Raw genomic sequence first — 54,553 nt, 5'->3', positions numbered from 1 at the left:
TTCTTCGCGCCGCACAACGGCTACGCCGCCCACGGCACGCGCGGCCGGCAGGTCGCCGAGTTCAAGTCGATGGTCAGGGCCCTGCACGCGGCCGGGCTCGAAGTCATCCTCGACGTGGTCTACAACCACACCGCCGAGGGCAACGAGAAGGGTCCCACGCTTTCCTTCCGGGGCATCGACAACGCCTCGTACTACCGCCTGGTCGACGGCGACTGGGCGCACTACTACGACACCACCGGCACTGGCAACAGCCTGCTGATGCGCCATCCCCACGTGCTCCAGCTGATCATGGACTCACTCAGGTACTGGGTCACCGAGATGCACGTGGACGGCTTCCGCTTCGACCTGGCGGCCACGCTGGCCCGGCAGTTCCACGAGGTGGACCGGCTGTCGGCGTTCTTCGACCTCATCCAGCAGGACCCGGTCATCAGCCGCGTCAAGCTGATCGCCGAGCCCTGGGACGTCGGCGAGGGCGGCTACCAGGTGGGCAACTTCCCCCCGTTGTGGTCGGAGTGGAACGGCCTGTACCGGGACGCGGTACGGGACTTCTGGCGCGGTGAGGAGCACACGCTCGGCGAGTTCGCCTCCCGGCTGACCGGTTCCCCGGACCTGTACGCCCACAACCGCCGCCGGCCGCGCGCCAGCGTCAACTTCGTGACCGCGCACGACGGTTTCACGCTGCGCGACCTCGTGTCGTACAACGACAAGCACAACGAGGCCAACGGCGAGGACAACGGCGACGGCGAGAGCACCAACCGCTCCTGGAACTGCGGGGCGGAGGGCGACACCGACGACGAGTCCGTCCGCGCGCTGCGGGCCCGTCAGCAGCGCAACTTCCTGGCGACGCTGTTCCTGTCGCAGGGCATCCCGATGCTCTGCCACGGCGACGAGCTGGGCCGCACCCAGGGCGGCAACAACAACGCCTATTGCCAGGACAACGAGGTCTCCTGGATCGACTGGCGGCTGACCGACGAGCAGCGGGAACTGACCGACTTCACGCGGTACGTCATCGGGCTGCGCACCGCCCACCCGGTGCTGCGCCGGCGCCGCTTCTTCCAGGGCGAGACGGCGACCCGGGACGACCAGCCGCTGCCCGAACTGGTGTGGCTGCTGCCGGACGGCCGTGAGATGGCCGAGGAGGACTGGCGGCGCTCCGACGCGCGCTCGGTCACGGTGTTCCTCAACGGCGACGCCATCGCCGAACCCGACGCGCAGGGCCGGCCCGTGGTGGACGACTCCTTCCTGCTGCTGCTCAACGGCTACTGGGAGCCGGTCGACTTCCGTCTGCCCGGACCGGCCTACGGCGACCGCTGGACGACCGTCATCGACACCGCCGAACCCCAGGGCCCTCCCTACGAGGCGGAACACAAGCCGTCCGGCGACCTGCGCGTCGAACCCCGCAGCCTGGTCCTGCTGACCCGGCCCCCACGAACGGCCCGCTGACCCGGCCCCCACGAACGGCCCGCTGACCCGGCCCCCACGAGGGGCGCGTGGCGGCCGTCCGGTGGCCGACAGCCGGCCGGCCCACCGGCCCGGGATCGCCGGGTACGGCCAGACCGGAGCGTGCGCAAGGGTGTGGTGAGCGGGTGGCGCCGGGCCGCACGGCCGCTTCAGCTCTCGCGGCGGGACGTCACCGTGAACTGGGCGCCGTCGGGATCGCGGAGGACGGCCTCGTCGGTGTCCTCGCGCAGGACGCTGCCGCCGTGGCTCTCCGAGGCGCGGGCGCAGGTGGCCACGTCGGCCACCCGGAAGTGGACCTGCCAGTGCGGCCGGATCGTGGGGTCGGGCGCCGCCTCCAGGGCGCCGGACTCGATGCGGGCCACGACCTCTCCGTGGCTGCGCAGGACGACCTCGTTGGCCTCGTAGCGGACCTCGCAGCAGCCGGGCAGCTCCGAGGCCCATTCCAGGACCTCGCCGTAGAAGATCGCGGCGTCGAAGGCGTCGCGCGTGTGGAGCCGGATGAAGGCCGGCGCGGCCTTGCGCCAGGTCTCCCAGTCGGTGAAGAGGTCGCCCTCCCAGATCCCGAAGCTCGCGCCGTCCCGGTCGGCCAGCAGCGCGGCCCGCCCGGGCGGGAAGGAGATCGGCCCGACCGCCGCCGTACCGCCGCGCTCCTGCACCCGCGAGACGGCCTCGTCGGCGCTGGGCACGGCGAAGTACGGCGTCCAGGCGACCGCCATCTGCCACATGGAGGCCACCGCGGCGATCCCCGCGACCGGCGCACCGTCCGCCAGCGCGATGCGGAAGCGGTCGCCCAGCTTGGCCGAGCGCCACTCCCAGCCCAGCACGGCCTGGTAGAAGTCCTCCGTGGTCTGCAGATCGCGGCTGGTCAGGCTCACCCAGCAGGGCGCCCCGCACACCGAGTGGGTGGAGACGACCTCGGTCGCGGGGCCGGAGGATTTCGGGTGGTCGCTCATGGCACGTCCTGATCTCGTCGACCGGCGGCGCCGGTCTCACACCAGTGTCCAACCAGAACCGCCGAGGGCGCCTGCCGAGTACCCTGCGGTCGCCGCCGAAACGGTACCGCGGCCACCCCCGGAGCCGGTCACCGCGGCCGGGCCGGGCCGCCGCCCGCCGCCGTCGCCGCCGGGGTGCACACTGGCGCCCGGCCGCCCGGGTGACGACGATGGACCCCGTGGAACGCACACCGCACGACCCAGGCGATGCGACGGACCGGCTGAGCGAGCTCCAGGAGGAGGTCGAGCAGCTGAGGGAGGCCGTGACCTCCCACGCAGTGGTGGACCAGGCGATCGGCATGGTGGTCGCGCTCGGCCGGGTCACTCCGGACCAGGGGTGGACGGTGCTGAAGGAGGTCTCGCAGCACACCAACATCAAGCTCCGCAGGGTTGCCGAACTGGTCCTGATCTGGGGCCGTACCGGAGACATGCCCGCGGAGATAGGTGCGGAGCTCGAAGACGCGCTCGACCGTTACGGGCCCACCCAGATTCCGGGGGCGCCGCCGGAGTGAGCCCGCTCCGGCGGCGCCGGCGCCCGCCCGAGGGGTCGGCCGGACAGGCGCCGCTGCAGGGCTCAGCCGGTCTCGGCGAGCAGCTCCTCGCGCAACTGGGCGAAGCAGCCGCTGAGCAGGCGTGAGACGTGCATCTGCGAGATGCCGAGCTGCTGGGCGATGCGGCTTTGCGTCATACCCCGGAAGAACCTGAGGTAGAGGATGGTGCGCTCACGCTCGGGCAGCGCCTCCAGACAGGGTTTGACCGCCACCCGGTCCACGACGAGGTCGTAGCGCGGATCCGCCTCGCCCAGCCCGTCGCCGAGCGCGTAGCCGTCCGTTCCCGGCACCTCCGCCTCCAGCGACAGCGCGGCGAAGCAGTCCAGGGCCTCCATCCCGGTGCGTACGTCGCTCACGCTGAGGTCGGCGTACTCGGCGATCTCGGCCACGGTCGGCGCCCGGCCCGGCGTCGTCTGCGCCAGTTCCTTCGCTGCGCGCCGTACGCGGTTGCGCAGATCCTGGACCCGGCGCGGTACGTGCAGGGTCCACATGTGGTCGCGGAAGTGCCGCTTGATCTCACCGGTGACGGTGGGCACGGCGTACGCCTCGAACGCGTAACCGCGCGCCGGATCGTAGTGGTCGACGGCCTTGACCAGGCCGAGCGCGGCCACCTGGTACAGATCCTCCAGGGCCTCGCCGCGTCCGCGGAACCGGACGGCGATCCGCTCGGCCATGGGCAGCCAGACCTGGACCAGCTCGTCCCGCAGCGCCTTGCGCTCCGGGCCGTCCGGGAGGTGGGCGAGCCGTTCGAACGCCTCCGCGGTGTCGGGAGCGTCGTCGTGCGGATGAGGTTTCATGCTGCCGGTGGTACGCATGCGATGCGCCTCCCTCAGCACGTGCTGGATGGACGGACACCGCGGGAGGCGCGGGCTCGGAGCGTACGGAGATACGTCGGGGCCCGGCGCGGGCTCCCGCGGACGTGCCTCCTCTCCGAAGCACTGCAAAGCGGATTCCCGAAGTCGGCGATTTTGAAACAATTGCCATAATGCGGTGACGGTGCGCGACCGCTTGAATCTCAATTGTCGACCGGGAGTCGAAGAATTGCCACCGCGGTAAATGCTGCGTATTTCGATGACCCGCCGAATGCCGTTGTTTCGCGGGCGCCTGGCCTGGCCCGCCCGCTGGGCACGGGCTGTTGCGGGCCGGCGCGGCCGCCCTGCTCGTCCACGCCTTCGGCGGGACGAAGCCCGTCGAAGGCGTGGACTCGCACGATCGGCACGGCGAGGTGTTCGGCCGCTCGCACCGGACGGTGCCGGGAGGACGCCGGAGGACGTTCGCGGCAGCGTGATCGGCGGCGACCTCGACTCCATGGCGGCCGCCGCACTCGGCAGCACCGCGACCCCCGGCTGCTCGGCGCCCGGGCCGCCGGCGAAACCGGTCGAGCGGCCCGCCGGGGTGCCCGCCGGACGTGATGTGCGGCACGCCCGCCACGGCCGGCGCGGCGGCCCGGGCCGGGATTCTTCCTGCGCACGGCTTGATCACCGATCAAAGCGGGTGAATTCCCTGGCCACAGCGCATTCTGCTCATTTGACAGTGCGCTGAGCCCACAGATAGGAAGCAGCTCTTGGAAGTCGAGAGGTGCACTGTGTACGAGCCGAACGTGGTCGGGGACTGGCATGAGTACGACGAGCACGCCGGTCTGCGCGTCCGCGTCCACCGCCTGGAGCCGGCCGAGCCGCCGCGCGGACGCGACGACGCCGCCGAGGGCCTGACCTACTTCCGCCTCCGCGTCACCGTCGAGAACCGCGGTGCGTGCAGTTTCGGCATCCACCTCGAGGACGGCCAGATCGACGTGCGGATCGGCCCCGACGGGGAGGGCGGGTTCGTCGACTGGCGCAACTCGCAGTTCATCGAGGGCTTCGACGTCTACCCGCTGCGCCGGGCCACCGCGGTGCTGTACGTGGCCGGCCCGGAGACGTCCCTGTCCCAGATCGACGTCCAGGTCCAGCTGCGGGTCGACGAGGAGTGGACCGACCGCCGGCTGTGGACCGGCGGCATCGGTGTGCACGAGGAGTCCGTCGGGGCGGGCACGCACCCGGCCGGGGGGCCGGGCGGGCTGGCGCACCAGATCAGCAACTTCCTGCGCGACCAGGCGGAGCCGGGCGCGGCGGGCTGAGGCCGAGACGGGCTGAGGCCGAGGCGGGCGCGGCGGGCTGAGGCCTCCCGCCTCCGGTACGCCGTCCGGCCTCCCGACGTCCGCGCCGCCCCGTCAGTGCGGAATGCCGTCGATGATCTCGCGGGCGCCCTGCCGCAGCAGGGCCACGGCGACCGACGTGCCGAGCGTGGCCGCGTCCAGCCGGCCCGCCCACTCGTGGGCGTTCAGCCGCGTCTTGCCGTCGGGGGTGAACACACATGCCCGCAGGGAGAGCTCACCGCTGCGGTCGACCCGAGCGTACCCGGCGATCGGGCTGTTGCAGTGCCCCTGCAGCACGTGCAGGAACATCCGCTCCGCGGTGGCCTCGCGGTAGGTGTCCCGGTCGCCGAGTGCGCCGACGGCCTCGATCAGCTCCGCGTCCCCCTCACGGCACTGCAGGGCGAGGATGCCCGCGCCGATCGGCGGCATCATCATCTCCGCGGACAGCACCTCGCTGATCACGTCCTGCCGCCCGATCCGCTCCAGACCGGACACGGCGAGCAGCAGCGCGTCCGCCTCGCCGGCCGCCAGCTTCTCCAGCCGGCGGTTGGCGTTGCCGCGGAACGGCACGCACTGCAGCTGCGGGTGGGTGGCGGCCAACTGGGCGATCCGGCGCACCGCGGAGGTGCCGATCCTGGTGCCGGCCGGAAGCTCGTCGAGGGCGAGCCCGCCGGGGTGGACGAGGGCGTCGCGGATGTCGTCCCGCTTCAGGAACGCGGCGAACGTCGTCCCCGCCGGCAGCGGCCGGTCGGCGGGCACGTCCTTCAGGCAGTGCACCGCGAGGTCCGCCTCCCCGGCCAGCAACGCGGCGTCGACCTCCTTGGTGAACGCTCCCTTGCCCTCCACCTTCGACAGGTCGCCGAGCCACTTGTCGCCGGTGGTCTTCACGGGCACCACCTCGGTACGCACACCGGGGTGCAGGGCGGCCAACTCGGCTCGGACACGTTCCACTTGGGCAAGTGCCATGGGGGAGTCGCGGGAGACGACGCGGATCAGTGCGGGAACGGACATGCGGGACACCATAGACCTTCGGCGGACCCTCTCGGCGCCGTATCCCGGCACACGCCCCGGACCGACCTCCCGGATCAGCCGCCCGTCCCGAAGTCGAGTGGATCGTCCGGCAGATCCGCGGCGGCCTCCTCGGGGGCGAGGTCCGGGCGCAGACGCAGCCAGGACGGCTGGCGCAGCATTCCGGCACGCGTGCGGACGCTGTAGCGGACCTCTCCGACCAGACGGGGCAGCACCCAGTGCGCCCCACGCGCCGCCGGTACGGGGTCGAAGGGGCACACGTCGGTCGCCAGGGCCGCGAGCAGCGCGGCGAGTTCGGACCGTTCGGTCTCGCTCCAGCCGGTGCCCACGCTGCCGACGCAGCGCAGTCTCCCGCCGGCGCGCTGGCCCACCAGGACGGCGCCCGGCAGGCCCGTCAGCCTGCCCCTGCCCGGCAGCCAGCCGCCCACGAGGACGTCCTCGCTGCGCATGTTGCGGATCTTGATCCAGGCCCGGGAGCGCACTCCGGGCTCGTAGACGGAGTCCAGCCGTTTGCAGACCAGACCCTCCAGGCCGTGCTCGCGGGTGGCGGCCAGGGCCTGGGCGCCGTGGCCGACGATCGCCGCGGGCGTCGACCAGTGCGGCCCTGTCAGCCCGAGCCCTTCGAGCCGCTCGCGGCGCCGGACGTAGGGCAGGGTGAGCAGCGAGTGTGTGCCGAGGTGCATCACGTCGAACAGCACGAGGTGGACGGGGACCTGCGCCGCCCGCCGTGCAGCGCGGCCGGGCGCGTGGGCCAGACCCATGCGGCCCTGCAGCAGCTGGAAGTTCGCGCGGCCCTCCTCGTCCAGCGCCAGCACCTCGCCGTCCAGAACCGCGGGGGTGCTGCCGAGGGCGGTGCCCAGGGGCCGCAGCTCGGGATAGGCACCGGTGATGTCCTCGCCGGAGCGGGCCCGCAGCAGCACACCGCCGTCGCCGGCCAGATAGGCCACCACGCGCTGGCCGTCCTGCTTCGTCTCGTACGCCCACCGCGCGTCCTGCGCGGGGGAGGGCAGCGGGCCGGGCGTGGCGAGCATGGGCGGGATCAGCGGCAGGGTCACGGCTGAGATGTCGACGAACCGATCTGTCGTCAAGCCCGCCTCCGCCCACTTTCCCCTGAACGGGCCCCCGGGCGCGCCGCCCGCCAGGACCGGTGGCCCCTCGTCAGGACCGGTGGCCCCCCGCCAGGACCGGTGGCCCCCGTCAGGGCCGGTGGCCACCTGTCAGGGCCGGTGGCCGCCTGTCAGGGCCGGTGACGGGGCGTCAGGTCCGGTGACAGGGTGACAGGGTGACAGGTCCGGTGGCGGGGCCTCGCCCCGTCCTCGTGCGCCCGCGGGCCCTCGCGTGCACGGAGGACGCGGTCCGCGGAACGCGGTGTGCGGCACTGCGCCGCACGTGCCGCCCCGCACATACCTACCGTCCAGTATGATCGCGTCGCAGATCATCGGAGGAGGAACCGTGCCCCGGTCCGAACGCTCACCCCTGCTGCTCGCCGGCCTGCTGGCCACCGCGGGCGCCGCCCACTTCGCCTCCCCCCGGCAGTTCGACGCGCTCGTCCCGCGCGCCCTGCCCGGCGGCCCCCGCGCCTGGACCTATGCCAGCGGTGCCGCCGAACTCGCGCTGGCCGCGGGTGTGGCACTGCCCAAGACCCGCAAGGCGGCCGCGCTCGCGGCGGCCGCCTTCTTCGTCGGCGTCTTCCCGGCCAATGTGAAGATGGCCGTGGACTGGCGGCACCGGCCCACCCCGCAGCGGGCGACGGCCTTCGGGCGCCTGCCCCTGCAGGTGCCACTCGTGCTGTGGGCCCGCGGCGTCGCCAAGAGTGTGGAGAGCCGGTCATGACCGCGGCCGTGAAGGCCGGCGACAAGGTGGAGGACTTCACGCTGCCCGACGAGACCGGCACCGACCGGACCCTGTCCGGGCTGCTCGCCGACGGGCCGGTGGTGCTGTTCTTCTACCCCGCCGCGCTCACCCCCGGCTGCACCGCCGAGGCCTGCCACTTCCGGGACCTCGCCGCCGAGTTCGCCGCCGTCGGCGCGCGGCCCGTCGGGATCAGCGGCGACACCGTGGACCGCCAGCAGGAGTTCGCCGGCCGGCACGGACTGGGCATGCCGCTGCTGTCCGACCCCGACGGAGCCGTCCGCGAGCGGTTCGGCGTGCAGCGCGGCTTCTCGCTCGCCCCCACCAAGCGGGTGACCTTCGTCATCGCCCAGGACCGCACGGTGCTGGAGGTCGTCCGCAGCGAACTGCGCATGAACACCCACGCCGACCGCGCACTCGCCGCCCTGCGCGCACACCGGGCCTGACCAGCCCGTCGGCCCCGTCGCCGCGGTCCTCCGTGACCCTCACGCCGTACCACGCCGTACCGGGCGCACGTGATCCGGCACGAACCGCCGCCGGGTGATCACTGCAGAGGGTGCCCTGCTCGACGACGCCGTACAGCGGGCCGCCGTGGTGGTGCCGGCTGCTTCCCGTCACTCCTCACCGCCCTCCGCGGCGACCTGGGCGAGGGTGCGGTGGGTGCGGACCGAACGGGCCCGGCGCGGGTCCGGGGTGCCGTGCCCGCCCGTCCGGCCCGCGCCCTTCTTCACCAGGAGCCAGGCCTCCTCCTCGCCGTCGCCCCGGCCGCCGCGGAGGCGCGTGAGGGCGTACTCGCCGTGCAGCTTCGCACCGTGCAGCCGGAAGGTGGCGTGCCCGCGCTCCAGGGCCTGGGCGAAGTCGACGGGCCGCCCTCCGCGGTCGTGACTCAGCGGTTCGTACGTACCCCGGTCCCAGACGATCACCGTGCCGCCGCCGTACTCGCCCTTGGGGATCACGCCCTCGAAGTCCTCGTACTCCAGCGGATGGTCCTCCGTGGGAACGGCGAGCCGCTTGTCGTGCGGGTCGTCCGAGGGGCCCTTGGGACGAACGCTGTCACGATCTTCCTGGAACCAACCGGCCAGGGACGGGCAGGGAGCGGGCGCATGACGACGGACACGGAAGCAGAGGGTGCCGAGCGGACCGGCGGAATCGAGGTCAAGCCGGTCGCCGGGCACATCGGGGCCGAGATCACCGGGGTCGACCTGGCCGAGGATCTCGACGCGGCCGTGGCCGCGCGGATCCGTGCGGCGGTGCTGCGCTGGAAGGTGGTGTTCTTCCGCGGGCAGCGGCTGGACCACGCGCGGCACGTGGCGTTCGCCCGCCGCTTCGGTGAGCCGGTGGTGCTGCGGCGGCGGGGGAGCGCCTCGCCGCCGGACGTCCCCGAGATCGAGACGACCGCGGACCGGCTGGAGCTGGGCGGGCGGTTCGGGATGGACCACGAGGAATGGCTCCAGCGCCGCCGGCACACGCTGCTGCGCGGCTGGCACTGCGACCACGGCGCCCGCGTCGACCCGCCGGCCGCCACGATCCTGCGCGCCGAGACCGTCCCGCCGTACGGCGGCGACACCACCTGGTCCAACCTGGCCGCCGCCTACGCCGGACTGTCCGCCCCGGTACGCGCCTTCGTCGACGGGCTGCGCGCCGAGCACCGGCTCGGAGTCGGCTACCGGATGCGGCCCGGTGAGGACGCGTACGTCCGGCATCTGATGGAGCACCAGATCGCCAGCGTGCACCCGCTGGTGCGGGTGCACCCCGAGACGGGGGAGCGGGTGCTGTTCGTCAACGGCTACTACGTCGAGCAGCTCGAGGGCGTCTCCCGCGCGGAGAGCGCGGCGATCCTGCAGATGCTCCTCGACCAGGCGGTCCGGCCGGAGTACACGGTCCGGTTCCGCTGGGAGCCGGGCAGTGTGGCCTTCTGGGACAACCGGGCCACCATCCATCTGGCGCCCGGCGACAACGCCCACCTCGGCCACCCGCGGATCATGCACCGGGTGATGCTGTGCGGTGACGTGCCGGTCGGGGTGGACGGCAAGCCGTCCGAGCCCGTCACAGGCAGCGAGCCCGGCCGCTGGTGACGCGTGGCGCGTCCCGGGCCGGCGCCGGCCCGGCCACGACGAATCCCGGGCCGGCGCCGGGCCCGGTTTCGTCGCCGCGTGGGTGAGGATCTGTCCGGGTCCGGCGCGAACAGCAGGTGTGATCAGGCCAACGGGATGGTCACCTCGTCCTCGACGGGCGGGTCGATCTCCTGGGCGAGGTTTCCGGTCGCCGCGAAGCAGCGCAGCCGGATCGCCTCCGCGGAGACGTCCAGACGCAGGAACGACTTGAAGAACGGCGGGCTGTACGTGGCCGAGCCCGGGGAGAAGAGCCGGGTGTAGATCTTGCGCACAGGCAGACGGAACCGGGTCCGGCGCTCCGGGCGGCGGCCGGCCCCGAGCAGGCTCGCGACCAGACGGACCCGCCGGGTGACCCGCACGGGCGCGCCCTGGCTCCGGACGGGCGGGATCCCGAGCCGCTCGGCGACGACGGCCATCGCCTCGGCCTCGGTGAGGGTGAAGAAGCGGCGCAGCCGCAGCCGGCGGCCGTAGAGCCTGCTGTAGAAGGCGAGCGAGTCGCCGCGCAGCGGGTAGCAGCGGAAGTCCGCCTCCGCGACGTTCGCGACGGACACGCGCGGGATGGTGTGGGTGGCGTGCATGAACGCGCCGCCGCCACCGGAGACGACGTACTGGAGCGTGCGGCCGCCGACGTCCACCGGGTAGCGCTGGTAGTTGTGGATGTCGCCGCCTATCGCCGCCACGTAGTGGTGGGCCGGGTCGCGGACGATGGCGTCGACGGTGCCGCCGCCCTCGATGGCGCAGGGGTGGTGCTCGCCGTCGACGTACAGCGGCGAACCGGTGACGAGGATCTTCGGGCGGGGCCCTTGGGACACCTCCCGCAGCCAGGCGCCCTGTTCGGCGTCGATCGTGCCGAGCAGACCGGTGTCGATGCCGACGATCCGCACCGGCCCGGCGTCGATGGCCCAGTACGGTCCCGGCTGGACGGCCTGCTGCCCCGGCGCCGACCGCAACCTCCGTGCCTCGGCGAGGCGTTGCTCGTCGGCCGGGCGCGGGCGGTGCCACAGCAGCGCACGCCACCAGGCACGGCCGAGCAGGCGCGGCTTGGGCCCGGGCGCGAGCGGTGGGGCGTCGCCGCAGAAGACGCGCATGAAACCGCCGAGGTCCTCGTACCAGTCGTGGTTCCCCGGTATCGCGTACATGGGTGCCGGATAGTCCTGGTAAGGGCGGAAGAACTTGGTGCCGTAGTCGTCCGTGCTGCCGACCGGGTAGATCACGTCGCTGGCGATCACGGTGAACGCGGTGCCCTGACCGACTTTCAGGAAGCCGGGCACGACGGCGTACTGGGACGCGTCGCCCTCGCCGGTGTCGCCGATCACCATGAAGGAGAAGCGGTCCGGGTCCGCGCGCCGGATCACCTTGTCCGCCGGGGCGCCGGCGGCCGCCCGCTGTGCCACCCAGCGGCAGCGGGTGCGGCCCGTGGGATCCCCGAACCAGGACGCGGCCACGCCGTTGCGTGCGGCCCACAGGGTTCTGGGATCGAGCCAGGAGAGCTTCTGGACCCTGCCGGGCATCAACTGCCGGTAAGTGCCGGGTTCGCCGGCCGTCCAGCCGGCACCTTCGACGGTATCGCGTGAGGAGTCAGACACGCGGTGCACCGTAACAACGATCTCCTCGGGCGCACGAGCGGGGTCCGGCGACGTTCGCGCCGGACCCCGTCGCGGCCAACTCCGCCCTCAGGAAAGGGGATCGAGGGTGAGGTACGCCTGCTGCGGGTTGCCGTCGTGGACCAGGGACTCCTGGTTGCCCACGTCGTCGAACGCGAACGCGTACGCCTTTCCGTCGGCCATCTCGGCGTGGATGACACGGGCGTAGTGGTTGGTCACCGCTTCCCTGTAGAAGTCCGCCGTCGAGGTGTCCGGCTGGTTGGGGTCGACCAGGAGGGTGGAGCGGTTGAAGCCGGCGCACAGGGTGCGCGAGATGGGGCCGCGCACCGTGTCGTTGGGGGCGTCCAGGAGTTTGTGGCAGCCGAAGACGCTGTCGGCGTCCGGCTTCTGGAAGCTGGTGACGACGGTGCCGGAGCCGTTGGTGAAGTTCATGACGTTGCCCGAGACCCGGCCGTAGTACCTGGTGCCCGGCTGGTCCCCGAAGGGGGTGACGGTGAGGGTCGTGGTGGCGTACTTCTGCCAGACCCGGTTGATGTAGTCGTCCATCACACCGCTCGGCAGGGCGCCGGTCTCCAGGCCGTGCCCGGGTGAGAGCGCTCGCAGCGCGGTGCCGTCGGACCGCGTCTGGATCAGGCCGCCCCAGCCTCCGGGCTGGGCGCGCAGGGCGTTGAACACGGCGGTGTAGCCACCCGGCTTGAGGTGGCCGGTGCCGACGGTGCTTTGGTCGGCTCGCTGCACGCCCACCGCGTACGGCGCGGAGAACATGTCCACCTGGGTGCTGTTGAGCCACAGTCCGGCGTCGTTCAGCGTGTACTCGGACCAGTTGAAGAGGATGTCACGGTTGGGGTCGCTCGGATTCTGCACGGCGGGCTGGACCAGCCCGCCCGTGGTCAGCTTGAAGACGAGCTTGCGCCCGTACGAGAAGTAGACCCGGCCGGAGAACCTGGGGAGCCGGATGGTCGTCGACTGCCCGGCGGCCGGTCCAGGGATCGAGGCGTCGGGTGCGGGTGCCGGTGGGTTCCCGCCGGCCGGCCAGGGGTGGAAGGCGCCGCCCGCGTCCGCCCAGCCCTGCTGACCGGTCGTCAGGGACGTCCCGAGGTCGTAGATGTACAGCGGCTCGCCGCGGCCGGAGTTGTTGGTGATCTTCAGCGGGATGGTGGCGGGCACCGCCGCGCCGGCCGGGGCCGGCGCGGCGAGTCCGAGCAGCGCGCCGGCGAGGGCCGTGGCCCCCGTCGCCGCCAGGAACCTGAGTCTGCGCAACACGCTCCACCTCCGTGGGGGTTGGGGCACGGAGTTGGTCCGTACCTGAAGTGAGAGCGCTCTCAGAGTCACGCTGGGGCGCGTGCATGTCAATGAGAACGGCCGATGTACGGCGCGGGGAGGCAGAGGCACCGGTCTGCGGGGGACTGGCCTGTGGGCAGCCGGCGTTCGGGGTGCGGGTGTTCGGGTGCGGGTGCGGGTGCGGCCCCCAGGGCGCGGGCGCCTGGGCGGCGGTCTGCCCGGTCCGCCGCCTCGGACCTCGGTCTCAGAAGGTGCGCCGCAGCAGATCGAGCAGGGCCGCCCAGTGCCGCTCGTCGGCCTCGCGGTCGTAGGCGTCGGTGTCGGCCTGCGTGAAGCCGTGCCGCGCGCCCGCGTAGACCTCGCAGCGATGGCGGACACCCGCCGCGGTGAGTGTGTCCTCCAGCCGCTTGATCTGCTCCGGCGGCAAGGAGGGATCGTCGTCCGCGTGCCCGAAGTACAGCTCGGCGCTGATGTGTTCGGCGACCAGGTGGGGGCTGTCCGGGGCGTCTGTGGCCAGCCGGCCACCGTGGAACCCGGCAGCCGCCGCGACCCGGTCGGGGTAGGCGCCCGCGGTCAGCAGGGACAGGCGCGCGCCCATGCAGTAGCCGGTCACGGCGACCGGACCGGCGGCGACCAGGGGATGGCCGGCGAGCCGGCGCAGGTACGCGCCCGCGTCACGCCTGGCCACTTCGGGCGTCAGCGAGTGGATGAGCGGGCCGACCCGGTCGAAGATCTCCGGTCGCGCGGACAGGTCGATGAACTCCGGCAGCTCCACGACGGGCGCGCGCCCGTGCCGGTAGAAGACGTTCGGCACCAGTACCGTGTGACCGGCCGCGGCGATCCGGTCGGCCATCGCCCTCAGGTGGGGCCGCAGTCCTAAGGCGTCCTGGTAGAGCAGTACGGCCGGACGGGGACGCCCGTCGCCGGGGTGGGCCAGATAGGCGTCGGCGGTGCCGTCCTCGGTCGGGATGTCAACGGCCTGTCCCTGTACGGCGGTCATGGCGGGTCGGCTGCCTCTCTGCTCGGTCGCCGGCGAGGGCCTCACCGGCCGTGAGGGTTTACCCCCGCCTTCGAACGGAGTCTGGAATCCGGGGGAGGGCGGATCATGGTCATGGTCGCACGCACGGCCCGTGAACCACAGCAGCCGCCGCCCGTCCCCGGCCTCTCACTCGAACCGCGAGGTGTCGCCCGCCCCACGGCGCACGATCTCGGCCTCCCCGCCGGAGAAGTCGATGACCGTGGTCGGCTCGGTGCCGCAGTCGCCCGAGTCGACCACCGCGTCCACCACATGGTCGAGCCGGTCCTTGATCTCCCAGCCCTGCGTCAGGGGCTCCTCCTCGTCCGGCAGCAGCAGCGTGCTGGACAGCAGCGGCTCACCGAGCTCCGCGAGCAGGGCCTGGGTGACCACGTGGTCGGGGATGCGTACCCCCACGGTCTTCTTCTTCGGGTGCTGCAGCATGCGCGGCACCTCCCTCGTGGCCGGCAGGATGAAGGTGTAACTGCCGGGCGTGGACGCCTTGATGGCGCGGAACACGTCGTTGTCGATCCGCACGAACTGGCCGAGCTGCGCGAAGTCCTGGCACACCAGGGTGAAGTGGTGCCGGTCGTCCAGGTGGCGGATCGCCCGGATCCGCTCCACGCCGTCCCGGCTGCCGAGCTTGCAGCCGAGGGCGTAGCAGGAGTCGGTCGGATACGCGATCAGCGCCCCCTCGCGCACGCTGTCGGCGACCTGACGGATGGCGCGCGGCTGGGGGTTGTCGGGGTGCACGTCGAAGTACTTCGCCATTCACCGAGCTTATGCCGTACGGCACCGGTCGCCGCGCAGGCGGGTCCCGGGCGGCTCGCAGGGCCGTGCCCCGAGCCGCTCGCCGGGCCGCCCGGCGTCCCGATCCACGCCCACCGGCCTCCTGGTCCACGCCCACCCGGGCGATACGGATTTCAACATGACGGGCGTATTCGGCGCATCCGGGGGAACCAGAGCTGCGTACCGCTCCGGGACTGTCCCCCCGGTCCCGGGCGCTCGGCTTCGCCGGCTGCTCACCATCCCCCCCCGTGAGACGCCGGCGAAGCCACCTCTCTGCCCGCTCACGGTGCCGTGACACCCCCTGGTAACGTCCCCGACCGGAAAACGCCGAGGTCAGTGCGAGGGACGAGAAAGAGGGCCGACATGGCCGGCCGAGAGGACGGGGCAACCGGGGCGCGGGGCCGTGAGGGCTGGGAGAGCCATCGGGCGACATGGGCGGAGGAGCTCCTCGACCAGCTGCGGCCGGCCGGGCGTGACGTACGCAAGGTCGTGGACTGGCTCGCCGAGGCCGTGCACGGGACGGCCTGTCTCCTGGACGGCGCCGGCACCCTCCTCGCCGGGCGGCCGGTGTTGCTGGACGACGACCTGGTGGCGGACGTCCTCGCCGGCCGGTTCGCCTCCGCGGCGCTCCAGGACCGGGGGCGTCATCTGCGACTGGTGCGGGTGGGCGGTCCGCACCCGCCCGCGGCCGGTGTGCTGGCCGTCTCCCGCGCCACCCCCTTTGGCCGGCAGACCTCCGGCATGGTCGCCCGCACCGCCGCGGTGGTGGAACTGCTGCTGCGGGCACACGAGACGGCCGCTGCAGGACACCGGCTCGAACAGGCGACGTCCGCCCTGCGGCTGGCCATCCTGCAACTGCTCATGGTGGAGGACATCGTCGCGGCCCGCCGGGTGGCCGCGGGCCTGTGGCCCGGCCTGCTCGACACGGACACCGCCTGCGTCTACGTCATGGAGGTCCACCGCGACGAACGCGACCGGCTGGCCGCCGACTGTCTGGAGGCCACCGCCGGGCAGGCCCTCGTCGTCCGGTGCCCGGCCATCGACGAGCACGTGATCGTGGTCGCCCCCGTCGACACGATCGGTGAGAAGCTGCGCTCCCTGGCCGACGCGGGCCCGCGCACCTTCCTCGGCGGCAGCACCCGGCACAGCCTGGCCGGTACGGCCGCGGCGTACGGCCAGGCCGTCAGCGCCCTCGCGGTCGCCCGGTTCCGCCCGGGCGGAACCGCCGTGTACGCCGAGCGCACCCGTCCCGAGCGCCTGATGCAGCCCGAGGCGCTGGACGCCTGGTCGGCCCGGCTGCTGCGGCCGCTGGACGTCCTGCCCCACCACACCCGCGCCGAACTGCTCGCCACCACCCGGCTGGGCCTGGAGTGCACCGCCGTGAGCGCGGCGAAGGTGCTCGGTGTGAGCCGCAACACGGTACGCGCCCGAATGGAGCGGGTGGAGGGGCTGCTCGGTGCGGACTTCTCCCGCCTCACGGTCCGGGCCGCCGTCCATCTCGCCCTGAACTCCGAGGCGGCCCTCGGGCACGACCCGGGCGCCGACCCGGCACCGCGCACCGGCACCGTACGCTTCGCCGACCTGCTGACCGGACCGGCGCTGCGCACGTGGGCACATGAGCTCCTCGGGCGGCTGACGGCGGACGCGCGCGACCTGCGCGGCACCCTGCGCACCTGGATCGCCGCCGGGGGCAACGCCGAACGCGCCGCACTCCTGCTCGGCGTCCACGCGCAGACCGTCCGGGAGCACGTCCGCGGCGCGGAGCCCGTCCTGGAGCGCCAGCTCCTCGCCGCCGGCAGCGACCTGTGCGAGGTCGTCCTGGCGCACCTGGTGGTGGGTGACCTCGTGCCACCCGCCCTCGGCAGGTGAATCCCTGCGGGGGTGCATTCCGGCAGGAGCGAATTCAGTCGGGGGCGAATTCAGTCGGGAGTGAATCTCGCCGGGGATGAATGGGGGCGTTCCGGACTCACTTGTGCACGGGTGAGCCATCCGGCCGACCGAAAGGGCAGCGCCGCGGTACCCAACGGCTCCGGGTGCCACGTAGGTTCGATCCGCCGCGGGGGCGGTTCGCGTCCCGCGCGCGGGGAGGCGGGACCGGAACGGGGGACCGGTCCGGCCTCCGCCCGGCGCGGCCGTGCGCGCACCGCCGGAGGTGTCTGCCAGGTCTGTCCGGGTCGTACCATTCCTGCCGCACCATTCCTGGCGCAGCACTCCTGTCCGGCGGGCACGCGTCGCAGTGGTCCCGGAACCTCCGGCCCCGGCCGGCCGGTGGCGTGGCGCGCTCCGGGGCGTGGCGCCCGGCGCGGTGATCCGGGGGACGGTGGGCGGCGGCGACCCGCAGGGCACCTGCACCGGCGCCCGCACCAGGCGCCTCACACGCCCAGCCTTACCGGCACCTCCTGCCAGCCGAAGGCGATGAAGGAGGGGACCTGGCGCAGTTCGCCCGGGTCGACCGCCAGGCGCAGGTCCGGGAAACGGCCGAAGAGGGCGGGCAGTGCGGTCAGGGCCTCCAGGCGGGCGAGGGGCGCGCCGATGCACCGGTGCACACCGATGCCGAAGGCGAGGTGGTCGTCGGCCCCGCGCGTGGCGTCGAAGACGTCGGCGTCGTCGCCGTAGTGCGCCGGGTCCAGCCCCGCGGCTGCGTACGTCGTGACGATTGCGTCCCCGGCCGGGATGGTGACCCCGCCGACGGTCAGCTCCTCCACCGCGAACCGCAGCGGCAGCGAGGCGATGGACGGATGCACGCGGAGCGTCTCGTCCACGACACCGCCCCAGCCGGTCGTTCCGCTCTCGCCGCCGCCCCTGCCCGCTCCGCTCGTTCCGCCACACACCGCCGCCTGCCGCCCCGGGTGCGTCAGCAGGGCGACGACCGCGTTCCCTATGAGATTGACGGTGGTCTCGAAGCCGGCGCCGATCACCAGCAGCAGCGTGTGGAGCAGCTCTTCGTCGCCGAGCCGGTCGCCGTCCTCGTCCCGTACCCGGATCAGCTCCGTGGTCATGTCGTCGCCGGGCCGGTCCCGCTTGTGGGCGACCAGCGAGCCGAGCACGGTGGCGATCTGCCGCTGCACGAACTCCGCGTGCTCAGGGCCCGGGTCGGAGGTGTCCATGATGGCCGCGATCAGGTGCGCGGTGTCCTCACGCAGTTCCCGCGGCACACCGAACAGTTCGCAGATCATGCGCATCGGCAGCGGATACGCGAACTCCTGCCGCACGTCCACCACCTGCCCGCCGGCCCCCGCGGCCGCCAGCGCGTCCAGCAGCTCCGCGGTGATGGCCTCCACGCGCGGCCGCATCGCCTCGGTGCGCCGGCTCGTGAAACTGGGCGCGACGAGCTTGCGCAGCCGCGCGTGGTCGGGGCCGTAGGTGGAAAGCATGTTCACGACGCCCACCCAGCCGAGGATCCAGCCCCACGAGGGGTGCTCGCCGACCTCGGACCACAGCCGCCAGTGCGTGCGCGCGTCCTTGCTGACCCGCGGGTTCAGGATCAGTTCCCTGAGAGTGTCGTAGCCGGTGGGCGCCCAGGCGGGGATACCGCCGGGCAGCTCCACGGGCACGACCGGTCCGAGGGCGCGCAGCCGGGCGCGCTCGGCGCGGATGTCGGCGCCGAACGGGTCGAGGGCGATACGGCCGGACACAGTCACGAGCACAGTAGACACCGTCATCGACCGCTCTCGCTCGGCGGAAGTGAACTTCCCCGCGAAACTGGCCGGTTACCGTTCCTCTCCGCCCCGGGTGCCCGAAATGCCTTGACCCTAAGCTGAGTTGGGCCGAGAAGGTCACTCTCCGCCCGGACGTGCCAGTACGGCGAGCGCGCCGTTGGCCTGACGCAGTGCCTGTTCCAGCGTGGCGGGGCGGTGCAGCGAGCCGGACCCGTCCGGCGGGACCAGCCACTCCATGAAGGGGGCGGGCCGGTACGGCGGCGGCACCGCGACCCACGACCCCTTGCCGGCATGGCGCACCCCCGCGCCGATCCACCGCTCCTCCGGATCCGGTGGCAGGAAGAAGCCGACCCGGCCGGCTGCCGTGTCGACCAGCGTCGGCCCGGGGACGGGCAGAGTGGGCTGCCACAGCATGTCCAGGGTCAGCAGGCCCAGTCGGTCGGGGACGCTGAGCATGTTCCAGAAGCGGCCGGCCTCCAGCAGTGCGATGCCGCTGCCCTGGTCCCACGCCCGCTTGCACGCTCGCGGGTCCGGCGCGGCGGCGGCCAGCCACTCCACGCCGTGCGCCCACATCGCACTGGTCATGTTCCGCTCCCAAGCTCGTCCGTCGGCCCGTCGGCCCGTCGGCCCGTCGGCCCGTCGGCCCGTCGGCCCGTCGGCAGGGGGGAGGGGGAGGGGCAGCCGGGTGTGGACCGTCGGCTGCGCGCCGACCCGGCACACGCATGCTCGTAGATATTTCTATGCGGCGGAAGGGGTGGCGCGACCTGGCGATTCGGTCCCGGGTGTTCGGGCTCCGGTGCCCCGTTCGACAGCGCGCGGGCGGCTTGGCGGCGCCGGCATCCGTGACGGCGTCGGCGGGTGCGTCCTGGTCCCTGCTGTGACACTCGAATCAGTTGTTATGACACTCGAATCTGAAGCAGAATCTTGTCATAGTCGCGATTTCGCTCGTACGATCCAGGAATTCCTCCGACTCCGACCCACCGGGACACCCCATGGACCGCACTCGTCTGCACCACCTGCTCGCCCGTGAGAGCGCAGAGGCCGAGCGGCGCAACCCGCGTTCCAAGGCCGCCTACGACCGCGCCGAGCACCTCTTCGGACGGGTGCCGATGACCTGGATGAACAAGACCGCCGGCGCGTTCCCCCGCTATCTCGGCTCCGCCCGGGGCGCCCGGATCACCGACGTCGACGGACACGAGTACATCGACTTCTGCCTGGGGGACACGGGCGCCATGGCGGGCCACTCGCCGGCGGTGGTGGCCGAGGCGGTGCGACGCCGGTACACCGAGCTCGGGGGAGCGACGGCGATGCTGCCCACGGAGGACGCCGAGTGGGTCGGCGCGGAGCTCACCCGGCGCTTCGGGCTCGCTCGCTGGAGCTTCTCGCTCACCGCCACCGACGCCAACCGCTGGGCGATCCGGCTCGCCCGCGCGGTCACCGGCCGCCCCAAGATCCTGGTGAACAGCTACTGCTACCACGGCAGCGTCGACGAGTCGCTCATCGTCGTCGGCCCGGACGGCCGGGGCACCGCCCGCGAGGGCAACGTGGGAGCGCCCTGCGACGTCACCCTGACCAGCCGGGTCGCGGAGTTCAACGACCTGGCTCAACTGGAGCGCGAACTCGCCCACGGCGACGTCGCCGCCGTCCTGATGGAACCGGCGCTCACCAACATCGGCATCGTGCTGCCCGAGCCCGGCTACCTGGCCGGCGTACGTGACCTGACCCGGCGCCACGGCACGCTGCTCATCAACGACGAGACGCACACCTTCTCCGCCGGCCCCGGCGGCTGCACCGCGGCCTGGGACCTGGAGCCCGACCTGCTGACCATCGGCAAGGCGATCGGCGGCGGCATCCCGGCCGGCGCCTACGGACTGTCCGCAGGCCTCGCCGACCGGCTGCTCGGCCGCGCCGATCTCGACCTGGTGGACATGGGCGGCGTCGGCGGCACCCTCGCGGGCAACGCGCTCTCGGTCGCCGCGATGCGGGCGACGCTGGAGCACGTGCTCACCGACGGCGCCTTCGCCCGAATGGCGAAGCTGTCCGGGCGTTTCGAGGCCGGGGTGCGGGCGGCCATCGAGGCCCACACGCTGCCGTGGTCGGTCAGCCGCCTCGGCGCCCGCACCGAGTACCGCTTCGCCGACCCCGCGCCGCGCAACGGCACGGAGTCGGCGGCCGCCGCGGACGCCGTGCTGGAGGACTTCCTCCACCTCTACCTGGCCAACCGGGGCATCCTGCTCACCCCGTTCCACAACATGGCCCTGATGTGCCCCGACACGACCGAGTCCGACGTCGACACGCACACCGGGGTCTTCGCCGCCGCCCTGAGTGAACTGGCCGGCTGACCCTCACCACTACGCTGGGAAGATCCTGCCGGAGAGGAAGAGCGGAGCACGTGGACGAGATCGACCGGGCCATCCTGCGCGAGCTGCAGACCGACGGACGTATCGCGTACGCCGACCTCGGCCCCAAGGTCGGCCTGTCCGCCTCGGCGGCCCGCCAGCGGCTGCAACGCCTGCTGGACTCCAAGGCGGTCCAGGTGGTCGGCGTGACCGACCCGATGGCCATGGGCGGGCAGGCCATGGCGCTGCTCGGCATCGGCGTGGACGGCGACCCGCGGGCCGTCGCCGACGAACTGGCCGGGCGCGCCGAAGTGGTCTACTCGGTCCTGACCTCCGGTGGGTTCGACCTGTTCGCCGAGGTGGTCACCCCCGGGCCCAGGGACCTGCTGGACTTCGTCAACGACGTGGTCCGTCCGATCGAGGGCGTTCGGCAGGTCCAGTCGTTCCCGTACTTCGGCATCCACACCCACCGGTTCCTGTGGGACGTGGGCTGACGCCGGCCGGGCCCGGTCAGGGACCGTCCGGTGGGCAGGACGTGAGGACGAGCATCGTCACGTCGTCGCGGACGGTCCCGCAGTACGCCAGGAGATCGGCCAGGACATGGTCCGCCAGGACGGCCGGGTCCAGATCGGTGAGCCTGGGCAGCCGGTCGAGCAGGGGATAGAACGTGCCGTGGGCGTCACGCGCCTCGGTGACGCCGTCGGAGGCCAGGAACAGCACGTCCCCGGGCCGCAGCAGCACGGTGTGCCCGTCCGGCCGCGGGATGCCGTCGGAGAGGCCGAGGCCCAGGGGGGTCCAGGGCGCGACCTCGACCTCCGTGGCCTTGCCGTCCCGGAGCAGGACCGGGGGCGGATGGCCGCAGGCCACCACCCGCACCGACCGCCCGTCCCCGGAGAACTCCAGCACCGCCGCGGTGGCGAACAGCTCCGCGTGCCGCACCTCCTGCGCGTCCACCACCAGCCGGCGGTCCAGGGCGGCCGCGACCGAAGCGACGTCCGGGCGGTCGAGCACCGCCTCACGGAAGCTGCCCAGCAGCGAGGCGACGGTGGACACCGCCGCCAGGCCGTGGCCCTGTACGTCCCCCATGACCGCCCGTACGCCGTGGGGCCCCTGGCGCACGTCGAAGAAGTCGCCGCCGACCAGCGTCCCGCGCTGCGCGGCCCGGTACAGACCCGCGCAGCGCACCGGGCCGACCCGCTCGGGCAGCGGCGGGACGACGGCGCGCTGTGCGGCCTCGGCGACCGTGCGCTCCAGGTTCAGCTGCGCGTCACGGCGGCTGCGCACATAGGACAGGAAGACGCTCAGCACGGCGACGAAGCAGATGGTCCCCAGGTCGGTGTCGCCGGGGCGGTTGAGCTGGAAGACCGGCACGCTCAGCACGGTGACCACCACGACCCCGAGCAGGGCGGTCGCGATCGGCCCGTACGACAGCACTGCCAGCGGCGGGATGGCGCCCAGCAGGAAGCCGATGTCGAGCGGGTTCGGACTCAGCAGCGTGGCCACGCACACGGCGACGACCAGCGCGGGCGGCAGCACCCGCACCCAGCGGGGCGGTGGGGCGCCGCGCAGCCAGCCCCGCCGGTCCGGGTCCCGGCGCGGCACCGGGACAGGCAGCTTCACCACACCACCACGCTGCTACGCCGGACCCCGTCCCGCACGCCGAGGCCGCCGGCCGGACCCGTGGCTGGAACGGCGTGAGGGTCAGCCGGGTCCCTGATGGGTGGGTTTGGTGCCCGGGCGTGCGTATCGATCCGGTCCGAGGGCCACTTGAGCGCGGGAGCCTGGAGACGGCAGCTCCGAAGGCCGGACGTCACGTACCAGGTTTGCCGTCGTCCGTTGTGTGCATCCGATAAAGACACTTGCTTCCGATGCACTTGGAGGAGACGACGTGGGAATCATCGCCTGGATTCTGATCGGTCTGCTGGCCGGCGCCATCGCCAAACTGCTTCTTCCGGGCAAGGACCCGGGCGGCATCATCATCACCATGCTGATCGGCATCGCCGGTGGGCTTCTCGGCGGCTGGCTGGGGAAGGTCATCTTCGGGGTCGACTCGATCGACGGCTTCTTCGACCTGTCGACCTGGATCGCCGCGATCGTCGGCTCGCTGATCCTGCTGGTGCTGTACCGGGTCGTCACGGGCAACCGCCGTTCCCACCGGCACGCATAATGACATGGTCATGTCTGGCGTCCGTGTGCGACGCCGGGTGGCCGACCCCGAGTGGCCGGGCTGCGTCCCTCAGCCCGGCCATGCGCGTGCCGCTCAGCCGGCGTCGTGCGCCAGCAGGGTCTCGGCCGCCGCGAGTATCTCGGTGACCCGTAGGCCGAACGCGGCGTCGCACGGGTGCGGGCGCCCGGTGCGCGCGGCGGTGAGCAGCGCGTCCGCGGCACGGCGGAGGGCGGGGACCGCGCCCTCGGAACTCTCCGGAAGGAGGGTCACCCCGGACTCGCCCCGCAGTTCCACTGCGGCCCCCGCGGCGGCAGCCGGAGCGGTGAGGCTCAGGGTCAGGGTGCTGGATGCGCCGCCGACGTGGTCGAGGACCACATGGACGGTGTCCCCGGGGCCGTGGGCGGCGGCCGTCACGCGCCGCACGTCCCCCAGGACCGGCAGCAGCACCGACAGCGCGTGCGGACCGACGTCCCACAGCGCGCCCTTCTCCCGGCGCCACGGCGAGGCCGCGAACGGACTGTCTCCGGTGAACACCGCGCCGAGCCACTGCGCCCGAGCGGTGAACCAGTCCTCCCGGCCCGCCTGTTCGGCGATCCAGGCCTCCGGCCCGGGCTGGAAGCGGGTGGTGAAGAAGACCACCGAGGCGACACCGGCCTCCCGGACGGCCTCGGCCACGGCGCGGCCCTCGGCCACGGTGGTGGCGAGGGGCTTGTCGAGCAGCAGGTGACACCGGGCCCGCGCGGCGCGGACCGCCAGATCCGCCTGGACCTGCGGCGGGAGGGCGACGGCGACCGCATCCACGTCGGCCAGCAGGGTGTCGACGTCGTCGTGGGCGCGGACGCCGTGGCATTCGGCCAGTTCCTTGGCGGCGGCCGTACGGCGCCCCCACACGCCGGCGAAGTCCAGCTCGCCGTGCCCGCTCAGGGCGGGAGCGTGGACCATTCGAGCCCAGGGGCCGGTGCCGAGCAGTCCGATGCGCATACCGCTGCCTCTCCGCTGTGCCGATCAGGTCGAGGGCCGCGTCCCGCGGCCGATCGCGGCCGAGCGTGCCACAGAAACCGGGTGGGATGAGCGGCTTGCGGCGAAAACCGGGCAGGGTGGGCAGGTCCGCGGACGAAGGGCGTCGCCGGGGCCGGGCGACGCCGCACACCGCGCGTCGCGGGCGACGCGGGTCAGGCGGCCCGGCGCCGCTCCTGCGAGGAGCCTTCGACCGAGGAGCCTTCGACCTGGCCGGACTCGAACGGACCCGCATCGGCCCCGGCGTTCCGGCGGCTGCCCGGGATCAGCCGCAGATGCCTGCGGTGCCCGGCGTGCCGGCCCCGCACCCGAGCCGGATCGGACACACGGTCCTCCAGCCGGTCCATCACCAGCAGCAGGACGGACATGAGTGGCAGCAACAGAACAGCGACAAGGACCACCGGGCCTCCTCGGCCGACACGAGGTCCGAGTGCTCAGAACCGCGGGGTCGAAGAGTTCCCGTTAGTGAAGAAATCGTGACGATCGGGCAGGTCGGCGAGCCGGCCGGCCGCTGTCGTCCGTTTGTGGACCGGTTTGGGCAAACGCGGGCTCCGCAGGCTGTACTCTCAGTGAAACCGGCCCGGTTGGCGCGGTGGAGTCGGCGATTCTGGGGGAACGATGCCTGCGGAGAACCAGCTGTCCACGAAGATCGACGAGAACGTGCCGACCGCCGCGCGCATGTACGACCACTACCTGGGCGGCAAGGACAACTACGCGGCGGACCGCGCCGCGTGCGAGGAACTCGACAAGGTCGTCCCGAGCACCCGCCGGCTCGCCCTGAACAACCGGCGCTTCCTCCAGCGCGCCGTCCGGACGATCGCCGAGGACTACGGGATCCGGCAGTTCCTCGACCACGGCTCCGGCCTGCCCACCCAGGACAACGTCCACCAGGTCGCCCAGCGCATCGACCCCAAGACGCACGTGGTCTACGTGGACAACGACCCGATGGTCCTGGTCCACGGCCGGGCCCTGCTGCAGCAGGACGAGCGCACCGCCGTCATCCACGCCGACATGCGGCGGACCGACGAGATCTTCGCGCACCCGGAGACCCGGCGGCTGATCGACTTCTCGCAGCCGGTCGCCGTGCTGTTCAACTCGGTCTTCCACTGCATCCCGGACAGTGAAACGGACGGACCGCTCGCGGTGGCCAACCGCGTACGCGCCCGGCTCGCGCCCGGCAGCATCATGCTGATGTGCCAACTGGTCAGCGACGACCCGGGGATCCGCGCTTTCGTCACCAACTTCATGGACCAGGCCACGCAGGGTCACTGGGGCCGGGTGCGTGAGGAGAAGGACGTCGCCGAGTGGTTCGAGGGGCTGGAGATACTCGAACCCGGCCTGGTGGAGGTGTCCACCTGGCGACCGGACACCGAGGTGGCGCCCCGTCAGCTCACCCACGAGTGGGTCGAGTTCGGCGGCGTGGGCCTGGTCCGCTAGCGCGGCCGGAGGCGGATGATGCCCTTTTCGGAACCGCCGACGGTGGTTCCGGGGAAGGGGATCATCGACTCAGGGCGCCGAGTAGCGGGCTTCCATGGTCTTGCGCAGCAGCGCCAGGGACTCCTGCGGGGTCAGCGCCTCGTCGGCCAGTCGGTCCAGGGCGATCCGGTACTCCTCGGTCTCGTCGCGGTCCTCGAGGAAGTTGGCGCTCCTGATGTGCTCGAGGTAGACGACGTCGGGCAGATCGAGCCCACCGAAGCGGAGATACGTGATCGGGATGGCGGGCGCGGACGCGTTGGTCACGTCCAGCGGGATGATCTGCACGGTCACGTTGGGACGCTCGCTCATGTCGACGAGGTGGGCGAGCTGCTCCCGCATGACCTCGCGGCTGCCGAGCACCCGGAGCAGTACCGACTCGTCGATGACCGCCCACAGCTGCGGGGCGTCCTGGCGCAGCAGCAACTGGGCGCGTCGCATGCGCAGTTCCACGCGCCGCTGCACCTCGGTCGCGGAGGCGGTGGGCAGGCCGCGCTCCACCACGGCCCTGGTGTACGCCGCGGTCTGCAGAAGACCGGGGACGTACTGGATCTCGAAGGTGCGGATCGCGGCGGCCGCCTCCTGCAGCCCGACCAGGCGGTCGAACCACTCGGGCATCAACCGCTTGTCGTAGCGCTGCCACCAGCCGGGCTCGCCCGCGCGCCGCAGCAGCCTGAGCAGGACCGACGACTCGTACTCGTCCGTTCCGTACAGCCGCAGCAGGGCGAGGACGTCGCCCTCGGCCGGAGGGCGACGTCCCTTGCCCGACTCGATGCGCGAGAGCTTGGCGGCGCTGAACCCGAGTTCGCGTGCCGCCTGTTCCTGGGACATGCGGGCGTCCTCGCGGAAGCCCGTCAGCTGGACGCCGACCAGCAGCTTCAGCAGAGTCGGTGCCGGCTCCGGCCGGTCCAGGTAGGGTTCGAGGCGGGAGATGCGATGCGACTCGGCGGACATCCTGACTCCCAGTAGACCGGCAGACTTGAGGGTTACACTATCGCACCGCTCGGCTGCGGAGCGCATCCGCCCGGACAAGTGGGCAAGTTGGCTTCCGCTTCACAGCAGATGGTCGAACTCGCCGTCCTTGGCGCCCGCCAGGAACGCGGCGACCTCCGCCGGGGTGTAGACCAGGGCCGGGCCGTCGGGATCACGGGAGTTGCGCATCGCGATGACTCCGTCGACCAGGGCGGCGACCTCGACGCAGTTGCCCTCGGCGTTGCTGTGCCGGCTCTTGATCCAGCGGGCGCCCAACGAGCTCGCCCGCACTCCGTTCCGCACTTGTGGCACCGCAGTCTCCTTGCTGTTCACGTTCCGTCGTGCGCTGTGCGCGGCCTTCCGGGCCGGCCGACCGCGTCCCGTCGACTCTCCCACTTCCACGCACTTTCACGAGAAATTTCTCGTGCAATTGCACGCGGACGCTGTCAGCGTGGATACTAGCGGGGGCGTCAACCCTTCGGTGGGCGCTACTCGGTGACGTTGCATCAGGGAGATGCCGTGCCCCCACTTGCGAGCCCTGAGTTCGGATCGTCCAGCGCAGCCGCCACGGTGGCACCGTGGGTGGACGAGGCCGTCGTCGCCGACGGGTTGATGCCAGGAGCCCGGGCCGTCGGCGCCGCGTCCTTCCGGGAGCCGGACGTGGTCACCGGCGCACTCGCGGCCGCCGCGCTGCGAATCGACTGCGGCCGGGAGGGCTTCGCCCGGGCCAGGGAGTTCACGCGCCGGACACTGCGCGGCTGGTCGCTCGACCACTGCGGTGACGACGCCGCCCTCGTCGTCACCGAGCTCGCCGCCAACGCCGCGACGCACGCGGTGCCGTTCGCCCCGGTGGGCGACGCGGACGTATGGCTCGGGCTCGTCCTCGACACCACCCATCTGGTGCTCACCGTCTCCGATCCCTGTGACAGCCGGCCCGTTCCGGCGCCCGCCACCGGCCCCGGTCTGCCGGAACACGGCCGGGGCCTGTGCATCGTCGACGCCCTGGCGGAGCAGTGGGGCTGGGCCCCGAGACCTCCGGCCGGCAAGACGGTCTGGGCGAAGCTCCCGACCCGTCCGCCCCGCTGAACCGCACTCCCCCCATACGACCACCGCGGAAAGGCCCTATGCCATGCGCACCGCACCGACGGAGCAGCCGAGCACACAGCGCACCGACCGCGTGACTCCATCGACCGGCGTGGCCACGACCACGCCCCTGTCGGCACTGGGACAGGTGCCCTGGAGCGACATCAGGGACTCCACCGGCTCGGCCGCCGCGATTCCCCGGCTGCTCGGCAGGGTGGCCTCGGGTGACGCCGACACCGCCCGGACCGCGCTGGACGACCTGCGCCGGCGCATCTGCCAGTACGGCTTCGTCGTGGAGCAGGCGACCGCCGCCACGGTCCCGTTCCTGTGGGAACTCGTTCAGCTGCCGTACGTGACCTGCCGGCCGCAGATCATCCAGTTGCTCAAGAACATCGCCGACGCCCGGCAGTGGGAGAGCGTCGCCGCCGTCTACCCCAAGCTCCTCAACCACCGCGAGAACCCGGTGGTGTGGGAGCGGCGGGCGCGGCAGGCCGTCCGCGCCCGGCCGGGGGCGCTGCGGACGCTGCTGGCGGACCGGGACGGCGAGATCGCCCGGGCCACGACGGAGCTCGCCGACGCCCTCGGCGTGTGAACCCGCCGGGCCGACGGCCTCGGCCCGGGGTCCGTCCGGTCGGCTCGGTCTGCTCGGGTCCGTCTGCCCGGGTCTGTCCGCTCGGGTCCGCCCGCTCGTCGCGCCGCGGCGACCATCGCGCCCTCGTGGGCGCCTTCGGGTGCCGTCAGGCACATCGTGCCCGAACCCCGGCGCCGGCTTCATCCGTACCACCCCGGGCCGGCCGCCGCTCGACCGAGTCGGCATGCCCCCCCCGGGGACCGGAGGCAGTTGTGACGGGCCCGGTGCGGCCGTGCGCGGTGCGTCCGGATCCGGCCGTCCGGATCCGGCCGTCCGGATCCGCTCCGCCCACGGGAAGTTCGCCGCCGTACCGCCCCCGCGGCCGTAGGGTGTCCGCCCGCGGCTGCTCGGGGCGCTTCGTTCTCCTGTGCGCATCCTGCGTGCCGCTCACCCAATCTTGGCCGAAGAACCCCAAAGCACCTATATTGCGGGATACCTCTGCCGGGTCGTGCGGCGCCCTGTCGCCGCGGACGGGAGCTGCCCGGACATGCGGGCCGAGTTTTGCGGAGGACCCGGTGAGCGTTACCCAACGGAGCGAGTACGGCGGGTGGCTGGGCCGTACGGCGATCCACCAGCCCGCACCGGCCGGGACCCGGCCATGAACTGGCGTGAGCGCGGGGCATGCCGTTCCGAGGACCCGGAGCTGTTCTTCCCGCTCGGGGAGGGCGGCCTGTCGTTGCGGCAGATAGCACGGGCCCGCGCGGTGTGCCACCGGTGCCCCGTGCTGCGCGAGTGCCGGGCCTTCGCCCTGCGCAACAGCGAGTACGACGGTGTCTGGGGCGGTATGACCGCGGGGGAGCGCCGCGCCGCGGCGCGCAGGAGATCCGAGGACCGCGGTCGGTGAGAGCCGACGGGCCCCTGGTGCCGGTCAGTGGCTGATCGGACCGTAAATCGACTGAATTTCGTCAATCGTGTGCCGCGAGGCGCCCGGCATGCATGGCACGGCGTGCCTGGGGCATACGGAGCAAAAATCGAGAGAGGGGCGCTCCGTGCTGGTTCCGGACCCGAAGGTCGTCAGGACGTTGCTGACTCGGTACGCATCGCTGAAGATCGCTCAGGCGGAGAGGGAGAGGGCCGAGGCGGCTCGGGAACTGGAGGACGTCAGTTACACCTTGTGCGTCATGATGGGGACCACCAGCATCCACGACGCGATCGCCCGGGCGGACGCCCTGCTGCTCGCCCCCGGACGCACGGCGGACGTCGCGCCGGACACCGACGGGGACAACGGCCTGTCGCTGGCCGTCTGAATCCTCACGGCCGGGTGGGGAGCTTCCGTGGCACGGCGTGCCGAAGCGGCGGACCGCAATAGGTCACGATTCGGCCACGAGCTTCTCCGCCCGGCCTGGACATCAAGGAGTCATGGTGCGCCCGCCGTTGACGCCCTCCGCCGCCCGCGCAGCGGCGGGCCGGGCCAGCCACTCGGCGATGGTGCGGGCGATCGGCTGGCCGGTCTCGACCTCGATGAACCCGAACTGGCCCGACTGGTTGCACTCCAGGAACCACCAGGTCCCGTCCGCGTCCTCGGCGAAGTCGAAGGCCCCGTAGGCCAGTTCGGCCTCCCTCAGATAGGTGCGCACGGCCGTGGCGACGCGCGGCGGGACCTCGGCCGGCTGCCAGGGCGCGGCGGACGAGGCGAAACGGACGTCCACCTCGTCGGGATCGGCGTCCGCCTCGGTCGCCTTGCGGGCGGCCAGCAGCGTGTCACCGACGACTGTCAGCCGGACGTCGGCGCGCTTGGCGACGCGCCGTTGCAGCAGGGTGGGGCCGTAGGCGACCGCGGCGAAGTCCGTGTCCGGCGCGACGCGGCTGGTCGGCACGGTCCTCGGCGGTTCCTGCGGATGCGCTCCGGAGACCGGCTTGACCACCAGGTCGGGAAACCGCTCGGCGAACTCCCGGGCGGCCTGCGGAAAGGTCGTGATCAAGGTGGCGGGTACCGGGAGGCCGCTGCGCTGGGCGAGCCGCAGCTGCCAGGGCTTGTGCCGGGCGCGCTGCGCCGCGTCCGGATGGTTCATCCAGCGTGCCCCGGAACCCCGCAGCATGCCGTAGAGGGCCTGCGCGGCCTCCTCGGTCAGCCACGGCGAGGGCTGGGCCGCCCGGGCCGCCGGAACTCCGGGCCTGCGCACCCAGACCGAGCGCAGGCCGCTCACGCTCACCAGCCGTCCCCCGGAGGACAGATGGCCGCGGAAGGAGCCGTGCACGTACTCGCCCGAGAGCGCCACGCCCGCGGTCAGGTCGGCAGGGTCGAGCCGGACCACCGGCACCGAGGAGGCGTTCAGGTGCACCACCACCATGTCCGCCGTCACGTCCTCCTCGCCGGTGAGGATCAGTACGGTCATCGTCGCCGGCCGTGTTCAGTCGTCGAAGTGCGTCTTGGAGCCCGCGGTGGAGGTGGTGGTGCCCAGTTCCCGCAGCAGCGCCCGGTCGGACGCGGCGATCCGTCCGTCGTGGAGCACGTTCAACTGAAGTCCGGAGTCGTAGGCGTACGGAGATCCGGCCTGTCCTTCCACGGCCGGACGTGCGTAATTGAGCGCGAACGGTTGCATCGTCTCTCCCCATTCGGTGCAGCCGCGATCAAGCGGTGGTCATCCTTGCGGTGTCGCTTGGCCCGCTGACTTTTTTCGGGTTCCCGAGACTTATACGAATCGAACGGGTGATTGGTTTCCTTACGGAGCGTAGTCATTGACGTCCGAGTGGCCGAGATGCCTGGAACGTCCCAATCGGTGCACCGGCAGGGGCAGCCGGTCGCCGGCGGCAGTGTGCAGCGTGCGCAGCGCCAGAAGCAGGACGCCGATGTCGTCGAGGTACACCGGGTCGGGCAACAGGTCCACCGGCAGGACGAAGTAGAGGACGGCGCCCCAGAAGACCCAGCGCGGCCCCGTCGGAAGCCCGGCGCGGCGCAGGTCCCGCCGGGCCCGTACCAGCCGCACGAGCAGACCGGCGGCCACGGTCAGCACCACGGCCGCGGCGACCGCGGCGACGAGGAGCACCTTCGCGGTGGAGTCCACTGTTCGCGCCCTTCTCTTGCTGCTGCGCCACGGCGCCCGGCCCCTGTCGGATTCCCCGTCACCCCGCTGCCTCACCTGAGTGGCGAGGCGTTCGCGGGAACCTTAGTAATGGTCAGGGTAAAAGGCGTGTCGCGCTTCGGGGGCGCAGGAGCGGCCGCACCCCTGCCATGGAGCCCAGATGACCACCCGCTCTTCACCACCCCAGTCGAACCAGTCCGTGATCGCCTTCACCGAGGAGCTCCACTGGGCGGAGCCGCCCGGAGGGCTCGTGGGCGGGGGTGAGGCCGGGCGCCCGGACGGCGATCCGGTGAGCCGTCTGGTGCGGGCCGCCGTCGGCGACCGCCCCCTGGAGGAGGTGGTCCGCCTCGTCACCCTCCTGGAGGCCTCGCCCGAGTACCCGGGCGCCGCCGGCCACGTCCTGCGCGCGGTGGCGCTGGAGCGCCCCGTGGAGGACGTCGCCCGCCTGGTCGCCGAACTGACCAGGCCGCCGCGCGCGGCCGACAGCGCCGACGACGCGATCCGCGCCGCGGTCGCGGGCCGCTGCGTGGCGGACGTGACCCGGCTGGTGGAACTGCTGCACCGGGCGCCGCAACTGCCGCACTGCGGCCGGGAGGCCGTCAAGGCCGCCGCCACGGGACGGCCCGTCGAGGAACTCGTGGAGCTGATAGGGCGGCTGGCCCGGGAACGGGACGACGGACGGCACGTCGTCGAGGCCGACGGCAGGGCGCATGCCCCGGCGGCCCCGGAAACCCCGGAGGTTCCAGTGGCCGCGGCCCGGGACGTGGCGGCCGGCCGCTCCGGCCTCTGCCTCGAGGGCCACTTTGAGGGCCACTTCGATCCGGTCCCCGCCGCCCCGCGCCGCAAGCGGCTGCGGAGGCCGGTGTTCTGGCCCAGCTGGCTCGCCGCGGCGGCGCTGGTGGTGTGCGGCGCGGCCTATTTCCCGCTGCGGCGGGAGGGCGCCTCGATCCCCGTCTACGGGGTCACCCTCGCCGTGTCGGGGCTGTGCGGCGTACTGGCCCTCGCCCTGGTGCTGCGCGCCGGAGTGGCCCTACTGGTCGCGGGAGCGGTGGTGCCGGCCGTGCTGGCGGGCGTCGGCTACTTCGAAGGCCGGTTCGCCTCGGCGGAGTTGTCCCGGAACCTGGCGATCACGGTGGCCCCGCCCTGGAGCGCCGGGCTGACCGCGGTGTGCGCCTCCCTGGCATCGCTGGCCGCGCTTTCCCTGCTGCTGATGGTGCAGGTCGCCGAAAGACACCCGGCACCACGGCCCACGCCCACGGACTGAGCCCGGCCGTTCACGCCGGGCAAGCCGTCAGCCCGCCCACCCCGTCAGGATCTTGTCCGGTGTCAGCGGCAGTTCGCGCAAGCGGACCCCGGTGGCGTGGTGGACGGCGTTGCCGATGGCGGCCGCGATGCCGACGATGCCGATCTCGCCGATCCCCTTGCTCCCCATCGGGTTGAGACGGGTGTCGGACTCGTCGATCCAGTGCGCCTCGATCGCGGGCACGTCGGCGTGGGCCGGCACGTGGTACGACGCCAGGTCCGACTCCGTGAAGTCGCCGAACGCGGCGTCCATCGTGCTGTTCTCGGTCAGCGCCATACCCAGCCCCATCGTCATGCCGCCGACGAACTGGGAGCGGGCGGTACGGGCGTTGAGGATCCGGCCCGCGGCGTAGACACCGAGCAGCCGGCGCACCCGGACCTCGCCACTGACCGTGTCGACGGCGACCTCCGCGAAGTGCGCCCCGAAGGCGTGGCGTGCGTAGGAACTCTCCGCGTCGGCCTGACCCGCGGTGTCCGCGCGGGCGCTGAGCCCCTTACCGGGCGGTGGCCCGGCGTGGTCGGCGAGCCGCGCCGCCAGCCGGGCGCACGCCTCGTGCACGGACCACCCCCAGGAGCCGGTCCCGGACGACCCGCCGGCCAGCGGAGCCGCCGGCAGATCGCTGCAGCCCACCTCGGTCCGGACCCGGTCGAGCGGCACGCCGAGGGCGTCCGCCGCCACCTGGGCGAGCACGGTACGGGCCCCGGTGCCGATGTCGGTGGCGTTGACGCGCACCACGAACGTGCCGTCGGGCAGTGCCTGTGCCTCGGCGGTGGACGGCCACAGCAACACCGGGTAGGTGGCCGCGGCCACGCCGGTGCCCACCAGCAGGGGGCCCTCCGCCCGGGACCTGGGCCGAAGGTCGCGCCGCGACCAGTCGAACCGGGCCGCGCCCTCCCGCAGGCACTCGATGAGGTGCCGGCTGCTGAACGGCTTGCCGCTGTCGGGTTCGGTCTCCGGCTCGTTGACGACACGCAGCTCCACGGGGTCCATGCCGAGCTCGGTGGCGAGTTCGTCCATGGCGGACTCCAGCGCGTACATGCCGGGCGCCTCACCGGGTGCGCGCATCCAGGAGGGAGTGGGCACGTCGAGCCGCACCACACGGTGGGAGGTACGGCTGTGCGGCGCGGCGTACATGACGCGCGCGGGAACCGCGGCCTGCTCCACGAACTCCTTGACGCGCGAGGTGTGCGTGGTGACCTCGTGGGTGAGGGAGGTCAGGCGGCCGTCGGCCCCGGCGCCCAGCCGGATCCGGTGCAGGGTGGGGGCGCGGTGGCCCACGACGGCGGGCAGGAAGCGGCGGGGCAGGGCCACGGTCACCGGTCGGCCGGTCTGCCGTGCCGCCATCACGGCGAGCACCACGTCGGGGCGCGGTGTGCCCTTGGAGCCGAAGCCCCCGCCGACGTGGTCGGCCACGACGGTGATCCGGTCCGCGGGCAGTTCGAACAGCGCGGCGAGAGTGTCGCGCACGGCGGTACTGCCCTGGCTGGAGCTGTACACGGTCAGGCGGCCGCCGTCCCAGTGTGCCGTACTGGTGTGCGGTTCCATGGGGTGGTTGTGCAGCGGCGGCACCTGGTAGGCGACGTCGACACGGACGGCGGCGGAACCGAAGGCGCTCTCGGGGTGGCCGTGTTCGCGCAGGGCCGGGTAGCCGCCGTTGGCGCTTTCGGGCCGGTACGCCCCGGGGTGATCCGTCGTGAGGGTGACGTCGTGTTCCCGCGTCGCGTACTCCACGCGGACCGCCGCGGCTCCGGCGCGGGCCGCCTCCGGGGACTCGGCCACGACCAGGGCGACGAACCAGCCGCGGTGCGGAACTGCGGGGCCCTGCAGGACGGCCAGGGTGGGGTCCTCCGGCTCGGCGAGCCGGGGAGCGTTCTCATGGGTGAGCACGGCCAGGACGCCGGGAAGGTCCGACGCGGCCGCCGCGTCGATCGCGGTCACCCGGCCCCGGGCGACGGTGGCGGGCACGGGCCAGGCGTGGGCGCGGCCCGGCAGCGGGTGCTCGGCGGCGTAGCGGGCAGCGCCGGTGACCTTCTGGCGCCCCTCGCGGCGCGCGGCGGGGGCGCCCAGCGCGGTACCGGTGCGGGCCATGAGGATCTCCTCCTGTGACATACCGGTCGGGTCCTGGCGGGTCCTGGCGGGTCCTGGCGGGTCCTGGCGGGTCCTGGCGGGTCCTGGCGGGTTCAGGCCGGTTCGGGCGGGTTCAGGCCGCGGCGGCCCGCGCGAGCCGGGCCAGGACGTCCACGGCGAGGTTGCGGGCGAGCGGCACCTTGTACCCGTTGTCCCGCAGGGGCCGGGCCGCGGCGAGCTCCGCGTCGAGGGCGTGCCCGTACGCGGCCACGGTGGCGGGCCCGCCCAGCAGTTCCTGCTCGGCCCGCACCGCCCGCCAGGGCCGGTGGGCCAGAGCCCCGAAGGCGATCCCCGCCTGTGCGACGGTGCCGTCCGCGACCTTCAGCACCACCGCAACGGACGCGAGGGCGAATGTGTACGAGGCCCGGTCGCGGGCCTTGCGGTACGCCGAGGGCAGTCCCGCCGTGGCGGCCGGCAGCACCACGCCGGTGATCAGCTCGCCGGGACGGATCTCGGTGTCGCGCTCCGGGCGGTCCCCGGGCAGGCGGTGGAACTCGGTGGCCGGGACGCTGCGGACGCCCTGGTCGCCGTACAGCTCCACGCGCGCGTCCAGCGCGGCCAGCGCCACGGCCATGTCGGAGGGGTGGGTGGCGATGCACCGCTCGGAGTACCCCAGCACCGCGTGGTCGCGGTGCACACCGTCCCGGGCCCCGCAGCCGCTGCCGGGCTCGCGCTTGTTGCAGGGCTTGGACACGTCCTGGAAGTAGGGGCAGCGGGTGCGCTGCAGCAGGTTGCCGCCCGTGGTGGCGGCGTTGCGCAGCTGCCCGGAGGCGCCCGCGAGCAGCGCCTGGGACAGCGCCGGATAACGGTCGCGCACCAGCGGATGCGCCGCCAGGTCGCTGTTGCGGACCGTGGCGCCCACCCGCAGCGAGCCGTCGGGCAGTTGCTCCACGGTGTCCAGGGGCAGTCGGCTGACGTCGACGAGGACGGCCGGCCGCTCCACACCCAGCTTCATCAGGTCGACGAGGTTGGTGCCGCCGCCGAGGTAACGGGCGCCGGGCCGCGCGGCGAACGCCTCGGCCGCCTCCTCGACGCTCGCGGCCCGCACATAGCCGAAGGACCTCACGGGGCCACGTCCTCGACGGCCTCGACGATGCGCGGATAGGCGCCGCAACGGCACAGATTGCCGCTGAGCCGCTCACGGATCTCGTCCGCGTCCAGCCGCACGGGCCGGCCGGAGGGGGCGGCGGGGTCGGTGACATGGGAGGGATGGCCGGCCGCGGCCTCGGCCAGGGCACCGACGGCGGAGCAGATCTGCCCCGGCGTGCAGTAGCCGCACTGGAAGGCGTCGCGGTCGAGGAAGGCACGCTGCAGCGGGTGCAGCTCCTCGCCGTCGCCCGCGAGGCCCTCGACGGTCGTCACCTCGCAGCCCTCCAGGGCGACCGCGAGCAACAGGCAGCTGTTCATCCGGCGGCCGTCGACCAGGACGGTGCAGGCTCCGCACTGGCCGTGGTCGCAGCCCTTCTTCGCCCCGGTGAGGTCCAGATCCTCCCGGAGTACGTCCAGCAGGACGCGCCGGTGGTCGAGAAGGAGGGTGTGCGGCTTGCCGTCGACCCGGAGCGTCGTTTCGGAACGGTGCCCGGCCGGCACAGCGGTGGCCGGGCCGCCGCGTCCGTGGTCGTGAATGTCGCTGCCCATGGCGTGGATGACCTTCCGGACGGACCGTGGTGCTGTGCACACCGCGTATCCAGGCTGCGGCACCTGACACGTGCCGGCCCCCGGGCGCGCCGCCGGTCAGTCCCCGCCGGGGCCGGCCGGCCGTCCGTCCGCCGGGGGAGCGGCGGGGTCGGGCGCGGAGGCGGCGGCGGAGGAGGCCTGCGGCGCAGTGATGGCGCCGCCTTCGCCGGAGGCGGCCTCCTGCGACGAAGCGGTGCTCTCCCCGGGCCTTCCGCCGTCCCTGGCCGCCGGGACCGCAGCGGCACCCGGGCGCAGCGACAGGGCGGTGCCCCTGAGCCGTTCGATGCCGCGTGCGAGGTGCTGGAAGGGCGACCCCGCCGACGTACGGGCCGGTTTCCTCCCGGGCAGGGTGCTCCCGGCCTCGCGGTACACGGCGAGCGCCTCGTGCGCCCGTTCGGCCGCGTCCCGGTACAGGTCCCGGGACTTCGTCATGGCGTCCAGGGCCTCGGCGTACATGGCCACGAGCTCGCGCGCACGGGCGAGTTCCTCCTCGACGGTCCGCAGATGCCACCGCTCGCGCAGCGCGGTGAGCGCCTCCTCGGCACCCTCCGGCAGCGGCCGCGGCAGCGCGGCGCAGCGCGTGACCGCGTCGAGGAGTTCGGCCGGCTCGGTGCCGTCGAGGAAGACACTGCGCACGGAGAACTCCCGCGCGTCGTAGCCGGTTGGCGCCGGGCTGCCCGGAAGGACCACCGCGCCACCGCGGGGCACCCGGGTGCCGAAGTCGTCCAGCACCCAGTTGACGGCCCGGAGGCGGTGCGGTGCGGCGCGGTGCTCCACGACCCGGTGCCGCAGGCTGTCCGGCAGCAGCCGCACCAGGGCCGCGCGGCCGTGTTCGTCGGGGGTCATCGCCTCGTGGACGACGACGTGGACGGCCCAGGTGTCCCGCACCGCGTGCCGAAGGACGCGGCGGAGCTCCTTGTCGTCGTCCGGCAGCGGGTTGAGGTCTCCCAGACGCAGCCCCGTGACTGCCTCACGCTCCCAGCCGGCGTCCGGCTCCTGCGGCCAGAACATGGCGGCGGGCGACGGCCATCGCGGGTCCCAGGGCCGCTCCGCCTCCGCCATCAGCACCCACTCCTGCCCCTCCCCGGCGCCGCGGTGGGGCAGCAGGGCGAGCCGGGCCCGTACGGTCACCTCCTCGGCCACCAGCCAGCGGGCCTCGAACACATGCCCCTCGGCCGGGTCGACGTCGTCCGGTTCGGCATGACTGTGGAGGACGCCGCCGGCCTGGAGCTCGGCCAGGTGACGTCGTACGACGTCATCGGCGTCCGGTCCGGCGTGGCGGCCGCGGGCCGGCCACGCCGTGGGCGGGGTCACGGGAAGGGGGGCGGAGTTCGACATGGGCCAATCTGCGGGCGGGGGCGGAGTGTGCCTTCCAGTATCGCCGAGGGGGATCATGCCCCCTCGGGCGGGGCCCGCGCCGGCGTGGCGCGTGCGGCGGGCGCGCACCGCCCGCGGTTCCGTGCGCCCGGTGCCTTCCCCGAGGTCAGCGGGGCGGTGCGGTGGATCGGCCGCTCCCGATCAGTCGGTCGGTGACGTCCGTGGTGTCCGTGGCGGGCGGCGGCGTCACGTTGACGCCGGTGGCTTGTGCACATCGGGCTGCTCTTCGCGGGTGGCGTGACGGCTTCCCGGCTTCCCCGTTCGGTCCATGCCAAGCCCGGAAAGGCTGACAGTGCTACTCCGATCGGCCCTCGAAAGATGTTCTTCGGCGGCGGACGTGCTCACCGTGGAAGTCACGTGTCACATCGAGCGACAGGAGTTCTCCATGAGGATCCGAATGACGGCTGCCGCCGTCCTGGCGGGTGCGGCGCTGATGACGTGTGCGGGGACGGCAGCCGCCGACTCCGGGGCGCAGGGCACCGCCACCAACAGCCCCGGGCTCCTCTCCGGCAATGTCATCCAGGTCCCCCTCGACCTCGGCCTGAACCTGTGCGGCAACTCGCTCAACCTGGCCGGCCTGCTCAACCCGGCGTCCGGGAACGCGTGCGGGAACGCGTAAGGCGCCTCCCGGCGGCCCGGTGCGCATCCCGCACCGCGGTCCCGCTCGGGCGAAGGAGCCGTGCCCCCACGGGGGCACGGCTCCTTCGCCCGAGCGGAGTGGGCAGGTCTGCCCACTCCGCTCCTCTCCGGTCCACTTCGCTCTGCCCGGCCCTTCGGCTCAGCAGCCCTCGTCCATGCGCCGCTGGTCCTCCTCGTCCCAGGCGCGGGTGTCCCGGGGTTCCACGTAGGGCTCGTCGTCCGCCGGGTGCCCGCCGTCGATCACGCGCTGCCGCGCCATCTCGGCGTCGAACTCCAGGCCCAGCAGAATGGCGAGATTGGTGACCCACAGCCATACGAGGAAGACGATGACACCGGCCAGAGTGCCGTAGGTCTTGTTGTAGGAGCCGAAGTTCGCCACGTAGAAGGCGAAGCCCGCCGAGGCGGCCAGCCAGATCAGCAGCGCGAGCAGGCTGCCGGGGGTGATCCACCGGAAGCCGCGGATCCTGGCGTTGGGCGTGGCCCAGTACTGCAGCGCGATCATCATCGTGACCAGCACGACGAGGACGGGCCACTTCGCGATGGACCACGCGGTCAGCGCCGCGTGCCCGATGCCGAGTGCGGTGCCCGCCTGCCGGGCCAGGGAGCCGGTGAAGACGACGATCAGGGCGCTGGCCACGGCGAGCACCATCAGGGTCACGGTCAGTGCCACCCGCAGCGGCAGCACCTTCCACACGGGGCGCCCCTCCGGGATGTCGTAGACCGCGTTGGCGGCGCGGATGAACGCGGCGACGTACCCCGACGCCGACCACAGCGCACCCAGCAGCCCCACCACCGCCAGCAGGGAGCCGATGCCCGCGTTGCTCTGCAGCTGAGTCACCGCGTGGGAGATGATGTCCCGCGCGGAGCCGGGCGTCAGCTTCCGCAGGTTGTCCAGCACCTGCTGGGTGGCCGACTTCCCGGCGACGCCGAGCATCGAGACCAGGACGAGCAGCGCCGGGAACAGCGACAGCACGCCGTAGTACGTCAGGGCGGCGGCGCGGTCGGTCAGCTCGTCGTTCCGGAACTCCGCGACGACCCGCCGGAGCACCGCGAGCCACGAGCGGCCGGGCAGGTCGGCCGGCGAGTCGGGGGCGTCGCGTTCGGCGGAGGCGTCCGGGGCGGAGGCATGCGCCCCGGACGCCTCGCCTCGGCCGTCCTCCCGAGCCGCTTCCTCGGTGTGCGGCCGGGCGTCCTTGCCGGTGGAGTGGTCCCGGTGGCCGGGAAGGTGCAGACGGTTCATGGTGTTCGGTTGTCCCCGGCGGCCGCAAACACGCCTGGCGTTCTCCTCCGCCCGGCCCTCGGCCTGCCAAGGCGCGCCGCGAGATGGCCTGTGCGGCGCACGGGACGCACGAGGCTCACACGGTGTGCGCGGCGCGCGCCCCCGGCGGCCCCTGCACACCCGTGTCGCGGCCCCGGCGGCGGCTTCCACAATGGTTGCCGGACGGGGCCCGCCCACCATCCGCATCGGGGCGTGGCCCCGTTCGCCACGCACTTGAGTCTCCCCAGCGCCATCCCGGCGGATCGGGCGTCCCTCCAGTACTGCCGGTGCTGCCGGTGCTGCCGGATTTGCCGGTCCTGCCGGGCCTAGGCGCCGCTCTCCCGGAGCATGTCCTCGCGCTCGACGATCTTCACGCGCTCCCGGCCCTGCGGCTCGCCCAGCGCCTTCTCCGCCGCGTCCAGGCGGTACCAGCCCTCCCAGGTGGTGAAGCGGACGCCGTGCTCGGTGAGGAAGGCGTCGACGGCCTCCGGTTCGGGCGACGCCGGGGTGTGCAGCCGCCCGCCCGCGTAGTCGTCCAGCAGGTTGGCGACGGTCTCGTTGGCATCCCCCTTGGTGTGGCCGATCAGGCCCACCGGCCCGCGGCGGATCCAGCCGGTGACGTACGTGGACTGCACGTGCTCCCCGGTCTCGCCGATGATCCGGCCGCCCTCGTCCGGCACGGTGCCGGTCTCGAGGTCCCACGGCAGCTTGGGCAGCTTGTCGGAGAGGTAGCCCACGGCCCGGTAGACGGCGGTGACGTCCCAGTCCTTGAACTCGCCGGTGCCCTTGACGTTGCCGGTGCCGTCGAGCTCGGTGCGCTCCGTGCGCAGGCCGACGACCCTGCCGTCCTCGCCGAGGATCTCGGCCGGGGACTCGAAGAAGTGCAGGAACAGCTTGTGCGGCCGGTCGCCGGTGTCGCGGATGGCCCAGTTCTCCAGGGTTTTGGCGACCATGTCGGCCTGCTTGTTGCCGCGCCGGGTGGCGATCGAGCCCTCGTCGTAGTCGATGTCCTCGGGGTCGACGACGACCTCGATGCTGGGGGAGTGGTCCAGCTCCCTGAGCTCCATCGGGCTGAACTTCGCCTGCGCCGGACCACGGCGGCCGAAGACGTGGACCTCCAGCGCCCTGTTTGCCTTCAGGCCCTCGTGGACGTTCGGCGGGATCTCCGTCGGCAGCAGCTCGTCCGCCGTCTTCGCCAGGATGCGGGCCACGTCGAGGGCGACGTTGCCCACGCCGAGGACGGCGACCTTCTCCGCCTGAAGCGGCCAGGTGCGCGGCACGTCCGGGTGCCCGTCGTACCAGGACACGAAGTCCGCGGCGCCGTAGGAGCCGTCGAGTTCGATGCCGGGTATGGGCAGCGCCCGGTCGGCCGTCGCGCCGGTGGAGAAGATCACGGCGTCGTAGAACGCGCGCAGGTCGTCGAGGCTGATGTCGGTGGGGTAGTCGACGTTGCCGAAGAGGCGGATCTGCGGCTTGTCGAGCACCTGGTGGAGCGCGGTGACGATGCCCTTGATCCTAGGGTGGTCGGGCGCGACGCCGTAGCGGATCAGGCCGAACGGGGCCGGCATCCGCTCGAAGAGGTCGATGGCCACGCCCGGCTCGGCGGCCACGTCGGACTTGAGCAGGGCGTCGGCGGCGTAGATCCCGGCGGGGCCGGCTCCGACGATGGCTACCCGCAGGGGGCGGGACATGTTCGGGTTCCCTTCGAGCGGTGATGGAACGACTCGACGGCAACCCTAAACTAAGGCAAGCCTAAGTTGGTACGGGGGTCCGGTCTATGAGGTCATAAGGCTTGCTTATGGGATCTCAAAGCCCGGCAGGGGGGTGGTAGGACGCAACGACTCGCTTCGGGCATGGTGGAGCTGTGATCCTGCCGGCCGCGTGCTTCGCCGTCATGGGCGCTGCCGCCAACGCCACGGGCACCGCCTTCCAGCGCAAGGCGGCCTCCGGCGTCGCGCGGGACGGCGGACCACGTCTGCTGCTCGACCTGGCGCGGCGCCCCGTGTGGCTGGCGGGCATCTGCGGGGTGCTGGCCTCCGCACTGTTCCAGGCGCCGGCACTGTGAACGGGCGCATGGCGCTGGTGCAGCCGCTGTTCATCATGGAACTGCCCTTCGCCCTGCTCGTCGCCACCCCCTTGATGCACCGTCTGCTGCCGCGCGCCGGCTGGTGGGCCGTGGCCGGCGTGGTCGGCGTGGTCGGCGGTCTCGCCCTCGTCCTGGTCTCGGCCGCCCCGTCCGGGGCCACCGGCCTGGCGGCCATGGTGCGCTGGATGCCTACGCCGGCCCTGTGTCTGGGGGCGATGGCCACGGCGGTCGTCGAGGAGCTGCCGCGGCAGGACCGGCGCTGATCCTGTACCTGTACCTGTCCTTTCCCCGGCAGGACCGTCCCGTCCACGACCCTCAGAGCGACACGAACGGGGCCGGATGCCGCCCACCTCCCCAGGACGGCGGCGTCCGGCCCCTGCATGTGTTTGCATGGGGTGCCCGGCCCGGTGACGATCATGGCGCATGATCGTTCGGCGCACGGCCGCTCAGCGCGTGGTCAGCAGCCCCTGCCGCAGCCGGGCCAGCAGCCGGTTGAGCAGGCGGGACACATGCATCTGGGAGATGCCGAGCCGCTCGCCGATCTGCGCCTGCGTGAGCTCCTCGACGAACCGCATGTGGATGATCTGCCGGTCCCGCTCGTCGAGTTCGGCCAGGAGTGGAGCGAGGCTGTGGATGTCCTCCACCAGTTCCATGCTCGTGTCCTCGGCGCCGATGAAGTTGGCCAGGACGCTCTCGCCGTCCTCGCTGCCGCTGACGGCGGCGTCAAGGGATGCGGAGGTGTACCCGTTGGAGGCCACCATGGCGTCGACGACCTCCTGCTCGGGGAGGTTCATCAGCTCCGCAAGCTCCCTGGTCGTGGGCTTGCGCCCCAGCCGGCTGCTGAGCTCCTCGGTCGCCTTGGCCAGCTCGACGCGGGCCTCCTGCAGCCGGCGCGGGACGTGCACGGCCCAGGACGTGTCGCGGAAGAACCGCTTGATCTCGCCGACGATGTACGGCACCGCGAAGGACGTGAACTCCACCTCGCGGCTCAGCTCGAACCGGTCGATCGCCTTGATCAGGCCGATCATGCCGACCTGGACGATGTCCTCCATCTCCTGCGGACCCCGGCTGCGGAAGCGGCCGGCCGCGTAGCGGACGAGGGACATGTTCATCTCGATCAGCGTGTTGCGCGCGTAGCTGTACTCGGGCGTGCCCTCCTCCAGCGTCGTCAGCCGGTCGAAGAACACCCGCGACAGGGCCCGCGCGTCGGTCGGCGCGACCTGGGAGGGGTCGGCCACCTCCGGAAGCTCCGTGCGAGCCCCAGTCGCCTTCACCTCTGTGGTCACCGCCATCGTGCGGCCCTCCCTGTCAGCCGTTGCCATGCCTGGTCCTGCCCGACCGCCTTGGTGATCAAGGGCGGCGCCGAAGCGTGTACCCCCGTCCTCAAACCTCACACCCATTGTTTCGCACCCGGCTTGTTTCGCGCTCGGCAGGGACGCGCTCCGCGAAGCCGGGAACCGGCCGGACCGCGATCCGCGGCGCCTGAACCGCGGGCTCAGGGGTAACCGGGACCCATCACGTGATCGACACCGCCGCGCCCTGACCTGTGCGCGGCGCCGACGCAGACGGACAAGGGGTTGGGATGAGGCGTCTGGTTCAGCGACGCGGCGAGCGGTCGCCGCGCGAGCGCGCGGCGCGGCAGGCCCGGCACGTACGGGCGCAGCTGGGAGTGGCGGCGGACATCGCCCTCACGGCCCAGCGGCGGATGCTGACCGAACGGCTGACCGCGGGCACGCACGAGCCCGGCGAGCGCGTCCTGCGGGGGCGGGTGACCGTCGACGACGTCATGGAGTACGCCCGGCAGCACTTCGGCCTCGGCACCGCCTCGCGCGAGCAGGCCGCCGCGGCGCTGCGCGTGCGGTTCGAGCTGCGGGGCGGACGCCACGACCTGGACACGGACGCCTACACGGTCTGAGCGGGCGCCCGTGCGGGCCGTCACCGGGGTGCACACCGGCCCGGCGCCCCGCAGAAGATCACCAGGTGGACGAAGGCCGAGGGCCGCACCTTCGACGCCTCGCCTGAGGACCCCCGGACGAAGTTCGCGGTTCACGGTGCCCCGCGGCCCGTGCCCCGCGGCCCGCGGCCCGTGCCCCGCGGCCCGCGGCCCGAGACTCGCGCCCCGCGACACGTGACCGCCGAATCGCCAGCCCGCGACACGCCGGCGGCGGGTTCCCGGCCCTCCTCGACACGCAGGGTCAGGGAGCGGCCGCTGACCCCGGAGCCCGGCCCGCGAGGTCGCCCCGCCCCGGTGCGTGGCCGTCGTCGGGCACGCGCAGCCGGGCACCCTGGCGCAGCAGCTCCTGCTGGACCAGGGCGTAGGGCACCTCCCGGGGGCTGCGTCCCACCCGGGTGGCGAGCGCGGCGCAGATGCCCGCCGCCTGGCCGGTGGCCATCGCGATCGGCATGACCCGGTAGGACGAGTGCGCCACGTGCGAACCGGAGATGCAGCGGCCGGCGACGAGCAGCCGGTCGGTCTCCCGGGGCAGCAGGCAGCGCAGCGGGATGTCGTAGAAGCGGCCCCGGGGCACGCGCCTGATCACCGTTCCGCTGCCCTCCGGGTTGTGGATGTCGATCGGGTAGGCGCCGTGCGCGACGACGTCCGGGAAGCTCCGCGCGTCGAGGATGTCGTAGCCGGTCAGCCGGTAGTCGCCCATGACCCGGCGGGTCTCGCGCACGCCGATCTGGGTGCCGCTCTGCACCGCGTACGCCTCCTCGAACCCCGGCACGCGCGAGCGCAGGAAGTGGTCGATCTGGGCCAGCTGGCGGCGGGCCGTCCACTCGGCGCGGCTGAGGTCCCACACGTCGATGCCGAGCGCGCCGGTGACGCGGGTGCTGTTGACGGCGATCTCCCGCGGGTGCGGGGTGCCGAAGAACAGGATGTCCTCGCGCGGCAGCCGCAGCTCGCCCGCCGCCGTGGCCTCCTGGACCAGGTCCCACAGCCCGTGGACGCCGCGCCACTGGTCGGGGTGGGCCCGGACGTACTCGGCGAACCGGGGCCGGGCGAAGTCCGCCATCCGGAACATCAGCGTCATCGGCTGCACCCGCCCGTCCTCCGGGCGCCCCACCTCGAACGGGGCCCCGCAGGAGGCGGCCACGTCCCCGTCGCCGGTGCCGTCCACCACGACGTCCGCGTCGATCGCCACCGGGCCGGACTTGGTCTCGAAGACCACCCGCCAGCCGTCCTCCAGGGGCAGCGCGGCCGACGCGAAGGAGTGGAAGAGCAGGTGCACCCCGGCCTCGTCCAGCATGTCCAGCAGGACGAGCTTGAAGATCTCCGGGTCGAACGGCACGGTGTAGCCGGTCTCCAGCGACGGCGGGATGCAGCCGCCGCGCTCGGTGAGCCGGCCCAGCAGCCGCCACAGGAAGCCGGCCACCACGGCCTCGCCCTCGCCGTGGTCGGAGGGCAGCAGCCGGTCCCCGGGGCCGTCCGCGCCGAACACCGCCTGCTTGTGCTCGTTGTGGAAGGACATCAGCGGCATCACGAGCGCGACGGTGGCGTTGCCGCCCAGAAAGGCGTACCGCTCGACGAGCACCACGTCGGCCCCGGCGTCGGCGGCGGCGTACGCGGCCGCGGTTCCCGCGGGTCCGCCGCCCACGACGAGGACGTTCGTGCGCCCGGCGTGGTGTGCCGTACGCGGTGGCAGGGTGACGGTGTGCGGCTGCTCGGGGCGGCGTAGAACAGGCATCACGCCTCCTGCCCGGCGCTGGTGCTGCGCACCGCGCCGTCCTCGGGGCCCGCGTCCAGCAGGTGCAGACCGTGCGGCGCCGGCGCCCTGGCGCCGGCGGCACCGCCGGCCTCGCAGGGGGCCGCGCCGTCCATGCCGTCGAGCAGGGCCCCGCACCGCGCGCAGGTCTCGGCGGCCAGCTCCCGCAGGGTGCGGACGCGCTCGCCCAGGTCCGCCCGGCGCTGCGGGAACTCGTCCCAAAGCCGGTCCACCTCGGCCAGCAGCAGCCCCACCTGCTCGCGGGCCACCCCCACCAGCGCCGGAGCCCCCAGCCGGCGGGCGAAGTCGAACACCTTCCCGGCGTACGGCAGCGGCAGCACGGGCAGTCCGGAGACGGCCGCGAACATCAGGAAGTGCAGCCGCATGCCGACCACGAGGTCCAAGTGGCCCATGAGGCCCAGTACCTGCCCGGGCGTGTAGGCGCTGTGCAGGATCCGGCCCCGGTCCGGGGCGGTCATGCGGGACAGGACGGCGTGGGCGTGGCGGACGTCGTGGCGTTCCATCGGCATGAAGACCACCTGGGCGTCCAGCCGGCGCACCAGGAAGTCGGCCACATCGGCGAGCAGCGCGTGGTAGTCGCCCTCGTCCAGTTTCTCCGCCGCCCGGCCGGGCTCCCGCACCGACATTCCCACCAGCCGGGCCTCCGCGGGCACGCCCTCCTGCCGCATCATCTCGGCCGTGAAGGGTTCCGGCGGCAGCAGCAGAGCGGGGTCGGCGGTGACCACGAGGTCCCGTTCGACCCCGACCTCCTCCAGGACCAGCCGCGACTCCTCGTCCCGCACCACCACCTCGTCCATGTCCGCCAGCACGGTCCGTACGGCCTCCCGGTCGTCGCCCTCGCGCAGCGGCCCGGCGCCGATCGCGTAGGCGAACGTGCGCACGCCCCGGACCTGGGCGGCGCGCACCAGTTTCAGATAGCGGCGCGCCTCGCCGTCGTAGAGGATGCCGCCCCCGCCGAGGACCAGCAGGTCCAGGCCGGACAGCACGTCGGTGACGCGCTTTTGCGGGACGCCCTCCCAGTCCACCACCTCGTCGGCCATCGGCTGGTGCGCTCGGGTGTGCTCGGCGTCGCGGCTGAAGACGACCAGCTCGGCTCGGGGCCGGTGGGACCGAAGACAGCTCAGGACGCACTGGAGGATGGCTTCGTCGCCGATGTTGAAGCCGCCGTAGGAGCCCAGCAGGCCGATGCGCAGCCCCCGCGAGCGGGGCAGCCGATGCTGTGAGGACGTCATCCGGAACTCCCGTTCCGTGGCAGGGGGTGGCTGCGGAGACAACTCCGCGCGATGTGCGGGCCGAGTTGCCGCCACCCCACGAGGAAAACACCTTCCCGGCCTCCGGCAGCCACCGCCCGGCCGCGGCAAGGGCCGGCCGACCGTGGGCCGGTCACCCTGCGGGACCACACGCGCGTGCCGTCCGCGAGCGCAGTGGACCACCCGGACGGGCGAACCCGGCGCCCTGTGCGCCGTCCATGGTGGCCGGCAACCCGTTCGGGAAGGCGGGTTCCGCCGAGGTGCGGGACGGCCGGATCGGCGCCCGGGAAGCGGTGGGCGATCCCGTCGATCCCGTCGATCCCGTCGTACACGATCAACCGGCGCGGACGCGCATACGGATCACGCCACCCCCAGGGCGACTTCGGCGGTGATCTGCTTGCCGCCCGGCCGGGCGGTGGCCGTCAGCCCGCGGCTGCAGGCTTGCACCAGGTACAGGCCGTGGCCGCCGACGCGCGCCCCGTCGCGCTCGTGGATCGAAGGCAGTGCGGGCGAGGTGTCCCAGACGGTGATGCCCAGTCGCGCACGGTCGGCGGAGAGCTCCAGCACCAGGCCGCAGGGGCCCGGAGCGTGGCGCACGGCGTTGGTGACCAGCTCGCTGACGACGAGCTGGGCGTCCTGTTCGGCACGTGTGGTGACACGGGTGTGGGAGGTTCTGGCAGCGCGGGTGAGGAAGGCGTGGACGGCTCGCCGCGCGTCGGCGGTGCGGGCGGCACCGGTGACCCAGGTGACGCCACAGCGCAACGCGGCAGCGGGACGGCTCCGCTCCTGCTCATCCGATGCCTGCTTCCTAAGCGGGATGATCATAGGAGTACCGTTGGGTGCTGCGGTCGGTTTTGCGGTTCGTGGTCTCTGCCGTGGCTACGGCTACCCGGCGTTCGCGGTCTGAAGCCGCTGAAGTGGCCCTCGCCACGTGAACCGTTGATGGTGCGGGGCCCGGGGGTTGCGCCGCGCGTCACGGGGGAACGCGGCACTTCTGCGCGCAGGGCCCGGCCGGCCGGTGCGGCCCCGGGCGGCGACCGGAGGGAGCCTCGTGGACACGGATGCGCGGGCGGGCGAAGGCACCGGTGGCCCGGCGGACGCTGCCGACGCGAGGCGCTGGAAGGCCCTCTGGGTCACCCTGGCGACCGGATTCATGAGCCTGCTCGACGTGACGATCGTGGCCGTGGCGCTGCCGTCGATGCAGCGGGACCTCGGCGCCTCGGCGGCCTCGGTCCAGTGGGTCGTCTCCGGCTACGCCCTGACGTTCGCGCTCGTGCTCGTACCGGCGGGCCGGCTGGGCGACGCCATGGGCAGACGCCGGATCTTTCTGTGGGCCCTTGCCGCCTTCGTGGCCTGCAGTGCCGCAGCGGGCGCTGCCCCCACGGTCGCCTGGCTCGTCGTGGCCCGGCTCGTGCAGGGCGCCTGTGCGGGGTGCCTCGCCCCGCAGAACTCGGCGCTGATCCAGCAGATGTTCCGCGGGGCCGAACGAGGCCGCGCCTTCGGCCTCTTCGGTGCCACGGTGGGCGTCTCCAGCGCGGTGGGCCCCGTGGTCGGCGGCCTGATCCTGGCACTGGCCCACGGCGCCCAGGGCTGGCGCTGGATCTTCTACGTCAACGTGCCCGTCGGCGCGGTCGCGCTCCTGCTCGGCATCCGGCTGCTGCCGCGGGTGGCGCCCGGCCGGCGGGAACGGCTCGACCTCCCGGGCGTCGCCCTGCTGGGGGCGGGGGTGCTGAGCCTGATGCTGCCGCTGGTGTTCGCCGAGACCGGGGGACTGCACCGGCTGTGGTGGCTGTTCCTGGCCGGTCTGGCGCTGCTGGCCGTCTTCGCCCGCTGGGAGCAGCGCCTCGCGGCGCGCGACGGCCGGCCGCTGCTGGATCCCCGGCTGCTCACCAGCATTCGCGGCTACGCTCCGGGCGCGGCACTGGGCGCGCTGTACTTCGTGGGGTTCAGCGGGGTGTGGCTCGTGTTCGCCCTGTTCTTCCAGAACGGCCTGGGGTTCGAGCCGCTGCGGTCCGGGCTCGCGGTGACGCCGTTCGCCATCGGCTCCGCCGGCGCCGCGGTGGTGGCCGGTCGGCTGGTGGAGCGGCTGGGGCGGCTGCTGACCGTCTGCGGGCTGGTCACGGTCATGGCGGGGCTCGGCGCGACGGCACTGATCCTGCGCTCGGCCCCCTCGGACGTCGTGGCGTGGCTCGCCGCGCCCGCCCTGTTCGTCGGCGGGCTGGGCAGCGGCTGCGTCATCTCCCCGAACGTCACGATGACGCTGCGCGACGTGCCGGTGCGCATGGCCGGGGCGGCCGGCGGCGCCCTCCAGACGGGCCAGCGGCTGGGCGGCGCCGTGGGCACGGCGGCCCTGCCGGGGCTGTTCTACCTGGTGCTCGAGGCGACCGGGAAGGACTACCGCAGCGCCGTGGCGCTCTCGGTCGGGTGCGCGCTGGTGGCCCTGCTGGCGTCCCTGGTGGTCGCGGTCCTCGACTGGCACCGCGACCTGCGCGGCCGGGGCCGGCGGCGTCCGCACAAGGCCCCCCACGAGCACACTTCCGCGAACCGGGGGTGACCCGGACAGGTGCGGAGGTCCAGACATCACCCGTCGTCGCTGCACCGGCCCCCGGGCAGGTTTGTCCGTCTGCCGGCCGGACACCCGGAGCGGGAAAACACCGCAGTCGAGAGTGGCTTGGAGTGAGTGACAGTGGCTGGTGACCAGAAGGGCAAGGCCAAGAAGGAACAGATGAAGGGCAAGGCCAAGGAGACCGTCGGCCGCGCGGTGGGCAACGAGAGGATGACGGCCGAGGGACAGGCCGAGAAGTCCAAGGGCGACGCCCGGCAGGCCAAGGAGAAGGCCAAGGACGCCTTCAAGCCCTGACGGACCGGAGCGAGGACAGCAAGGACAGCAGCGGTTCCAGCGGGATTCCCGTTCGCCGAACTTCGGCGCAGCGGGGATCCCGCGGCGTGTCCGGGTCACCGGTCGCGGAACGTCTCCTCCGTCTGCCGTCGGCGCAGCTCCTCGATGGTGCGCAACTGCCGGTGGGCCCGTTCGAGCAGGTGATCGAGCTGCTCCCGGTCCAGACGCGCGTCGTGCTCGGCGAGCCGGCGCAGCGACTCCCACGCACTGGCCTTGCCCTGCACACCGGCCTGAAGCAGCTCCAGCTCCAGCAGGGAACTCAAGGGGGAGCGCCGCACCAGACTGCCGTTGCTCTTCAGGCGCCCCGCCCGTTCGCCCAGCCGCCCGGCGTACACCTTGTAGCGCCTCACCGGAATGCCGAGCCGCCGCATGAGGGCGATCAGGGTCCGGCGGTCCTCGGCGATCTCCGTGGCGATCGGGGCCATCGCGTCACCGATCCAGGATCCCTGGCACGCCGTCGCGAGGCGGCGGGACCTCTCCGTCCCCGCGGTGGCGCCCGCCAGTGGGTCGTTGAGGTAGATCCCGAGCAGGTTGTGACCGCTCTGCCCGGCGAATCCCGGCAGCCACGTCCCGGAACGTCCTTGATCGTTCATTGCGTTCCCTCATCGTGGTCGTGGTCGTGGTCGTGGTCGTGGTCGTGGTCGTGGTCGTGGTCGTGGTCGTGCTCGTGGGCGGCGGGCGGCGGGCGGCGGGTGGCAGGCCGGGCGGGCGCCGGCCGGGCGTCTGCACCGGCGGCACGGCAATGGCGCGCAGGGACGGGGCGGCCGGCCGGCCGGAGGCCCGGCCGCCAGTTCAGACGGGGAGCTTGGCCCTGACACCGCCGACCGCGGCGGCCGGGCAGGCGGTGGCGCGCACGGTGCGGCGTACCAGGCCGGCCTCGCGCCGCAGATCGCGGGCCGTGTGGCGGCCGCGCCACAACAGCGACGGCGCGCCGCCGGTGTCGTCCGCCGCGATCAGCAGACCGCCCAGCATGGAGAGGTTCTTCAGGAAGTGGATGCGCTGCTGTGCGCGGTCGGAGGCGTCCTGCGCCTCCCAGTAGCGGTGGCCGGCCAAGGTGGTGGGCACCAGCGTGGCCGCGAGGGCCAGGGCCGACAGCCGGGGCAGCCGCCCCATGCCCAGCAGGAGTCCCGCGGCGACCTGCACGCCCCCGCTGAGCCGTACGACCTGTTCGGTGCTGTCCGGCAGCACCGGCACGCGTTCCGTGATCGGCCGTACGACGGGCTCGGCGATGGATGCCACGTCCTTGGGGCTGCGCACGGAGTTCACGCCTCCGGCGACGAACATGGAAGCGAGCAGGGGGCGACCGACCACGCGCAGCAGACTCATGGTCCTCTCCAGGGGTGTGGATGTGTACGGCGTTCGCCGGGTTCCCGGACGGGGCGAATGCAATCGAGCGGCTCCCGCTCCCTGGACAGGGCGAATGCCGTGGGCGGGTTCCCTGCGTGTTGCGCGGGCACCACGACCCGAGCGTCGCCCCCGCCCTGGCGGCGGCTGTGTGCCCCCCACGCCCCTCGACGCACGGCCGAGTTCGCCGGTGTGCGGCCGCCCGCGGCGGGAACCCGGCGGGCGGCCGACCGCTACGGCCACATCTTCGAACAGCAAGGAGCGCTGCCATGGGACACGGCGGAGACGTCATCCACGAACTGACCACCGACCACCGCGAGGTGGATGAGATCTTCGCGCAGATCGAGGCTCTCCCGACGGGGGACAAGCGGCGCAAGGACCTCGCCGATCAGGCCACCGTCGAACTCGTCCGCCACTCCGTCGCCGAGGAGATGCACCTGTATCCCGCGGTCCGGAAGTACCTTCCGGACGGTGACGCGATCGCCGACCGCGAGATCCAGGACCACTCGGAGGCCGAGCGGACCATGAAGGACCTGGAGGGCTGCCGGGCCGACGACCCGCAGTTCGACCAGCTCATGGGCCGGCTGATGGGGGAGATCCGGGAACACGTCACGGACGAGGAGCAGAACCTCTTCCCCCGGCTGCGGCAGGCCGCGAGCCCGGAGGACCTCGAGAAGCTCGGTGAGAAGATCCGTTCGGCGAAGAAGACGGCGCCGACACGACCGCACCCCTCCGCCCCGGACACCCCGCCCGCGAACAAACTCCTGGCCCCCGGCGCCGGAATGGTGGACCGGATCAGGGACGCGCTGTCCGGCCGAGGGAAGACCGGCTGACGTCCGTGCCAGGACCGGCAGCGCACCGGTGACGTCGCCCCGTGGGGCCGTCGGGACCGCAGCGGCCCGGCGGCCCCGCGGCCGTGCCGGGGCCGCGGGCCCGCGTCGGCGGGCAGGTAGCGCCAGCTGGGCGCACGCGGGGCACCGGGCGGATCGTGGTCACGTTCGGTGAATGACTGCCGTGCGGACCGTCACCGCAGCGGCTACCTTCGTCGAAGGTGCGTCGGGCACCCGCGGGCAGGGCGAGGGCCACGCGCAGGGAGGCCAAGTGAGCCACCAGGCACACCAGCCACACCAGGCACACCAGGCACACCAGGCACATCAGGCACATGAGGTACATGAGGGACGGCATCACACCGCGCCTCCGGGGGACGGACGCGGACCGGGCCGCAGGCGCTTCCTCGGGCTGTGCGCGGGGGCGGCCGGACTGGGCGCCGCGGCAGCCTGCGACGGCGTCACGGTGCACCGGCCCCACGCGGCGGACCGTCACCGGCCGGAGTCCGAGCGGGACCGCCCGGGCACGCGGGACTGGCGGATCAGCTCCCTCGGCCCGGCGGACGCGGTGGCCGGCTACACCGACCGGGTGAGCGTCACCCCGGGCGAGGAGTGCGGTCTGCACGTGTCGACGACGGCGTCGTTCTTCCGTGTCTCGGTCTTCCGCGTCGGCTGGTACGGCGGGTCGTTCGCCCGTCTTGTGTGGCGCTCCGGACCGGTCCCCGGCCGCGCGCAGCCTGCCGCCCGGCTGCTGTCCGGCACGCGCACGGTCCGGGCGGACTGGCCGCGCACGCTCGCCCTCGGCACCGGGGACTGGCCCGAAGGCGCCTATCTGATACGCCTCGACGCGGACCACGGCCACCAGCGGTACGTCCCGCTGATCGTGCGTTCGACCCACGGTGCGGGCCGCACCGTCCTGCTGCACGCCCCGGCCACCTGGCAGGCGTACAACAGGTGGGGCGGCTACAGCCTCTACGCCGGTGCGTCCGGGGCGTACCAGACCCGCTCCCTCGCCGTCAGCTTCGACCGGCCCTACGACGCCGAGGGCGCCGAGAAGTTCCTCGTGTACGAGTGGGCGGCCGTGGTGCTGGCCGAACGCCTGGGCATACCCCTGGCCTACACCACCGGCACCGACCTGCACCGCGACCCCGGTGTACTGCACGGTGCCACCGCGCTGATCTGCCTGGGCCACGACGAGTACTGGACGCCCGAGCAGCGCCGGGCGGTCACCGAGGCCCGGGACACGGGCACCAACGTGGCCTTCCTCGGCGCCAACACCTGCTTCCGCCGGGTCCGGCTGGAGGCGGGCGGGGCCGCGGCCGACCGTACGGTGGTCTGCTACAAGTCCGCCTACCGCACCGACCCCTGCTATCCGTCCCGCCCGGCCCTGGTCACAACCGACTTCCGGCAGGCCCCGGGCGCCGACCCCGAGTCCTCGCTCACCGGGGTGCTCTACGAGGGGTATCCGGTGGACGCTCCCTACGTCGTCCACGCGGCGGACCACTGGCTGCACGAGGGCACCGGAGCCCGCCCCGGAGAGAGCTTCGGCCACCTGGTCGGCGTGGAGTACGACCGGGTCACCCCCGGCGCGCCCGTCCCCGGGCCACTGGAGATCACCGCGCACTCCCCGCTGGTGTGCGCCGGCAACCGCAGCCACAGCGACTCGGCGTACTACACCGTTCCCGGCGGGGCGGGCGTCTTCGCCACCGGGACCATGCGCTGGGTGGAGGCGCTGCTGGCCGGGACCGGCGAACTGGGCCGCGACCACGGTATGGACGCCCGTACGCGGGCCTTCGTCACCCGCACCACGGAGAACCTGCTGCGCGCCTTCGCCGAGGGGCCCGCCGCCCGGCACCGCCCGCTGCCCCGCCCCAACACACAGGAGCTGTACCGGACGGGATGAGCCCCGCTCGGCACGAACGCGTTAGGCGCCCGGCACCGGCGGCGGCGACCACGGCGACGGCGGCAACGCCCGGCACCGGCGGCGGCCACCAAGGCAAACGGCCGGCACCGGCGGCGGCCACCACGGCAAACGGCCGGCTCCGCGGCGTCAGGAGGCGCTGAGCGCCTCCTCGAGAGTCGGGTAGCAGGGTATGAGCGTGTCGACACCGACGAGTTGAAGCACCCTCAGCACCGCGTGCTGCGGGGCGGCGAGACACAGCCGGGTCCCGTCCGCCTGTGCCGCCTGGTGGGCGGTGATGAGGGCGTTGATGCCGCTGGAGTCCATGAAGGTCACGTCGGCCAGGTCGACCACCGTGCCCGGTCCGGTCCCCGGGCAGGACAGCAGCGCCTCGCGGAGCCGCGCGCTGCCGTCGAGGTCGACCTCGCCAGCCAGGGTCACGACGCTGGTGCCGTCGCCGGCCGTGGTACGGGTGATCAGCAGCCGCTCGGGCGCCGACGCTCCCTCGGTCTCTGCCACACTTCCCTCACACTTCTCGTGAATGCCTGGCCATGGCCAGTGGGTCGCTGGACATGATGTCAGGGGTTTGTGAAGCCCGCGACGGGCCGTTCGGCGAGCGCGCAGCACGTGACACGGGCCGGTGGTTCCCCCGCCCCTTGCACCCCCCGGCACCGCGGGTCGCTCCCCGCCGACGCTCCCGGCCGATGCTGGGATGGAGACGGCAGAAAGGGGTGGTGGTGGAAGGCGACCTCGCGTCCGGGTCAGGCAGGGCCGCCGCGGACCGCTTCGGACGGGCCGAGCGGGCGGTCGCCGCGATCGGAACGACCCTCGGCGCCCGCCGGACCGCGGCCGAACTGGCCGCGTTCCTGGTCGAGGAGCTCTGCGACTGCGCGACCGTGGATCTCTTCCGCCCGCAGGACGGCGCCGCCGTGCAGGCGGGGCGCCACGCGGGCGGG

At 73.0% G+C, this 54,553-nt stretch carries 54 protein-coding genes and 2 pseudogenes (2 of these 56 only partly in view); 24 read left to right on the top strand and 32 right to left on the bottom strand.

All coding sequences use genetic code 11. The features are described from left to right. On the top strand, window positions 1–1,443 hold the 3' portion of the coding sequence (gene glgX, locus ACH4UM_RS32645) for a glycogen debranching protein GlgX (protein ID WP_398187277.1). Its footprint begins 708 nt before the window's first position; only the last 1,443 of its 2,151 coding nucleotides appear in the window; its start codon lies beyond the left edge, outside the window; it ends in the stop codon at window positions 1,441–1,443. 167 nt (window positions 1,444–1,610) lie between these two features. On the opposite strand, the gene ACH4UM_RS32640 is transcribed toward glgX, so the two are convergent. Next, on the bottom strand, window positions 1,611–2,414 hold the full coding sequence (locus ACH4UM_RS32640) for a VOC family protein (protein WP_398187273.1): 804 nt from the start codon (window positions 2,412–2,414) through the stop codon (window positions 1,611–1,613). Window positions 2,415–2,632: 218 nt separating this feature from the next. Between ACH4UM_RS32640 and ACH4UM_RS32635 the strand changes: the two genes are divergently transcribed. Continuing rightward, window positions 2,633–2,965, top strand: coding sequence for an ANTAR domain-containing protein (locus ACH4UM_RS32635; RefSeq protein WP_398187270.1), 333 nt, complete (start codon window positions 2,633–2,635; stop codon window positions 2,963–2,965). Between the two features lie 62 nt (window positions 2,966–3,027). On the opposite strand, the gene ACH4UM_RS32630 is transcribed toward ACH4UM_RS32635, so the two are convergent. After that, on the bottom strand, window positions 3,028–3,819 hold the full coding sequence (locus ACH4UM_RS32630; protein WP_398187267.1) for an RNA polymerase sigma factor SigF: 792 nt from the start codon (window positions 3,817–3,819) through the stop codon (window positions 3,028–3,030). Window positions 3,820–4,589: 770 nt separating this feature from the next. Here ACH4UM_RS32630 and ACH4UM_RS32625 point away from each other — a divergent pair. Next, entirely contained in the window at window positions 4,590–5,120 is a 531-nt protein-coding gene (locus ACH4UM_RS32625) for a hypothetical protein (protein ID WP_398187264.1), read from the top strand. Between the two features lie 93 nt (window positions 5,121–5,213). On the opposite strand, the gene hemC is transcribed toward ACH4UM_RS32625, so the two are convergent. Together hemC and ACH4UM_RS32615 are read right to left on the bottom strand one after the other, a co-directional pair. Next, a complete protein-coding gene (hemC, locus tag ACH4UM_RS32620; RefSeq protein WP_398187261.1) occupies window positions 5,214–6,149 on the bottom strand; it encodes a hydroxymethylbilane synthase in 936 nt (311 codons plus the stop codon). A gap of 74 nt (window positions 6,150–6,223) precedes the next feature. After that, window positions 6,224–7,222, bottom strand: coding sequence for an ATP-dependent DNA ligase (locus tag ACH4UM_RS32615; protein WP_398187308.1), 999 nt, complete (start codon window positions 7,220–7,222; stop codon window positions 6,224–6,226). Window positions 7,223–7,619: 397 nt separating this feature from the next. Here ACH4UM_RS32615 and ACH4UM_RS32610 point away from each other — a divergent pair, with 397 nt between their 5' ends. Together ACH4UM_RS32610 and ACH4UM_RS32605 are read left to right on the top strand one after the other, a co-directional pair. Continuing rightward, window positions 7,620–8,000: a hypothetical protein gene (locus ACH4UM_RS32610; protein ID WP_398187258.1), complete on the top strand. Its 381-nt coding sequence runs from the start codon at window positions 7,620–7,622 to the stop codon at window positions 7,998–8,000. After that, window positions 7,997–8,464: a peroxiredoxin gene (locus ACH4UM_RS32605; protein WP_398187255.1), complete on the top strand. Its 468-nt coding sequence runs from the start codon at window positions 7,997–7,999 to the stop codon at window positions 8,462–8,464. Before ACH4UM_RS32610 ends, ACH4UM_RS32605 begins: the two co-directional genes overlap by 4 nt. A 168-nt stretch (window positions 8,465–8,632) precedes the next feature. On the opposite strand, the pseudogene ACH4UM_RS32600 reads toward ACH4UM_RS32605, so the two are convergent. Continuing rightward, window positions 8,633–9,061 (bottom strand): annotated as a pseudogene (locus ACH4UM_RS32600) (DNA polymerase ligase N-terminal domain-containing protein); the annotation flags it as partial. A gap of 60 nt (window positions 9,062–9,121) precedes the next feature. Between ACH4UM_RS32600 and ACH4UM_RS32595 the strand changes: the two are divergent. Further along, a complete protein-coding gene (locus tag ACH4UM_RS32595; protein WP_398187252.1) occupies window positions 9,122–10,093 on the top strand; it encodes a TauD/TfdA dioxygenase family protein in 972 nt (323 codons plus the stop codon). 122 nt (window positions 10,094–10,215) lie between these two features. On the opposite strand, the gene ACH4UM_RS32590 is transcribed toward ACH4UM_RS32595, so the two are convergent. The 4 genes from ACH4UM_RS32590 to ACH4UM_RS32575 form a co-directional block, all read right to left on the bottom strand. Beyond that, on the bottom strand, window positions 10,216–11,718 hold the full coding sequence (locus ACH4UM_RS32590; RefSeq protein ID WP_398187250.1) for a metallophosphoesterase family protein: 1,503 nt from the start codon (window positions 11,716–11,718) through the stop codon (window positions 10,216–10,218). An 87-nt stretch (window positions 11,719–11,805) separates the two neighbouring features. Beyond that, a complete protein-coding gene (locus ACH4UM_RS32585; RefSeq protein WP_398187248.1) occupies window positions 11,806–12,999 on the bottom strand; it encodes a glycoside hydrolase family 64 protein in 1,194 nt (397 codons plus the stop codon). A 262-nt stretch (window positions 13,000–13,261) separates the two neighbouring features. Then, window positions 13,262–14,017 (bottom strand): dienelactone hydrolase family protein, encoded by a 756-nt coding sequence (locus tag ACH4UM_RS32580; RefSeq protein WP_398187245.1) that lies wholly within the window; start codon window positions 14,015–14,017, stop codon window positions 13,262–13,264. 165 nt (window positions 14,018–14,182) lie between these two features. After that, window positions 14,183–14,803 (bottom strand): L-threonylcarbamoyladenylate synthase, encoded by a 621-nt coding sequence (locus tag ACH4UM_RS32575; protein WP_398187242.1) that lies wholly within the window; start codon window positions 14,801–14,803, stop codon window positions 14,183–14,185. A 381-nt stretch (window positions 14,804–15,184) separates the two neighbouring features. On the opposite strand from ACH4UM_RS32575, the gene ACH4UM_RS32570 reads away from it, so the two are divergent. Next, window positions 15,185–16,690, top strand: coding sequence for a helix-turn-helix domain-containing protein (locus ACH4UM_RS32570; RefSeq protein ID WP_398187239.1), 1,506 nt, complete (start codon window positions 15,185–15,187; stop codon window positions 16,688–16,690). 503 nt (window positions 16,691–17,193) lie between these two features. On the opposite strand, the gene ACH4UM_RS32565 is transcribed toward ACH4UM_RS32570, so the two are convergent. Beyond that, window positions 17,194–18,462: a cytochrome P450 gene (locus ACH4UM_RS32565; RefSeq protein ID WP_398187236.1), complete on the bottom strand. Its 1,269-nt coding sequence runs from the start codon at window positions 18,460–18,462 to the stop codon at window positions 17,194–17,196. Window positions 18,463–18,597: 135 nt separating this feature from the next. Beyond that, on the bottom strand, window positions 18,598–19,065 hold the full coding sequence (locus ACH4UM_RS32560) for a hypothetical protein (protein ID WP_398187233.1): 468 nt from the start codon (window positions 19,063–19,065) through the stop codon (window positions 18,598–18,600). Between the two features lie 407 nt (window positions 19,066–19,472). Here ACH4UM_RS32560 and ACH4UM_RS32555 point away from each other — a divergent pair, with 407 nt between their 5' ends. Beyond that, the gene (locus ACH4UM_RS32555) at window positions 19,473–20,822 is read left to right on the top strand and encodes a transaminase (protein WP_398187229.1); all 1,350 of its coding nucleotides are present in this window, start codon (window positions 19,473–19,475) and stop codon (window positions 20,820–20,822) included. 50 nt (window positions 20,823–20,872) lie between these two features. Continuing rightward, window positions 20,873–21,313, top strand: a complete 441-nt coding sequence (locus ACH4UM_RS32550) for an Lrp/AsnC family transcriptional regulator (RefSeq protein WP_398187227.1) — start codon at window positions 20,873–20,875, stop codon at window positions 21,311–21,313. Window positions 21,314–21,329: 16 nt separating this feature from the next. Here ACH4UM_RS32550 and ACH4UM_RS32545 read toward each other — a convergent pair whose 3' ends face one another. After that, window positions 21,330–22,442 (bottom strand): PP2C family protein-serine/threonine phosphatase, encoded by a 1,113-nt coding sequence (locus tag ACH4UM_RS32545; protein ID WP_398187224.1) that lies wholly within the window; start codon window positions 22,440–22,442, stop codon window positions 21,330–21,332. A 265-nt stretch (window positions 22,443–22,707) separates the two neighbouring features. Here ACH4UM_RS32545 and ACH4UM_RS32540 point away from each other — a divergent pair, with 265 nt between their 5' ends. Further along, window positions 22,708–22,986, top strand: a complete 279-nt coding sequence (locus ACH4UM_RS32540) for a GlsB/YeaQ/YmgE family stress response membrane protein (RefSeq protein ID WP_398187222.1) — start codon at window positions 22,708–22,710, stop codon at window positions 22,984–22,986. Between the two features lie 93 nt (window positions 22,987–23,079). On the opposite strand, the gene ACH4UM_RS32535 is transcribed toward ACH4UM_RS32540, so the two are convergent. After that, entirely contained in the window at window positions 23,080–23,967 is an 888-nt protein-coding gene (locus ACH4UM_RS32535; protein WP_398187219.1) for a Gfo/Idh/MocA family protein, read from the bottom strand. Window positions 23,968–24,158: 191 nt separating this feature from the next. After that, a complete protein-coding gene (locus ACH4UM_RS32530) occupies window positions 24,159–24,404 on the bottom strand; it encodes a hypothetical protein (protein WP_398187217.1) in 246 nt (81 codons plus the stop codon). A 217-nt stretch (window positions 24,405–24,621) separates the two neighbouring features. On the opposite strand from ACH4UM_RS32530, the gene ACH4UM_RS32525 reads away from it, so the two are divergent. Next, on the top strand, window positions 24,622–25,440 hold the full coding sequence (locus ACH4UM_RS32525; RefSeq protein WP_398187214.1) for an SAM-dependent methyltransferase: 819 nt from the start codon (window positions 24,622–24,624) through the stop codon (window positions 25,438–25,440). A gap of 69 nt (window positions 25,441–25,509) precedes the next feature. Here the strand turns inward: ACH4UM_RS32525 and ACH4UM_RS32520 are convergent, their stop codons facing one another. Both ACH4UM_RS32520 and ACH4UM_RS32515 read right to left on the bottom strand, forming a co-directional pair. After that, entirely contained in the window at window positions 25,510–26,430 is a 921-nt protein-coding gene (locus ACH4UM_RS32520; protein ID WP_398187211.1) for a helix-turn-helix domain-containing protein, read from the bottom strand. Window positions 26,431–26,529: 99 nt separating this feature from the next. Continuing rightward, entirely contained in the window at window positions 26,530–26,760 is a 231-nt protein-coding gene (locus ACH4UM_RS32515; protein ID WP_398187208.1) for a DUF397 domain-containing protein, read from the bottom strand. 207 nt (window positions 26,761–26,967) lie between these two features. On the opposite strand from ACH4UM_RS32515, the gene ACH4UM_RS32510 reads away from it, so the two are divergent. The 4 genes from ACH4UM_RS32510 to ACH4UM_RS32495 all read left to right on the top strand — a co-directional run bounded on the left by ACH4UM_RS32510 (window position 26,968) and on the right by ACH4UM_RS32495 (window position 29,409). Continuing rightward, the gene (locus ACH4UM_RS32510; protein ID WP_398187205.1) at window positions 26,968–27,534 is read left to right on the top strand and encodes an ATP-binding protein; all 567 of its coding nucleotides are present in this window, start codon (window positions 26,968–26,970) and stop codon (window positions 27,532–27,534) included. A 43-nt stretch (window positions 27,535–27,577) separates the two neighbouring features. Beyond that, complete coding sequence (locus ACH4UM_RS32505) at window positions 27,578–28,123, top strand: hypothetical protein (RefSeq protein ID WP_398187202.1); 546 nt, start codon at window positions 27,578–27,580, stop codon at window positions 28,121–28,123. Between the two features lie 637 nt (window positions 28,124–28,760). Continuing rightward, on the top strand, window positions 28,761–29,006 hold the full coding sequence (locus ACH4UM_RS32500) for a WhiB family transcriptional regulator (protein ID WP_398187199.1): 246 nt from the start codon (window positions 28,761–28,763) through the stop codon (window positions 29,004–29,006). Window positions 29,007–29,151: 145 nt separating this feature from the next. Next, on the top strand, window positions 29,152–29,409 hold the full coding sequence (locus ACH4UM_RS32495; RefSeq protein ID WP_398187197.1) for a DUF5133 domain-containing protein: 258 nt from the start codon (window positions 29,152–29,154) through the stop codon (window positions 29,407–29,409). A 102-nt stretch (window positions 29,410–29,511) separates the two neighbouring features. Here ACH4UM_RS32495 and tgmB read toward each other — a convergent pair whose 3' ends face one another. The 3 genes from tgmB to ACH4UM_RS32480 form a co-directional block, all read right to left on the bottom strand. Then, on the bottom strand, window positions 29,512–30,498 hold the full coding sequence (tgmB, locus tag ACH4UM_RS32490) for an ATP-grasp ribosomal peptide maturase (protein ID WP_398187195.1): 987 nt from the start codon (window positions 30,496–30,498) through the stop codon (window positions 29,512–29,514). Between the two features lie 15 nt (window positions 30,499–30,513). Continuing rightward, the gene (gene tgmA, locus ACH4UM_RS32485) at window positions 30,514–30,705 is read right to left on the bottom strand and encodes a putative ATP-grasp-modified RiPP (RefSeq protein ID WP_398187193.1); all 192 of its coding nucleotides are present in this window, start codon (window positions 30,703–30,705) and stop codon (window positions 30,514–30,516) included. Between the two features lie 120 nt (window positions 30,706–30,825). Beyond that, the gene (locus tag ACH4UM_RS32480; RefSeq protein ID WP_398187190.1) at window positions 30,826–31,167 is read right to left on the bottom strand and encodes a YkvA family protein; all 342 of its coding nucleotides are present in this window, start codon (window positions 31,165–31,167) and stop codon (window positions 30,826–30,828) included. Between the two features lie 178 nt (window positions 31,168–31,345). Here ACH4UM_RS32480 and ACH4UM_RS32475 point away from each other — a divergent pair, with 178 nt between their 5' ends. After that, complete coding sequence (locus ACH4UM_RS32475) at window positions 31,346–32,449, top strand: hypothetical protein (protein ID WP_398187188.1); 1,104 nt, start codon at window positions 31,346–31,348, stop codon at window positions 32,447–32,449. Between the two features lie 27 nt (window positions 32,450–32,476). Here ACH4UM_RS32475 and ACH4UM_RS32470 read toward each other — a convergent pair whose 3' ends face one another. From ACH4UM_RS32470 to ACH4UM_RS32455, 4 genes are all read right to left on the bottom strand, one after another. After that, window positions 32,477–34,576: a xanthine dehydrogenase family protein molybdopterin-binding subunit gene (locus tag ACH4UM_RS32470; protein ID WP_398187185.1), complete on the bottom strand. Its 2,100-nt coding sequence runs from the start codon at window positions 34,574–34,576 to the stop codon at window positions 32,477–32,479. Between the two features lie 112 nt (window positions 34,577–34,688). Further along, window positions 34,689–35,681: an FAD binding domain-containing protein gene (locus ACH4UM_RS32465; protein ID WP_398187182.1), complete on the bottom strand. Its 993-nt coding sequence runs from the start codon at window positions 35,679–35,681 to the stop codon at window positions 34,689–34,691. Then, window positions 35,678–36,253, bottom strand: coding sequence for a 2Fe-2S iron-sulfur cluster-binding protein (locus tag ACH4UM_RS32460; RefSeq protein ID WP_398187179.1), 576 nt, complete (start codon window positions 36,251–36,253; stop codon window positions 35,678–35,680). The genes ACH4UM_RS32465 and ACH4UM_RS32460 overlap by 4 nt, the downstream gene beginning before the upstream one ends. Window positions 36,254–36,349: 96 nt before the next feature. After that, window positions 36,350–37,630: a hypothetical protein gene (locus tag ACH4UM_RS32455; RefSeq protein WP_398187176.1), complete on the bottom strand. Its 1,281-nt coding sequence runs from the start codon at window positions 37,628–37,630 to the stop codon at window positions 36,350–36,352. Window positions 37,631–38,054: 424 nt separating this feature from the next. Here ACH4UM_RS32455 and ACH4UM_RS32450 point away from each other — a divergent pair, with 424 nt between their 5' ends. Next, a complete protein-coding gene (locus tag ACH4UM_RS32450) occupies window positions 38,055–38,288 on the top strand; it encodes a chaplin (RefSeq protein ID WP_398187173.1) in 234 nt (77 codons plus the stop codon). A gap of 159 nt (window positions 38,289–38,447) precedes the next feature. Here the strand turns inward: ACH4UM_RS32450 and ACH4UM_RS32445 are convergent, their stop codons facing one another. After that, on the bottom strand, window positions 38,448–39,548 hold the full coding sequence (locus tag ACH4UM_RS32445; protein WP_398187170.1) for a YihY/virulence factor BrkB family protein: 1,101 nt from the start codon (window positions 39,546–39,548) through the stop codon (window positions 38,448–38,450). A gap of 344 nt (window positions 39,549–39,892) precedes the next feature. After that, the gene (locus ACH4UM_RS32440) at window positions 39,893–41,257 is read right to left on the bottom strand and encodes an FAD-dependent oxidoreductase (RefSeq protein WP_398187167.1); all 1,365 of its coding nucleotides are present in this window, start codon (window positions 41,255–41,257) and stop codon (window positions 39,893–39,895) included. A gap of 203 nt (window positions 41,258–41,460) precedes the next feature. Here ACH4UM_RS32440 and ACH4UM_RS32435 point away from each other — a divergent pair. After that, window positions 41,461–41,885, top strand: a pseudogene (locus ACH4UM_RS32435) (hypothetical protein); the annotation flags it as partial. A 213-nt stretch (window positions 41,886–42,098) separates the two neighbouring features. Here the strand turns inward: ACH4UM_RS32435 and ACH4UM_RS32430 are convergent. Next, window positions 42,099–42,944: an RNA polymerase sigma factor SigF gene (locus tag ACH4UM_RS32430; protein ID WP_398187306.1), complete on the bottom strand. Its 846-nt coding sequence runs from the start codon at window positions 42,942–42,944 to the stop codon at window positions 42,099–42,101. Window positions 42,945–43,234: 290 nt separating this feature from the next. On the opposite strand from ACH4UM_RS32430, the gene ACH4UM_RS32425 reads away from it, so the two are divergent. Then, the gene (locus ACH4UM_RS32425; RefSeq protein WP_398187164.1) at window positions 43,235–43,567 is read left to right on the top strand and encodes a hypothetical protein; all 333 of its coding nucleotides are present in this window, start codon (window positions 43,235–43,237) and stop codon (window positions 43,565–43,567) included. A 280-nt stretch (window positions 43,568–43,847) separates the two neighbouring features. On the opposite strand, the gene ACH4UM_RS32420 is transcribed toward ACH4UM_RS32425, so the two are convergent. From ACH4UM_RS32420 to ACH4UM_RS32410, 3 genes are all read right to left on the bottom strand, one after another. Beyond that, window positions 43,848–45,338: an FAD-dependent oxidoreductase gene (locus ACH4UM_RS32420; RefSeq protein WP_398187161.1), complete on the bottom strand. Its 1,491-nt coding sequence runs from the start codon at window positions 45,336–45,338 to the stop codon at window positions 43,848–43,850. Continuing rightward, window positions 45,338–46,609, bottom strand: coding sequence for a polysaccharide pyruvyl transferase family protein (locus ACH4UM_RS32415; RefSeq protein WP_398187158.1), 1,272 nt, complete (start codon window positions 46,607–46,609; stop codon window positions 45,338–45,340). The genes ACH4UM_RS32420 and ACH4UM_RS32415 overlap by 1 nt, the downstream gene beginning before the upstream one ends. A 378-nt stretch (window positions 46,610–46,987) precedes the next feature. Further along, a complete protein-coding gene (locus ACH4UM_RS32410) occupies window positions 46,988–47,452 on the bottom strand; it encodes an ATP-binding protein (RefSeq protein ID WP_398187155.1) in 465 nt (154 codons plus the stop codon). Between the two features lie 226 nt (window positions 47,453–47,678). Here ACH4UM_RS32410 and ACH4UM_RS32405 point away from each other — a divergent pair, with 226 nt between their 5' ends. Both ACH4UM_RS32405 and ACH4UM_RS32400 read left to right on the top strand, forming a co-directional pair. After that, complete coding sequence (locus tag ACH4UM_RS32405) at window positions 47,679–49,181, top strand: MFS transporter (protein ID WP_398187152.1); 1,503 nt, start codon at window positions 47,679–47,681, stop codon at window positions 49,179–49,181. 132 nt (window positions 49,182–49,313) lie between these two features. Next, window positions 49,314–49,487, top strand: a complete 174-nt coding sequence (locus tag ACH4UM_RS32400; RefSeq protein WP_398187149.1) for a CsbD family protein — start codon at window positions 49,314–49,316, stop codon at window positions 49,485–49,487. Window positions 49,488–49,582: 95 nt separating this feature from the next. Here ACH4UM_RS32400 and ACH4UM_RS32395 read toward each other — a convergent pair whose 3' ends face one another. Next, window positions 49,583–50,119 (bottom strand): hypothetical protein, encoded by a 537-nt coding sequence (locus ACH4UM_RS32395; protein ID WP_398187146.1) that lies wholly within the window; start codon window positions 50,117–50,119, stop codon window positions 49,583–49,585. Between the two features lie 199 nt (window positions 50,120–50,318). Beyond that, window positions 50,319–50,852 (bottom strand): DoxX family membrane protein, encoded by a 534-nt coding sequence (locus tag ACH4UM_RS32390; protein ID WP_398187143.1) that lies wholly within the window; start codon window positions 50,850–50,852, stop codon window positions 50,319–50,321. A 287-nt stretch (window positions 50,853–51,139) separates the two neighbouring features. On the opposite strand from ACH4UM_RS32390, the gene ACH4UM_RS32385 reads away from it, so the two are divergent. Both ACH4UM_RS32385 and ACH4UM_RS32380 read left to right on the top strand, forming a co-directional pair. Then, window positions 51,140–51,703 (top strand): hemerythrin domain-containing protein, encoded by a 564-nt coding sequence (locus ACH4UM_RS32385; RefSeq protein WP_398187140.1) that lies wholly within the window; start codon window positions 51,140–51,142, stop codon window positions 51,701–51,703. A 268-nt stretch (window positions 51,704–51,971) separates the two neighbouring features. Further along, entirely contained in the window at window positions 51,972–53,600 is a 1,629-nt protein-coding gene (locus ACH4UM_RS32380; protein WP_398187137.1) for a N,N-dimethylformamidase beta subunit family domain-containing protein, read from the top strand. Between the two features lie 147 nt (window positions 53,601–53,747). On the opposite strand, the gene ACH4UM_RS32375 is transcribed toward ACH4UM_RS32380, so the two are convergent. Continuing rightward, window positions 53,748–54,116 (bottom strand): STAS domain-containing protein, encoded by a 369-nt coding sequence (locus tag ACH4UM_RS32375; protein ID WP_398187134.1) that lies wholly within the window; start codon window positions 54,114–54,116, stop codon window positions 53,748–53,750. 218 nt (window positions 54,117–54,334) lie between these two features. On the opposite strand from ACH4UM_RS32375, the gene ACH4UM_RS32370 reads away from it, so the two are divergent. Beyond that, a protein-coding gene (locus tag ACH4UM_RS32370) for a PP2C family protein-serine/threonine phosphatase (RefSeq protein ID WP_398187131.1) crosses the window boundary here: on the top strand, window positions 54,335–54,553 show its 5' end (the start). It continues 1,014 nt past the right edge of the window; only the first 219 of its 1,233 coding nucleotides appear in the window; the start codon lies at window positions 54,335–54,337; the stop codon falls past the right edge of the window.

Source organism: Streptomyces sp. NPDC020801 (assembly GCF_044334385.1).
Classification (GTDB): domain Bacteria; phylum Actinomycetota; class Actinomycetes; order Streptomycetales; family Streptomycetaceae; genus Streptomyces.
Note: the sequence above shows the minus strand (reverse complement) of the source record. Positions and strands in the feature narration are given on the sequence as shown.

What these genes read in the sequence shown, in the direction of transcription:
- ACH4UM_RS32420 (WP_398187161.1), bottom strand. Translation starts at nt 45,338, where the DNA reads ATGCCTGTTCTACGCCGCCCCGAGCAGCCGCACACCGTCACCCTGCCA.
- ACH4UM_RS32630 (WP_398187267.1), bottom strand. Translation starts at nt 3,819, where the DNA reads ATGCGTACCACCGGCAGCATGAAACCTCATCCGCACGACGACGCTCCC.
- ACH4UM_RS32500 (WP_398187199.1), top strand. Translation starts at nt 28,761, where the DNA reads ATGAACTGGCGTGAGCGCGGGGCATGCCGTTCCGAGGACCCGGAGCTG.
- ACH4UM_RS32450 (WP_398187173.1), top strand. Translation starts at nt 38,055, where the DNA reads ATGAGGATCCGAATGACGGCTGCCGCCGTCCTGGCGGGTGCGGCGCTG.
- ACH4UM_RS32475 (WP_398187188.1), top strand. Translation starts at nt 31,346, where the DNA reads ATGACCACCCGCTCTTCACCACCCCAGTCGAACCAGTCCGTGATCGCC.
- ACH4UM_RS32415 (WP_398187158.1), bottom strand. Translation starts at nt 46,609, where the DNA reads ATGACGTCCTCACAGCATCGGCTGCCCCGCTCGCGGGGGCTGCGCATC.
- ACH4UM_RS32440 (WP_398187167.1), bottom strand. Translation starts at nt 41,257, where the DNA reads ATGTCCCGCCCCCTGCGGGTAGCCATCGTCGGAGCCGGCCCCGCCGGG.
- hemC (WP_398187261.1), bottom strand. Translation starts at nt 6,149, where the DNA reads ATGTCCGTTCCCGCACTGATCCGCGTCGTCTCCCGCGACTCCCCCATG.
- ACH4UM_RS32555 (WP_398187229.1), top strand. Translation starts at nt 19,473, where the DNA reads ATGGACCGCACTCGTCTGCACCACCTGCTCGCCCGTGAGAGCGCAGAG.
- ACH4UM_RS32410 (WP_398187155.1), bottom strand. Translation starts at nt 47,452, where the DNA reads ATGATCATCCCGCTTAGGAAGCAGGCATCGGATGAGCAGGAGCGGAGC.
- ACH4UM_RS32390 (WP_398187143.1), bottom strand. Translation starts at nt 50,852, where the DNA reads ATGAGTCTGCTGCGCGTGGTCGGTCGCCCCCTGCTCGCTTCCATGTTC.
- ACH4UM_RS32470 (WP_398187185.1), bottom strand. Translation starts at nt 34,576, where the DNA reads ATGGCCCGCACCGGTACCGCGCTGGGCGCCCCCGCCGCGCGCCGCGAG.
- ACH4UM_RS32520 (WP_398187211.1), bottom strand. Translation starts at nt 26,430, where the DNA reads ATGTCCGCCGAGTCGCATCGCATCTCCCGCCTCGAACCCTACCTGGAC.
- tgmA (WP_398187193.1), bottom strand. Translation starts at nt 30,705, where the DNA reads ATGCAACCGTTCGCGCTCAATTACGCACGTCCGGCCGTGGAAGGACAG.
- ACH4UM_RS32535 (WP_398187219.1), bottom strand. Translation starts at nt 23,967, where the DNA reads ATGCGCATCGGACTGCTCGGCACCGGCCCCTGGGCTCGAATGGTCCAC.
- ACH4UM_RS32525 (WP_398187214.1), top strand. Translation starts at nt 24,622, where the DNA reads ATGCCTGCGGAGAACCAGCTGTCCACGAAGATCGACGAGAACGTGCCG.
- ACH4UM_RS32570 (WP_398187239.1), top strand. Translation starts at nt 15,185, where the DNA reads ATGGCCGGCCGAGAGGACGGGGCAACCGGGGCGCGGGGCCGTGAGGGC.
- ACH4UM_RS32395 (WP_398187146.1), bottom strand. Translation starts at nt 50,119, where the DNA reads ATGAACGATCAAGGACGTTCCGGGACGTGGCTGCCGGGATTCGCCGGG.
- ACH4UM_RS32640 (WP_398187273.1), bottom strand. Translation starts at nt 2,414, where the DNA reads ATGAGCGACCACCCGAAATCCTCCGGCCCCGCGACCGAGGTCGTCTCC.
- ACH4UM_RS32425 (WP_398187164.1), top strand. Translation starts at nt 43,235, where the DNA reads ATGAGGCGTCTGGTTCAGCGACGCGGCGAGCGGTCGCCGCGCGAGCGC.
- ACH4UM_RS32455 (WP_398187176.1), bottom strand. Translation starts at nt 37,630, where the DNA reads ATGTCGAACTCCGCCCCCCTTCCCGTGACCCCGCCCACGGCGTGGCCG.
- ACH4UM_RS32385 (WP_398187140.1), top strand. Translation starts at nt 51,140, where the DNA reads ATGGGACACGGCGGAGACGTCATCCACGAACTGACCACCGACCACCGC.
- tgmB (WP_398187195.1), bottom strand. Translation starts at nt 30,498, where the DNA reads ATGACCGTACTGATCCTCACCGGCGAGGAGGACGTGACGGCGGACATG.
- ACH4UM_RS32505 (WP_398187202.1), top strand. Translation starts at nt 27,578, where the DNA reads ATGCGCACCGCACCGACGGAGCAGCCGAGCACACAGCGCACCGACCGC.
- ACH4UM_RS32575 (WP_398187242.1), bottom strand. Translation starts at nt 14,803, where the DNA reads ATGGCGAAGTACTTCGACGTGCACCCCGACAACCCCCAGCCGCGCGCC.
- ACH4UM_RS32595 (WP_398187252.1), top strand. Translation starts at nt 9,122, where the DNA reads ATGACGACGGACACGGAAGCAGAGGGTGCCGAGCGGACCGGCGGAATC.
- ACH4UM_RS32560 (WP_398187233.1), bottom strand. Translation starts at nt 19,065, where the DNA reads ATGACCAGTGCGATGTGGGCGCACGGCGTGGAGTGGCTGGCCGCCGCC.
- ACH4UM_RS32430 (WP_398187306.1), bottom strand. Translation starts at nt 42,944, where the DNA reads ATGGCGGTGACCACAGAGGTGAAGGCGACTGGGGCTCGCACGGAGCTT.
- ACH4UM_RS32445 (WP_398187170.1), bottom strand. Translation starts at nt 39,548, where the DNA reads ATGAACCGTCTGCACCTTCCCGGCCACCGGGACCACTCCACCGGCAAG.
- ACH4UM_RS32605 (WP_398187255.1), top strand. Translation starts at nt 7,997, where the DNA reads ATGACCGCGGCCGTGAAGGCCGGCGACAAGGTGGAGGACTTCACGCTG.
- ACH4UM_RS32460 (WP_398187179.1), bottom strand. Translation starts at nt 36,253, where the DNA reads ATGGGCAGCGACATTCACGACCACGGACGCGGCGGCCCGGCCACCGCT.
- ACH4UM_RS32580 (WP_398187245.1), bottom strand. Translation starts at nt 14,017, where the DNA reads ATGACCGCCGTACAGGGACAGGCCGTTGACATCCCGACCGAGGACGGC.